Here is a 57,671-nt window from a genome sequence, read left to right on the forward strand (position 1 = left end):
ATGGAATTACCTTTTGCCGAACCATTTCGCATAAAAATGGTCGAAGAAATTTATCAATCTACTCGAGAAGAACGTGAAAAGTGGATCGAAGAAAAAGATTACAACCTATTTAACCTAGAAAGCCACAAAGTATTTATTGATTTATTAACTGATTCTGGAACTGGAGCAATGTCCGACAAACAGTGGTCTGCAATGATGACTGGAGACGAAAGTTATGCTGGTTCTCAATCTTTCTTAAAACTGAAAGAAACCATTAATACCATCACGGGATTTGAGTTTCTTTTGCCTACGCATCAAGGTCGTGCAGCGGAAAATGTATTGTTTTCAGCTCTTGTAAAAGAAGGTCATGTTGTTCCTGGAAATTCGCATTTTGATACGACAAAAGGTCACATCGAATTTAGAAAAGCACACGCAATTGATTGTACTATTGATGAGGCTTTTGACAGCGAATTGATTCATCCTTTCAAAGGAAATATCGATTTACAAAAGTTAGAAAATGTCTACAAAGAATACGGAAAAGAACAAATTCCATTTACATTAATCACTGTTACGTGTAATTCTTCTGGTGGCCAACCTGTATCAATCGAAAATATTCGTCAAGTTCGTGAATTGTCTAATCAATATGGAATTCCAGTCTTTTTTGATGGCGCTCGTTTTGCAGAAAACGCTTATTTCATCAAAGAAAGAGAAGAAGAATTCAAGACAAAAACGATTAAAGAAATTGTTTTAGAAATGTTTTCTTACGGTGATGGAATGACAATGTCTGCGAAAAAAGATGGTTTGGTAAATATTGGTGGATTTATTGCACTGAATAATGAAGAGCTATATAAGGTTTGTGGAAATTTCGGAATCATTTACGAAGGATATTTAAGTTATGGCGGATTAGCTGGACGTGATTTAGCAGCTTTAGCACAAGGTTTACAAGAATCGACAGAATATTCTTATTTACAATCGCGCATCAAACAAATTGAATATTTAGGGAATAAATTAATTGAGTTTGGAATTCCAATTCAGCAACCAATTGGTGGACACGCTATTTTTGTTGATGCTGTAAAGTTTTTACCAAATGTAACGCGCGAAGAATTTCCTGCACAAACATTGGGAATCGAATTGTACAAAGAAGCTGGAATTCGTGGTGTAGAAATCGGAACTATTTTGGCAGATCGTGATCCTGAAACACGAGAAAATCGTTATCCAAAATTAGAATTATTGCGTTTAGCAATTCCAAGAAGAACTTATTTCCAAAGTCATATGGATTATATCGCGGTTGCGTTGAAAAATATTTTTGATCGACGAAACGAAATTAATTCAGGTTATGAAATTTCGTGGGAATCTGAAATTTTAAGACATTTCACTGTAAAATTGAAAAAGAAATAAATAAAAAATCCTTCAGAAATTCTGAAGGATTTTTTTGATATTACCATCTCCAATCGCCCGAAATACGAAGTGGAGTTTCTAAATTTCCTTTGATAAGAGCATCCTTTATTTCTTGTTCGTTCCAACGTTTTGAGGGAATTTCTTTCAAATTACTCAAACGATACAATAAATAAGTTTCTAAAATCACATTGTTTTTCAAACCAACTTCTTCTACATAATCAAATGTATCACAATTTGCGTGGTAACAATTTAACGCTCCTTTTGTAAATTGACTATCCGAAAGCCCAATAATAGGCACGCCTTGTAACATAAACGGTTGATGATCTGAATGTAAATCTACACTTGCAAATGTTTTCAATTTAAAATCTGGAATTACTTTTTGCACATCATTTGCATAATCAGTTAAAATAGACAAATTACTTTCCATTGTCGAATAATACGACTTTGGATTGGTCGTCATATCCATGTTCGACATTGCTTTGATTTGATTGATAGAACCATCTTTCAGTGCTTGATTGACATAATGTTTAGAACCTATCAAACCAACCTCTTCGCCCATAAATAAAACAAATTCAATTGTTCGATCATTTTGAAGATTTAACTTTTTATACGTTCGTGCAATATCCATCACAGAAAAACTTCCAACGCCGTTATCAATGGCTCCAGTAGCCAAATCCCAACTATCTAAATGACCTCCAAGAACTATTTTCTCGTTTGGAAATTTAGAACCGATTTTCTTTGCAATAATGTTGCGACCTTTCATTTGTCCAACATCATTTTTCATTTCGATTTTAGCAATTTCTTTTCCTTTTGATAGATTTTCTTTGATTTTCAATCCATCTTCTAAACTGATATTAATCGCAGGAATTTTAATAATTTCTCCCGTCACAGAGGCCGTTCCTGTTAATAGAATTCCTCCAGCAGGACGATTAAACAAAATAATTCCTTTCGCTCCGTACTTTTCTGCTAAAGCTGTTTTTTCTGAACGATGTAGATTTTCGGTTTCTTTTGGCGTTCCATCCAACAAACCAAGCGCAGCAAAAACAATCTTTCCTTTTACTTTATCACCAATCTTTTTATAATCTTCTTCAAGTCCATTTCCCAAATCAATTAATTCTCCCGAAAAATTAACATTTGCTGGCGAATGCGCTAAAGCAACTGCTTTTATAGGTTGATTATTGATTTTTAAATCTAAACTTTTACGATTCCACCCGCTAAATGTAAATTCTTGAAAAGACACATCATAACCATACGAACGCAACAAATTTGCTGCATATTCTTCTGCTATTCGTCCACTTTCTGTTCCTGTTGCACGATGTCCGATTGTTTCGGTTGCTTTTTTTAGTTGTTGATAAGCTTCAGAATTTTGTTGTACTTCTTTATTAATCAAGTCTAAAACTTGTTGATTAGTTTGAGCAGATAAACTCATGGTTGTAGAGACTAAACCTAATGTTAATAAAAATTTCGATTTCATGTGTGAGTATTTCTATAAACTTAAAAATGTTTTTGGAAATAGTTGATAGAATGGAAGGAAAATTTACTTAAAAAAAATAGTCCTCAAAAAATGAGGACTATTTATATGAAATTATAAATTATTTCTTAGTGAGCTGGTACGAAACGCTCTCTTGCATCTTGCAACAATTGTTCTGCTTCTGCTTTATCACCGTACCCTTCAATTGTTGTTGTCTTATTTTCTAAGTCTTTATACACTCTGAAAAAGTGCTCAACTTCTTTCAATGTATGAGGATTCATATCAGTGATGTTTTCTAATTGGTTCCATGTTGGATCTGCAACTGGCACACAAATTAATTTTTCATCTTGTCCTTTGTCATCAGACATTTTAAGAACACCGATTGTTTTTACTTCGATTACACATCCAGGAACAGTAGGTTCTGTTAAGAAAACTAATACGTCAATTGGATCTCCGTCTAATCCTAATGTATTTTCTACGAAACCGTAATCAGCTGGGTAGAACATTGGAGAGTATAAAACACGATCAAAACGGATTCTTCCTGTTTCGTGATCCATTTCGTATTTGTTGCGAGATCCTCTTGGGATTTCGATGATTGCATCAAAAGTCATTGTAATATTCTTTTTTTATTATTTATTTTCTAAAAATTCCAATCTAAACCGATTGTGATGCCAAATTTACGAACATCTGGCAAATTATTATAATTTCCGCGCCAATTAAAATCAACACGTATTGGTCTAATGTTTCCAAAACCAATGTTTTCTATCCCAAACCCGTATTCGTAGTAGATTTGTTGATTTGGTGCAAAATATTGTATCGTGGAACGATTAATAGCTTTACTTTTCTCCGAAATATCCCCGTAAGCCGCTCTCAAGAAACCAACCTCTCTTAATTTTAATTTCTTAATTAACGGAACTTTGTTCAAAATCCAACCGTTAAAATGATGTTCCCAATTCATCGTTACATATTCGTCTGTTACAAATTCATAATAATCTAATTGCGAAAATGTACCATAAACTTGTCCGTAACTCTCATTACCAGGTAATGCACTCATTAATGATAAAGGAACACCTTGAAATGTTTTTCCAGCTTCTGCAGTTACCAATGATTTACCAAAAGATCCAATCAAAATTGGTTGTGTATATAAAAATTGTAATTTATCATATTCAAAATCTGAATTAATTACACCTTTCAATCCTTTTGTATAACGCAACATCAACGTTGGAGCAAGTGTTGTCATTTCGTAACGATCAATTCCATATTGAGAATATTTTGCACCTGGACGAGCAATTACCGAAACACTTACACTTGAGTTTGTTAAAGTTTCTTTTATCTGACCATTTTTTTCATAACCAATCGAGAAATGTTCTGTATCTGCTGGTTTGATTAATTGATAATTTCCATCAACACGAAATGTTACATTTTTCCAAGGTTCAATCGATGCATACACATTTGTCAAATTATTATTACTCAAAAATGTATTATCTCCTTGATTGATGATTGACGACGAAGCAAAACTACGCGTCATAATTCCGTCAGAAGCCGTTAACGTTGCAGCCAATTGTTCTACATCACGTTTTGTTCCGATACCGACTTGAAAACGATTATATTTATTGAACATATAACGAAAATCTGCTCCATATTTGAATTTTTCATCTCGAAAACCATATGCCAAGAAACCTTGAGCACGCCACATATCATTTTGCGAAAAATATGTACGAGCTCCAGCTCTCAAACGGAAACCTTCGATTTGGTTGTATCCAAAAGATGAATATAAATTCCCGATATCAATTGCATTTCCAACATTGTAATATCCAGAACCAAAAATCTCGATTGCTTTCACAATATTATTGAATTTTGGTACTTTATTTAATTGCTCTAATGTTTCGTAAATCCCTTCTTGATCTTTTGTTAAAGCTTCAGGACGATTTTCTGCCCAAAACTGATTATCTTTTTCGTTAAGCGCAGCTTTTGCTGGATCTAATTTCTCGTAATAAAAAGCTTCGGGATGTGTTGTATCGAAATCGTAATTGTAATAATTCACCGTTTTATGCGCAAAAATACCTTTCGCACTTTCCTTTTTACTCAACAACGACATATCCAACATCGCGTATTCTTTTTTCGGATAGAAAATAGAATCATTTGGAATATCATATTCTAAATTCATGAAAATATTACGCACAAAATTCACATTCATTTCTTTCGTTGTCTCCATTACAACTTCTTTCACAGCATAAGCATCTTTCGAAATAAATAATTCTCCTTTGAAAGTTAATTCACCTTCACGGCGAGGATAATATTTGATTCGATAAGATTCTACTCCATCGACATCAATCGTATCTTTTAGTTCGTAATCATAAACCGCAAAACCATCGGAAGCGATAGGACTTACAAATTTGATGTCTAAAATATTAACACGATTATCGTAAATGTCAATATCCCGGAATAAGTTTTTTACTGTCGCAGCAACGACTTCATTTTTCTCGAAACCTGAGGTTTTGTTTGCAATTAATTCACGGCGCTCTTTTGTAGAAGGTTTATTGATTCCTGCTATTTTATAGATCGATTCGTTTAAGAAAGCGGGTAAATACGTTTTCCCGTTGATTGAAGAAGTATCTACTTTCTCAAAAACAAACTCCATCCCTTTGAAAATCTTACGTTTCATGAAAGTGGAATCGATATTACTGATATCAAATTGCAATTTTTCATATTCGTCGTACTGATAATGAGGAGTCAGTTTCAATCCGTTTTTCTTTTTTCGTTTCCAAACTTCACGTAAAATTGCATAAGCAGGATTTTCTTTCTTTTTAAGACGTTTTTTCTTTGCCGAAACAACCGCAGTTTGTAAATCTACCGTTCCGTCATCTTCTTCTGAAGTATTGTCTTCTGCTAAAAATAATTGAGCAATAAAATTATAATCAATTTTATTTTCAATTACATAATCAGACGTTTCATATCCATTTTTTGATACAACAATTTTATTTGTATTCGAACTAGATTCGATATAAAAAGTGCCATCAGAGTTTGATGTTGCACTTACTTTAAGTTCTGGTAAACGAATATCTGCGTAAGGAATAGGCTTCTGAGTTTCAGAATCGATTACCTTTCCTTGAATTTTTACTTGCGCGTGCACAGACGCTAAAACAACTATAAAAAAAACTGTTATATAACTTTTCATCAATAAGATTTGGTTAAAAAAAAATAAAGTCTAGCAAAATGTATGCTAGACTTTACAAATATAGTTTATAAATCTTAATTATTTATACATCACAGCTTTTACAGCTTCAACTACATCTTTTGCATTAGGAATCCAAGTCTCATACAAGTTTGGAGCATACGGCGCTGATGTATCTTTTGTTGTGATACGTTTGATTGGTGCATCTAAATAATCGAATGCTTTTTGTTGAACCATATACGTAATTTCTGAAGCAACAGAAGCAAAAGGCCAAGCTTCTTCTAAAACAACCAAACGATTTGTTTTCTTCACAGATTTGAAAATTGTATCGTAATCTAATGGACGAACTGTACGTAAATCAATTACTTCTACAGAAATTCCTTCTTTAGCTAATTCATCAGCAGCAATGTAAGCTTGCTTAATGATTTTCCCGAAAGAAACTAACGTTACATCTGTACCTTCACGTTTGATTTCTGCTTTACCAATTTCGATTGTGTATTCTTCATCTGGCATTTCCATTTTATCTCCATACATCTGTTCAGATTCCATGAAAATTACTGGATCGTTATCACGAATTGCAGATTTTAATAAACCTTTTGCATCATAAGGGTTTGAAGGAACAATTACTTTAAGACCTGGTACATTTGCATACCAATTCTCAAAAGCTTGTGAGTGTGTTGCACCTAATTGTCCTGCAGAAGCAGTAGGTCCTCTAAATACAATTGGACAGTTGAATTGTCCTCCTGACATTTGATAAATTTTTGCAGCGTTATTGATAATTTGGTCAATAGACACTAATGAGAAGTTGAATGTCATATATTCTACGATTGGACGACATCCCGTCATTGTAGATCCAATTGCGATTCCAGAAAAACCAGCCTCTGCGATTGGCGCATCAATTACACGTTCTGCTCCAAATTCGTCTAACATTCCTTTCGAAGCTTTGTACGCTCCGTTGTATTCTGCTACTTCTTCTCCAATTAAAAATATAGATTCATCGCGACGCATTTCTTCACTCATTGCCTCTGCGATTACTTCTCTAAATGTTTTTATAGCCATTTTATGCGATTTCGTTCTTTATTATATTTTTTCCTAAAGCAAATGTAATAAAAAACTTGCGAATTATTTAAAACGAATTCATTCAATAAAAAAATCCCAAAATAATCTAAAGTTATTTTGGGATCGAAAAATATTTAAAAAAGAATGTAATCTCTATTTTAGAACCAGCCTTTGTGACCTTCTACATATGTTTTATCAAACTCTTCGTCAGATTTAGTCAAATAAATAATCCTTTCAATAAATCCAATAAGTCCAGCAAATCCAAATGTTACAAAAGTGGCAATAATTTGAATAACTCCTTCTTTTGTATATCCTAAATAGAATTTATGAATTCCTAAATATCCTACTAAAATTCCTAAAATTCCAGCAATGATTTTTTTCTCTGATTTGTACGGCTGATTGTTTTCCATCGTTTTTAAAGTTTAAATAATAATTGTTTTTGTTGGTTACAAATTTAATTTGTCCATCATTCTTAAAAATCACTAGATATAATGATTTTGAATACTGTACAAATAAAATAAATCTGATCTTAATTTAAGGTTAACGATTTAACAATCTACTTTTTATAAAATCAATTGCTTTTCTTTACATTTGCATAAAATGGTGCTCAACGAGTGAGTTAAAAGGGAATTTGGTTCAATTCCAAAACTGTCCCCGCAACTGTAAATTCTAACATACTTTTTGTAAAAGAATAAGTCAGGAAACCTGCCATTGCTAACAAATTAATAGAAAATGTTTTCGGAGGAAAAACAGATTTTAATATGAAAAAACTTTTTCTTTGTTTTAATCTTATCGCTGGAATTGCTTTTGCACAGACGGATACCATCAATTTGAAACCTTTGATTTTGAACGATGCTTTTCTTAAAAATCATTACAAATCTCAAAGTATTATCAAACTTAATGATAGTATTTTAGAGCAAAATCCTAATCAACTGACGCAAGTTTTACAAGCGCAAACGCCAATTTATTTTAAAGAAAATGGACGAGGAATGGTTTCTTCGCCTTCGTTTCGTGGAACTTTAGCTTCGCATACAGCGGTAATTTGGAACGGAATAAATGTCAATTCGCAAACAACAGGACAAACGGATTTTAATTTATTTGCAAGTAATTCGTTTGACGGAATTTTAGTGAAACCAGGAGGCGGAAGTATTGCGTATGGAACAGGTTCTATCGGCGGTACAATTCATTTGTTGAATAAATTTGAGTATGATAAAGGTTTACAACAAAAAATTAATTTAGGATACGGAAGTTACGATACGTGGTCGGGAAAATATCAGTTGAAATATAGTACAGAAAAATTTAGTTCTTCAATCGATTACGAACGAAATCAATCTGATAATGATTACAAAATTCCGAATCACATGAAGAAGAATTTGAATGGAAAATATTATTTCAATACAATTAATGGAAATTTTGGTTATAAAATCGATCCTAAAAATGAATTGAAACTTTATTCGATGTTCAATTTTGGAAAGCGCGAATTTCCTTTGGTTGACATTGGTTCAACGCCTTCTGGATACGAAAATCAGGATTACCGTTTGATGACAGAATGGAATTTCAATCCAAATGAAAAGTGGCAATCGCAGTTAAAATTAGCTTATATACGAGAAGAAAGCAGTTATTTCAACAATATTCACAAATCTTATTCGGACGATTTACAGGTTGATAACTATATTTTAAAATATTATCTGAATCATCAATTGACCAATAATTTCGAGCTTTCGCTTTTATCTGAAGCTAATTATAATCAAGGAAGTGGAAATAATTTGACTAAAAGCGATCAAAACTCAATCAATTTTGCCTTAATCGCGAAGCATAAATTATCAGATGTTTTGGAATACGAAGCGAGTATTCGTCAAGATTTTTCTGATACGTACCAAAATCCATTTATTTATTCATTGGGTTTTAATTATCGTCCGATTCATTCGTATCAATTAAGAGGAAATGTTTCGAAAAATTTCAGAAATCCAACGTACAATGATTTATTTTGGAAAACTGGTGGAAATCCGGACTTGAAATCAGAATCAGCTTATCAATTTGAACTTGGAAATGATTTTATCAACAAAAATTTAAACATTCAAACCAATATTTTTTATAATAAGTTGAGTGATATGATTCAATGGATTCCGAGTTCGCAAAACAGTTCTTATTGGGTTCCTGTGAACATCAACAAAGCTGAAACCTATGGTTTTGAAATGATTGGAAACTACAAATGGAATGCATTTAGTTTCAATACAACTTATGCATACACCAAAACAAAAGATAAATTTAAAAATAAGGAACTGATGTATTCCCCAAATCATAAATGGACGGCGAGCGCACAATACACTTACAAACGTTTATCTGCTTTTGTACAAAACATTTATACAAGTAAAGTTTTTACCGATTCGCAAGAAGAAAGAACACTTGATGGATTTTGGCTAATGAATTTTGGTTTAAATTATACGATTTCACCACTTTATAGCGTTTCTATGAGAGTGAATAATGTGTTTAACCAAGAATATCAAACGCAAGAAAACCGTTGGCAACCAGGCACAAATTATAACATACAAATACAAATAAAATTTTAAAAAACTATGACTAAATTTAAATCAATCGCACTTATAGCTTTGGCTGGAGTCTTTTTACAATCTTGTTCAAATGACGATGATGGACCAAACAATGATCCAGAAAATGGAAATTATTCGAAAGGAGTTTTTATTTTGAATGAAGGAGGTTTCAATTCAGCTAACGCAGAAATCACTTATTTTGATCCAACAAAAGATGTAAGTACAACAAATCCTATTCAAGAAATTTTCAAGACTGCGAACGCAGGTGCGCAATTGGGTTCTGTAGGACAAAGCATGTATTTCAAAGGAAACAAAGCTTATATTGTTCTTAATGTTTCTAATAAAGTAGAAGTTGTTGACAACACAACTTTCAAAAAAATTAGTACAATTCCATCATCAGATAATATGAGCAACCCTCGTTATATCGTTTCTGATGATCAATTTTTGTATATCTCAAACTGGGGAGATCCTAATGTTACGACAGACGATTTTATTGCAAAATACAAAATCAGCGATTTAACATTTGTAGAAAAATATAAAGTAGATGAAGGTCCAGAAAAAATGATTCTTGACAATAACAAACTTTATGTTGCACAAAAAGGTGGCTGGGGAACAGGTAAAACAGTTACAATTATTGACCTTAAAACAAATGATAAAAAAAGTATAAATGTTGGTGATGTTCCGACAGATTTAACAATTCAAAACGGAAATTTATTTGTGCTTTCTCAAGGTGTTAATTGGGGAACTACTACAAAAGGAAAATTGGTTCGTTATAATTTAACTTCAGAAGATAAATTAGAAATGAATTTTCCTGATGGACAACATCCTAATTTCTTAGTTGCGGAGAATAGTAAATTGTATTACATCGTTAATAATTCTGTTTATTCTATGGCTACAAATGCAACAGCTTTGCCTACAAAAGCAGATTACATAACAGGTGCTGATAGTGTATATGGTTTCTATGTAAAAGGTGATACTTTTTATGTTTTAGACGCAAAAGATTACAATTCTAATGGACGATTATTAATTCAGAATGCACAAGGAGGTCTTAAAAATCCAGCAATTACAACTGGAGTTTCACCAAATTCTGTTTACATCAAATAATATTTCCTGAAAAATCAACATAAAAAAATCTGAAGTTTAGACTTCAGATTTTTTTATGTGTTTTATTTTGAAAATTGTTTGCGAATTAAATACTACGATTGCGAGTAAAATCAAACTATAACCGATCATTTGCATTGGCGAAACGGCTTCTTTGTAATAGAAAATTGCCAAAACAAAATTCATAATTGGATTCAAATAAATTAAAATTCCAACGGTTGAAGAGTCAATTCCTTTTAAAGCAAAATTGTTTAAGAACATTGGAATAATGGTGAACAAAACTACAATCATCATAATACATTGATAGAAAATTGTTTCGGTCGGAATCGGTCCTGAAAAAATAAAAACCAATGGTAACATCAGAATAGCTACAATTAATAATTGCGTCATCAACAAATTAAAACTATCAAAAACATTCAAACTTCTCTGAATGATGATATACAGCGCAAATGTACACGCAACAATCAAACTATAAATCAAGTCAATCAAATGACCTATAGAAAGAACCAAACATGCTAAAAGACTAATACCAACTGCTATCCATTTTATTTTGGTTAAATGTTCTTTCAGAATAATGAAAGCCAAAACGGTTGTAATAATCGGACAAACCAAGTACGATAGCGACGCGGCTTGCACACTAATATGATTCATGACAATAATAAACATCAACCAATTTGTCATCAAAATCAACGATCCGCCAACAATTAAACTTCCTAATTTTTTCTGTTTCTTTTTATCAAATGATTTGAATAAATCAAAATCAGCTTTCATCTTATTGCGTCGAAATCCAAGATTAATTACCACTAAAAAGAAAACCGAAACGTACAATCTAAAAAATAGAATATCCAAAGGTGGATAACCTGCGATTGGTTTCAATCCGAAACTGAAAAATCCCCACATAAAGTAGGTTACAATGACTGCAATGATATATTTTGATTGATTCATAAAAGAGGCATCAATTTGTACAAATGTATCGAATATCCAATTTGGAAATGATTATTTTTGCCTTAAATTTTATAGAAATGGAAAATCTTTTTACAGACGAATATTTTATGCGAATAGCCTTTAACGAAGCGATTACAGCTTTCGAGCGAGACGAAATTCCAGTTGGAGCTGTGATTGTTTGCAACAACAAAATTATCGCGAAAGCACATAATCTAACGGAAACATTGACTGATGTGACCGCTCATGCTGAAATGCAAGCCATTACCTCTGCTGCGAATTATTTAAGCGGAAAATATTTACAAGATTGCACATTGTATGTAACCTTAGAACCTTGTGTGATGTGCGGCGGAGCGTTGTATTGGAGTCAAATCTCAAAAGTAGTTTATGGTGCTTCGGATGAAAAACGTGGTTTTAAAGCAAAAATTGGCGAATTACATCCAAAAACTGAAATTGTTTCGGGAATTATGGAAGAGGAGTGTGGTCAATTGATGAAAGAATTTTTCCAACGCAAGCGTTAAATTGATTTCAAAATCGATAAAACTTCGTCGTAATTTTCTATAAAAGCCATGTGTCCGCCATCAAATTTGTACAAATGAATGTTAGGTAAATTTGGAATTAAAGTTAAAAATAATTCAGGATTAACTGTTTCATCATTCATTCCAACAATAATATAAATTCCACCTTTGAAATCATACAAAATCGACGAACGATCTGGACGCTCTCGCATTCCTTTCAAAGCTGCACAAACCCCTTCAATTGGAGTTTTTAAAGCAATTTCTTTTACAAATTTCAACTCATCTTTGAATTGATCTCGATGATGCGCTGCAAATAAAGTAGGCATACTAAAACTCACCAACGCATTGAAATTTTTACGAGCAGTTTCACACGCTTTCAAACGTTGATTTTTCTTCGCTTCATCATCTGGCAAAGTCGAAGAATTAATCAAAACAATATTTTCTACTCGTTCAGGAAAAAGATCAGCCAACGCACACGTCACATATCCTCCCATCGAATGTCCTACAAAAGCTACTTTTTCAAGATTTAATTCATCCAGAACTTCAATCACTTTTTCTGCCATTTCTTCCATCGTATTCACCTCTTGAAAATTTTCAGAATTTCCATGTCCAGGTAAATCAATTGTAATAATTTGATTGTGATGAAATAAATCATTCTGTAAACGATTCCATATTTTATGATTTTCCAAAAAACCATGTAAGAAAACTATAGGTTTCCCAACTCCAATACTTTCGTAGAACAACATATTTTGGTTCAGAATTTGTAATTAACTAATGCACAAATTTACAATAATGAAAAAATATAGTCCCATAATAATACTATCAATAGCTATTGGAGCTATTATCATTTATTGTATGACAAAAAATGAGCCTCTTACGATGGGAGATTCTGTACAAAAAGTAATCAAAAAAGATTCTTCTTTTCAAGAAATTGCTTTTGCTTCTCCAAAGACTATGAATAATTCTGAATTGAAATTAATTCATGGAAAAGGCGAATTTGAGATTGAAAAAGAAGCGAAAGAACAACAAACTTTTAGTTTTAGGAATGATTCTTCTTCCTCTGTTTTTATTCAAATTATTCCTAAAAATAAACTCGGAAACATCAGAATTAATCAACTTATCTCTCCAAATAACGAGAAAGATGGTCCTTTTGGACGAGAAATCAATTATGATTTAACCGAAAAAGGCTTGTATCAAATCCGAATTGGAGAAAGTTTGATGCAAGGTGATTCATTTGAAGGAAAATATACCTTGAAATTGCAGTTAAAATAGTTACTTTTACAGCAGAATTTTTCTGTTATGAAATGGACTTTTATCGCTTTTATTACATTGATTACACTTTATAGTTGCGAAGATAAATCTACGCCAACCATTTATCCAAGCAAGATTGGAGTTGATTCTGCGTACAAAGATTTGGTAAAAAAATATAAGCCAACAACAGAAGATGTAATGAAAGAAGAAGTGGTAAAAACGGCTTCTCCTCAGAAGAAAGTTGTGACAAAACCTCAACAAAAAGTTGTATCTAACGCAGATAAAATTATTCCGTTAAGTGCCAATAACACAACCGAAAATCTTGAAGTAAGTTATGCAAAAGCTAAAGCAGAACCAACTAAAATAGCAGGACAAACAAATACGTTTACCTTTAATGCAGATTCTGCCAAGAAAGTTTGGATCAAAATTTCTGCTCAAGATTCTACAGCAAATATCCGAATCAATCACATCAAAGGACCTGTGGATTCTATAAAAGGTGGACCTTTTGGTAAAGAAACTATTTTCGAATTACCTGCGCGTGGCGTGTATCAATTCTCGATTTCGGAGAAACCAACAAACCCAAAACCATACGCTGGAAAATATAAAGTGGAACTGAAATTATTGTGGAAATAAATCTCTATTTGTAATAGATTTTATAGTTGAGTGTATGATTTTTCAAAATATCTTGTTTAATCATTTCACCATTAATTTCATAATATAAATCAACTGGTTGTTTCGTATTAATCAAGTCAAAATAGCCATTTCCTTCGGGGCAAAAAGGATTTTCGTAAGAAGTTTCTAAACCAATAAAATAATTTTTAGCTTCAGATGGTTTAAGTTTTAAATGAATTGGAAAAATACATTTTCCTTGATAATCCTTATCAACTTCAAACCATTTTTCTTCGATTAAACTTTGTTTATCATCAATTGATTTTAGAATTATTGGTTTGAAATAATAATATTCATTGCAATAATTTTTCTTCTTCACTTTTGATTCGAACAAAATTTCGATCGCAACAATTTCAATTTCTTTCTCGTTTGGAAGCAATAAATTAGAAAATATTTTGAGTCCAAAACTTGTGTTATCCGTTAATCTTTCAACATTTTTAAACTTTGGACGAAATTGTTTGTAGTTGGAATAATTCACTACCTCAACTTGATTGAGATTAATCGTATCCAACTTTTGAGCAAAACTTAACGTAGAAAGTAAAAAGAGAATTAGGAATTTCATCAACTTCTTTGTTTCAAAATTTCTTTCAATTCTTTTAGCTCAGAAAGAATTTCATTGTTCTGGGCTTCTAACTCCTTTATTTGTTCAGTATTTTTAAAAACATTATCAAAACGCTTAAAAAATAATCGAATAAAAAATAAAATAAATATTAAAACTACTATTAATGCTATATTTTCCATTCTTTAAAAGTATAAAAAAACGACTCAATACTGAGTCGTTCTTAAATTATTTTTATTTTGAGAAGAATTAAATCAAGTTCAAAACTTGTTCTAAATCTTCCAATAAATCATCTATATCTTCAATACCTACAGACAAACGAATTAAATCATCTGTAATACCAATTTCAGCACGTTTTTCTGCAGGAATAGATGCATGTGTCATCGTAGCTGGGTGATTTGCTAATGATTCAACACCACCTAAAGATTCAGCTAAAGTGAAAACTTTCAAGTTTTCTAAAATTTTGAAAGCATCTTCTTTTTTCCCAGAAGTTAATGTAAACGTAACCATTCCTCCGAAATCTTTCATTTGCTTTTTCGCAATTTCGTGTTGCGGATGATTTTCCAAACCTGGATAATACGTGTGCGCAACTTTTGGATGAGCCTCTAAAAACTGAGCGATTTTCATTCCGTTTGAACAGTGACGATCCATACGAACAGCCAAAGTTTTGATTCCACGTAAAACTAAGTAAGAATCTTGTGGTCCTAAAATTCCTCCTGTTGCAAATAAATTGAAGTGAACATCTGTTGCCAATTGTTCCGAATTAACCACAATTGCTCCCGCAACTAAATCTGAGTGACCTCCTAAATATTTCGTTGCCGAATGCATCACGATATCTGCTCCCAACTCAATTGGACGTTGTAAATATGGCGACGCAAATGTATTATCTACAGCAACTAAAATATCTGCTTTTTTTGCTTTTGCAGCATCATTTACAGCTTTGATATCAACCACTTTCATCAATGGATTTGTAGGCGTTTCAACCCAAACCATTTTTGTGTTTTCATTGATTAAAGCGATAACAGCCTCAACATTTGTCATATCTACGAAATGGAATTTCAATCCAAATTTTTCATAAACACGTGTAAATAAACGGTAAGAACCTCCGTATAAATCGTCCATCGCGATGATTTCATCACCTGGTTTGAATAATTTTAACACACCGTCAATTGCTGCTAAACCAGAACCAAATGCAAAACCTGCAACTCCACCTTCGATAGATGCTAATGCGTTTTCTAAAGCAGTTCTTGTTGGATTTGCGCCACGAGAATATTCGTATCCTTTGTAATCTCCTGGTGATCTTTGTGCGAATGTTGATGTTTGGTAAATTGGAGTCATTACGGCTCCTGTTGAAGGGTCGTGTTGTTGACCTCCGTGTATCGCTTTTGTATTGAATTTCATTGTAAATGCTTTTAACTATAGCAAATATATGGAGTTTTATTTATTCTTTGTTTTAAAGATTTGTTAGAATTTATTTCGGGAGATTAACTAAACAATTCGTATAAAACTTGTAATGATTTTGGCTTCTTAAAATTATTGGTGTGAATTTGATAGTACTTCACTAGAATTTCGAGTAAAAGAGAACGTTGCGATTGGTTGAATGTATTTTTTGAATCTTCGGAAAAGTGTAATTCTAACAATTTTTTGAACAAAACAGTTTCATCTGCTTTCAACATATTGATAGATGAATTCGAATTTGTGAAAAATCCATTTTCTAAATCGAATAGATTTCCATCAATTTCTAAGTTGGGATAAAAACCAAGAAAATGTGATAATTGAATTAAAAAAATCAAATGAAAATCTGCAAAATCATCTTTTTTTTGATCAAATTCTTTTAACGAATGTTCAATGTAAAAATATAATTCTGGATTATCTGATTCTTCTTTTAGAACTAAGTTTAGGATTTCAGCTAAGAAAAAAACAATAGCCGATTTGATGGGATGAAAATGCAACGATTCGTAATAATACGACGTTTGCACTGATTTTAAGAAAACCAATTGTTGCTCATTTGATTTCGGTTGAAAGCTCAAATCTATTTCTGCTAGCGGAAAATACAACGAAGTATTTCGCTTTTTTTTGGAGAAAACTCCTTTTGCTATAAATGATTTTAAGCCAAAATCTTGTGTATAACAACGAATAATTAAACTCGTGTCACCATATTTTAAGCTCGAAAGTACAATGGCTTTGGTTTCTAAAATTTTCATTAACGGACAACTGCAATTTTTAATGTTTTGGTTTCTGTACCATCAGCATTTGTCATCAAAACTAAGTAAATTCCAGAAGCTACTGGCTTTCCTTTTGCATTATTTGTGTTCCATTCTACAATTCCTCCTTCTGCTTTTTTCTCAAAAAGTAAATTTCCAACAATATCTGTAATCTTAACCAACGCACGATTTGGAAGATTTTTTATCGTGACATTCCCCTTATATTCTGGACGATAAGGATTAGGATAAGCAATTGCATTGTTAAAATTATTCGCTTCTGTCGATACATCTCCGTTATACGAAACCACACCTTTTTCCGTTGCAAAATATACTTTTCCTGTCGATTCATCAATCGAAACATCGTACACAACATCCGAAGGTAAAGGTGAATTTTTAGACGTAAAATGCAATTTCGTCGATTCTCCACTATCCGAAACATAATAAACTCCTGCTCCATTTGTTGCAATCCATTTATTATTTGCGTTATCTACTTTTATAGCATAAATTCCAACATCGGTTAACAACGCTTCCGGAATTCCATCTTGAATAATGACAACAGGCTCGGCAATTATATTATTAGAACTTACAGCATTATCAGCTCCGTACAAAACCACTAAACCTTGTTGAGTTCCTATCCACAAGTTGTTTGATCTATCATTTGCAACTGTCAAAACGTTATTAATAGGCAACTTGTTTGAAGTTGTTAAAGTTGTTACTATTTGATAATTTTTATCTAATACAGCAACCCCTCCTCCTTCTCTACCACTTGGATAATAGGTATAAATATCAGAAAAATCAGGAGTTAGAGCCACTATTGCAGAGGCTTTATCAACAGAAATATTATTCCACGTCCCATTAGCATTACGTTCTAAGTAATAAACCGAATTATAATCAGGAGATTTTCCATCTGGAAATGAAGCACCAATATGTAAGTTTCCTAATTTATCATAGGCTAATCCAGAAATTCTAGAACTAGGGAACTGATTACTAATAATTCGATCAGGTTTATAATTATTTACAAACTCGAATTTAGTTGGATCAAATTCTAATAAATCTGTTCGCCCATTTACATCGCGTCCATACTTATTGAATGATGAAACTATAAATGTATTATTATTTTTATCTGGATGAGGAGCGATTCTTAAAACATCTCGAATATCAAAAATATCTTTTGAACGAAAATTGTTCCATTGTTTTACATTATAATAATAGAAACCATCACTATTATCTAAAACATTTCCATAACCTAGAGTTCCTCCTGGAGCAATCCAGACTTTTCCATTTTTTGTTGTTACAGACCAAGCTTTATTATTGAAAGGTCCATCGGGATAAAATTCTTTATGATTAGATAAATTAATAATTCCATGATTTACTGAACCTCCAAAATAAATATTGTTAATAAAAATTCCTGAATTGAAATTTATTTCATTTCCATCTTCATCAATTAAAGGGTAATTATCTCCTTTGAAAACAGAAATTTGATTATTCTGAGTAATAATTAATTTACCATTCGACGATTTTAACTCTTTAATCAAATTAAAAGGAGTAGAAGTTCCTCTTAATAATTTTAATTCATTGTTTACCGAATAATAAATCTCATTTTCAAATAATTCTATATTTGTAACATTTTGACCAACAATTTCTTCTTTCCAAATTTTTCTATTTGTAAAATCTGGATTATTCAAATTCTTATCCGATAATTCGCTCGAATAGATTCCTTTATCTGTTGCAATATAAAGAGTTGTTCCGTTAATTGTTGCATCATTTACAACAGCTGTATTTGTACGTGTTGTTTCTTTAAATTCTTCCTCTTTTAAGTCGAAAGAAACAATTCCAAAAGCTCCAGAAATAAACGCAATTCCATCATTTATAAAAATATGATTGACTTTTTTATCTCCCGAAAAACCATTCCATTTGATATCCAAAACCATTGTCGATTCTCCAGATTTCAATAAATCTAAACCTCCATTTTCATAACCAACTAAAAACGAATCAGAATCTTTGTCATAAGCCATTGCAGAAACCCCAACATTGTTCAAGAAATTGGTTTTATTTAGCTTAATCCAATCACTTGTTGGATTTTGAGGATTGAACAAGAAAATTCCGTTTTCAGTTCCACAATAAATCACACCATTTACTTCTTCCAACAATTTCACATTATTGTAAGAAAAAAGATCAGTCCAACGCACTTTATCATTTTGAGCGTTTAAACTTGTGAAAATCATGGTGATGAAAATGAACAATTTTGTCTTCATAATGCACAAAAATACTGTAATTTATAACAAAATAACTTGCTAAAAATTGTATTGCTTGTTACAATAAATCATAAAATTTGCCTGGAAGTGTCGAAATTATTTGCTTTAATTCCAAATCTAATAAGGTTGGCATCAATTCGTAGGATTTCAAATTTAGGTCAAAAGACATTTTATCAATATGTTGTTTTCCATTCGTTTTGAGATAATTTACAATTAAATTTTCATCATCAGAAAACTCAATAAACAAATCTATTTGCTTTGGTTTCTTCTTCGAATTGAAGTTAAAATAATCAATAATATCTTTCGAATTTTCGACCAAATAAGCCTGATGAGATTTTATCAAATAATTGCACCCAATACTCAACGCATCGGTTGATTTTCCTGGCAAAGCAAACACTTCACGATTATATTCATTTGCAAATTTTGCAGTCACCAAACTTCCACCTTTAAAAGCAGATTCTACCACAATTGTAATATCTGATAAGCCTGCAATAATCCGATTTCGTTGCAAAAAAGCTTCGGGAACGACCGCTTTAAAACTAGGTTGTTCTGTAATCCAACCACCTTTTTGTAACATCTCAACAGCAACTTTTTTATGAGCAGCAGGATAAATTCGTTCAAAATTTGTTCCCATTACCGACCACGTTGCAACATTATTTTTGAGCGCATTTGTATGCGCTTCTATATCGCAACCATACGCTAATCCACTTACAATCGTCACATCAAAATCTGCTAAACCTTCGATTAATTCAGTAATAAAATTTCGTCCATAATTAGTCATTTTTCGAGTGCCAACAATCGAAATCTTTTTATTATTGAATTGATTAAATTCTAAATTTCCTTTGCAAAAAATCACCAAAGGTGCATCAATACATTCTTTTAACAATTGTGGATAAGCTTCATCATAAAAAGTTAAAATATTGATTTGATTATTTTTACAATATTCTATTTCGTTAAAAGCTAAATCTAACCATTTTTTATTTCCAAAATCTTTGCTTATTTGTTGTCCAATTCCCGAAATTTGCATCAAATCTTTTGGTTTACAATTCCAAGCAGCCTCTGCCGAACCAAAAAATTGAATAATTTTTCGAGCTGTGATATCGCCAATTCCTTTCTGAAAAGAAAGTGCTAAAATATATGGTAAATCGGTTTGCATTTTGTTAAATTATTAATATTAAACCAACTAAGAATAATTTTAAGTATTTATTTTTTTGCTAAATCTAAAAAAAATGTTAATTTCGTAGTATGAGGTTAGAAGAGCATATTAGTCAATTATTATTTCAGCACGATTGTGTAATCGTTCCAAACTTTGGTGCGTTTATCTCAAACACTGCTAATGTGGCGTTTGACGAGCAAACAAACACATTTATTCCGCCAAGAAAAGAGCTTTCTTTCAATACAACTTTAACAAAAAGTGATGGTGTTTTGGTGAATAAAATTGTAGAAGATGAGCCAATGTCTTTTGAAAATGCGCAAACATTTTTGAATGAACAAGTTTATTTTTGGCAAGAACATTTGAAAAATGGAAAAGTTTTAACCTTACAAAATATCGGATCATTACAATTTAATGACGCTGGAAAAATTGACTTCAAACCAGAAAATGCTCAAAATTATTTCATCGCCGCTTACGGTCTTTCAAATTTACAAGCCAATTACATTTTAGATTCGTCTAAAACTAAAACCTCTAACAAACACATGTCAAAATTTTTAGCCGCAGCCTCATTAATTCCCATTATTGTTGGTGGCTTCCTATATTTTAATACGCCGCAACCCGTGCAAGAATTCGTAACGGAGCAATGGAGCGGTTTGGTTTTACCAATGATTGGTAAAGATGACGCAACAAAAACTGAAAAGCCTACAGTGCAATACGATGTGTATAATATGCCACAAACGATTGCTGAACCTTCTTTGGTTGAATATCAAATTGCTGAAACCGTAACGAAAACAGATACAATTGAAACGCCTAAAAAAGTTGAAATTACAGTTGTAAAGGAAACAAAAGTGAATGAGACTGAAAAGGAGATTACGGCAATTGTAAAGGAAAAACCTTCGACAAAAGAAGTTGTAAAAACAGAAACAAAAAAATTAACGAAAGTTGAAGCTCCTAAAACAGCTGAAAAGAAAGTTGAGGACAAAAAAGAAATTACAACTAAAACAACTGCAAAATCTAGCAATAAAAAATATCAAGTAATTGCGGCTTCGCTAAAACGTCAAGAAGATGCTGATCGTTTGGTTGGAGAATTGAAAAAACAAGGTTACAAAGATGCTGGAATTTCTTATGTAAAAGGTCGCTATTATTATGTTACATATAACAGTTTTAATAACATAGAAGAAGCACAAAAATATATGAATGATGTGAATAAAAAGTCTCCTGGAACTTGGGTTAGAACTGAAAATTAATTTATCATTTCAATACAATATAAATCGAAATAAGCTGCCCAAAAGGCAGCTTATTTCTTTGTTAGAATGAATATGAAAACTACTTCCAGCCTCCGCCTAAACTTTTGTAAATAGCGACAACTGTACTTAATTGTTTTTCTTTTGTTTCGATTAATTCCATTTTTGCATCCAATAAATCACGTTGAGTTGTTAACACTTCCAAATAATCTGCACGATTATTTTTGAACAATTGATTCGCAATATCAATAGATTCTACAAGTGCTTTCGCTTGTTTGTCTTTGTAAGAATAACTTTGTTCTAAATTATTAATCTTCGACATTTGATTTGACACTTCTAAATAAGCATTTAAAATTGTTTTATCATATTCGTACAACGCTTGTATTTGATGAGCATTTGCTGTATTAAACTCCGCTTTTATCGCACTTTTATTAATTAAAGGCGCAGCTAATTCTCCTGCCAATGAGTATAGAATTGACTCTGGCATTTTTACCAAATAAGAAGGTTTGAACGCATTTAATCCTAAAGCCGCAGAAATATTAAGTGACGGATAAAACTCTGCACGAGCCACTTTTACATCCAATGCAGAAGCTTTCAATTCTAGTTCTGCTTGCTTGATATCAGGACGATTCGATAATAATTCAGACGGAATTCCTGCATGCATTGTTTGCGGAATCAAATCCATAAATGAAGAACCATCACGTTTTATCGTTTGCGGATATCTTCCCAATAAAGCATTAATTCTATTCTCAGTTTCTGTAATATCTTGTTTAATATTAAACTCTTCGCTTTCAGATTTTAATAATTCTGCTTCAAATTTTTTCACCGCTAATTCAGTTTCACGCGCTGCTTCTTTCTGAATTTTCACCACACGCAGTGATTCTTTTTGCAACTCAATATTTCGATGAATTAAATCTAATTGGCCGTCCAAAGACAATAATTCATAATAAGACGAAGCGATTTCAGAAATCAAATTTGTCAAAACAAAATTCTTTCCTTCCACCGTTGATAAATATCGCGCAATCGAAGCGTCTTTCGAATTACGTAATTTTTTCCAAATATCAACTTCCCAATCAGCACTCAACCCAATCGCATAATCCATCAAAGGATCAGGCATTTCTTTCCCAGGTTTTATCTCAGTCGAGGCATCACCAGCACCTTGACTTGTGTAACGACCAACTTTCTCCACACCAACTCCAGCAGTTGCAGCTACCGTAGGAGATAATTTTCCGTTTTTGTACAACACTTCATTTTTAGAAATCTCAATTTCTTGAAGTGTAATCATCAATTCTTGGTTATTTTTTAACGCTTCTTCAATCAAAACGACCAAATTTGGATCAGTAAAAAATTGTTTCCAAGGCGTTAACCCAGAACTTGGTGTATTATCATTTTGAACATTCTGATAAGCTTCTGGAATTTTTGGTGCTTGATGATTTTCAATCTCTTTGCTTACCGCAGGAGCTTTACAGCTCCAAATCATTGTTCCAAAAAGACTTATTGCAATTATATTTTTTAAATTATTTTTATTCATCTTCCGTGATTTCTTCTGTTAAAGGATTTTCATCTTCGTATTTCACCAATTGCATTTTATCCGCCAAAGCGCCAAACGCAACATACAAACCAGGCACAATAAACAACCCGAAAATAGTTCCGAACAACATTCCGCCTGCAGCAGCAGTACCAATTGTTCTATTTCCTACTGCTCCCGGACCAGAAGCAATAACCAACGGAATAAGACCTGCAATAAACGCAAATGATGTCATCAAAATTGGACGGAAACGAACACCCGCACCTTCAATCGCTGATTTTACAATTGATAAACCTTCGTTATGTTTTTGTACTGCAAACTCAATAATCAACACCGCATTTTTACCGAGAAGTCCAATCAACATCACCATTGCAACTTGTGCATAAATGTTATTCTCTAATCCTAATAATTTCAAGAAGAAAAATGCTCCGAAAATCCCTGTTGGTAATGAAATAATAACTGGTAAAGGCAAAATAAAACTTTCGTATTGTGCTGCTAAAATCATGTAAACGAAAATTAAACAGATGACAAAAATTATGACCGCTTCATTTCCACGAGAAACCTCATCTTTCGATATTCCTGCCCAATCAATTCCAAAACCACGAGGCAAAGTATTCTTAGCTACTTCATTAATCGCTGCAATCGCTTGTCCACTACTATAACCAGAAGCTGGCGTACCACTAATTTCTGCTGCATTATACATATTGTGACGCGTAATTTCTGATAAACCATATACTTTTTCAATTTTCATGAAAGCTGAATATGGAACCATTTCACCTTGATCATTTTTCACATACAATTTCAATAAATCTTCCGGTAGCGCACGATATTCTGGCGAAGCTTGTACCATCACTTTATAAGGTCGGTCAAATTTGATGAAACTTGTTTCGTAATTAGAACCAACTAATGTTGATAAATTATCCATCGCATTTTCGATCGAAACTCCTTTTTGTTCGGCAATATCATTATCAATTTTCAAGACATATTGAGGAAAGGAAGCACTATAAAATGTGAATACAGAGCTCAATTCTGGACGACGAGTTAATTCTTTTACAAAATCACGGCTCACTTCTTCCATTTTATGATAATCTCCACTACCCGCTTTATCCAATAATCTCAACTCGAAACCTCCTGCAGCTCCATATCCAGGAACAGATGGTGGTTGAAAATATTCGATATTCGCACCATTAATATTTCCAGCTTTTTCTTCTAATTCTTTGATGATTTCTTCCGCAGACTTAGAACGTTCGTCCCAACTTTTCAAGTTAATTAAACAAGTTCCAGAGTTTGCTCCTGTACCTTCTGTCAAAATCTCATAACCAGCCAAAGATGAAACTGATGAAACGCCATCAATTCCTTCCGCTATTTTTTGTAATTTTTGAGAAACTTCATTCGTTCTTTCTAACGTAGAACCTGGAGGTGTTTGAATAATTGCATAAAACATTCCTTGGTCTTCGTTTGGAATAAATCCAGAAGGCAAACTATTATTCAAAAAGAAAACTCCAGCGCAAAATGCAAGTAAAATTCCGAATGTAACAGTTCGTTTGTTAACTGTTTTGGTTAAAACTTTTTCGTATTTAAAAGAACCTTTGTTGAACAAATTATTAAACTTCAACAAAAATTTATTTAGCATCGTTTTCTTTCTTGGTTGATTATGATTATTTTTCAAAATCATTGCACACAAAGCTGGTGTAAGCGTTAAGGCAACAATTCCTGATAAAATAATTGATGTTGCCATCGTAATCGAAAATTGACGATAAAAAATTCCAACTGGACCAGACATAAACGCAACTGGAATAAAAACAGCTGCCATTACAAATGTGATTGCTATAATTGCTCCACTAATTTCGCGCATCTCTTCTTCCGTCGCTCGTAAAGGCGAGAGATTTTTCTCTTCCATCTTGGCGTGGACAGCCTCTATCACCACAATCGCATCATCGACGACAACTCCAATCGCCATAACTAAGGCAAATAATGAAATCAAGTTTAATGTAATTCCAAAGAAACTCATTAACGCAAAAGTTCCGACCAAAGAAACAGGAACCGCCAACGCAGGAATCAATGTAGAACGCCAGTCACCTAAGAATAAAAACACAACAATCCCAACTAAAACGAAAGCTTCAAAAAGTGTATGTACCACTTTTTCCATTGAAGCATCTAAGAATTTCGAAACGTCATATGAAATCTCGTAATCCATTCCTTTTGGTAAATTATTCTCTTTAAGATCAGCCATTAATGCTTTGATATTTTTAATCACTTCACTCGCATTACTTCCGTACGATTGTTTTATCACAATTGCGGCAGAAGGTTTTCCGTTCAATGTTGAGTAAATATCATACATCGAACTTCCGAATTCTATATCAGCAACATCTTTTAAACGTAAGATTTCTCCATCAGGATTTGCTCTTAAAATGATGTTTCCATATTGTTCTTTTGTGTTATATCGACCTGAATATTTTAATACATATTCAAAAGCTTCTGAACGTTTTCCAGAACTTTCCCCTGTTTTCCCTGGCGAAGCTTCAATACTTTGTTCATCCAACGCTTTCATCACATCATCCGCAGAAATATTATAGGCTTGCATTCTATCTGGTTTTAACCAAACACGCATTGCATATTCTCGGTTTCCTAAAATATCTGCATCTCCAACTCCATTAATACGTTTCAACTCAGATAAAATATTGATATCTGCATAATTATATAAAAATTGTTGGTCAGCTTTTGGATCGTTACTGTACAAGTTAATGTACATCAACATGTTTGATTCTTCGCGTGTAATTTTCACTCCTTCGCGAACTACTAAAGGCGGAAGTTTATTGACAACCGAAGAAACACGGTTTTGCACATTTACAGCTGCAATATTGGGATCAGTTCCTAAATCAAATATCACTTGAATAGACGCTTCACCGTCATTTCCGGCATCAGATGTAATATATTTCATTCCTGGAACACCATTTAGCGCACGTTCTAATGGAATTACCACCGATTTGATTAATAATTCATTATTTGCACCCGGATATTCCGCTGTAATATTCACCTTTGGTGGCGAAATTGAAGGGAACTGCGTTACGGGTAATTTGACTAATGATAGAATTCCTAAGAAAACTATAATCAACGAAATGACAATCGATAGAACGGGTCTTCGAATAAATTTATCAAACATAACTTTGAATTTTTTAGATTAGTTTGATTTTAATTTCAACGATGAAAGAACTTTTCTTGGTGCAATAAATTTCGTTTTGATTTTATCATCATCTTTCACTTTCTGAACACCCTCTAACAAAATATTATCTTTCTCCGAAAGTCCGCTTTCTACCACATAAACATCAGGCATTTCTAGACCAATCGTGATATTTCTCGATTTGACAACACCATTTTTATCTACTACAAAAACATAGGTTTTATCTTGAATTTCGTAGGTTGCTTTTTGTGGAATTAATAAAGCATCATGTAACGGAACTGTCATTTTTACTTTCCCTGTTTCACCATTTCTTAACAGATGATTTGGATTTGCAAAACGTGCACGAAACGCAATATTTCCTGTTTCGTTGTTAAATTCTCCTTCTATCGTTTCTACCAAACCTTTTTCTGGTAAAGGTTTATTATTCGCCATAATCAACGAAACTTGTTTATTCGCTCTATCTTGAATATTTGTTTGATAATCTAAATATTCAGGTTCAGAAACGTTGAAATAAGCAAACATTGATGAGTTATCAGATAAATTTGTTAATAACATTCCTTCGTCAATCAAGCTTCCCAATTTCATAGGAATTCTATCAATAACACCAGAAAATGGTGCACGAATATCTGTAAATGATAAATGTAATTGAGCCAATTGCATTTCTGCTTTCGATTTTTCTAATCGTGCTTGCGCAATGGCTTTTTCGTTCTTAGAAACGACATTATTATCAGCCAAAGTTGCTGAATTTTGTAATTCAATTTGTGCCTCTTTTACCTCAGCTTTCGATTTTAAATATTCGGCTTGATACATCGAAGGCATAATGCGAAACAACAATTGACCAGCTTGTACATGTTGACCTTCATCCACAAAAACTTTTTGCAAATAACCTTTTTCTTGCGCACGAATTTCGATGTTTCGTACCGATTGAATTTGGGCTACATAATCCTTATCTACAATCGTATCCATTTTAATTGGCGTTGTGATTGGATAATCTTTCACTTCTTCTTTTTCCTGTTTTTTTGATGAACAACTTGTTGTCAACAATACAGTACTTAGAGCTACAAATAATGCGACTCTTTTCATAATTCTTCTAACTATTAAATGTAAAATTTGATGAAATGGATTTCTTGGCAGAAGTAGTTTTACCAAAAAATATTACATACAAAAATTGGTTAACATTCAGCTATTCATGAACTGAACACTAATTTTTGGTGTATTTTAAAAATTTAAGAAATCAATCAAATTCTGATTGTACGTAACAAAATGTACTTACAACTCGAAAATTTGATGGTTTTATTGTAGAAGATGTGTTTCTTTCTTAAACCTTGAATTATAAAGTTTAAAACCAGAACAACACTTAATAGTTTGATACAAGTTTCTAAATCGATTTTGTTTGATGTCTGAAAATCATCATCAATCGTTTCGATACTTGGATTAAATTCTTGAAATTGATTTGAATTTGAAGTTTTAGAAAATTTCGTCTCAACAATTTTACTTGCGTGATAAATATGTGTATTATCATTAACAACCGTCTGTGAAGTTAAATTTCCTTGAAAATGTTGAGTACCCGCAAACACTTTAGTTTCCGCAAAAAATAGCAGAAACAAAGCAGATAGCAAGTATGTGATAAACATTTTCATAATTCTGTTCAAATGTAAGACTTGAAATAATACAATAATCTATATTAACATTTTTTAACTATAAAATTTTATTGATTTAATAAAAAACTCAATTACAAACACTTAACACAACGATAATAACTGTTTCAAAACTCGAATATTTTGTTGAAATTTGCATCCAACAAACAAAAGTTTATGGCGAAAGCAAAAACAGCAAAAGAGTCGTTAGCAGTAATGACAAACTTGGTTTTACCGAATGAAACCAACAATTTAGGAAACATGTTCGGAGGCGAATTATTGGCTTCTATGGACAGAATTTCTTCTATTTCTGCGAAAATGCATGGTGGAAGTTTTTTGGTTGTAACAGCAAGTGTCAATCACGTTGCGTTTAACATTCCGATTCCGATGGGAAGTACGGTGAAGTTAGAATCTAAGGTAACTCGCGCATTTAATTCTTCGATGGAAGTTTATGTTGATGTTTACGTTTACGATTATGAAAATTGTGTTTATAACCAAACAAATAGCGGTATTTACACATTTGTAGCCGTTGATAATGACAATAAACCTGTTCAAGTTCCTGAATTAATTCCAGAATCTGAACAAGAAATCGAGCGTTATGAAGCTGCTTTGCGTCGTAAACAATTAAGTTTGATTTTGGCTGGCAGAATGAATCCTGCTGATGCACACGAATTAAAATCGTTGTTTATTACAGAATAAAATAAAAAAGTCGAAACAATGTTTCGACTTTTTTATTGATATAATTTTTTAACCTTTTCCAGCTAAACGATCCACCACATATTCTATTTGTGTTTTCCCGTGTGGTTTTGGTTTTCCTTCTGCATCTAAATTTACCATCGTAATTCGATCGACTGTAATAATGGTTTCATGCGTCATTTTGTTACGTACTTCGCATTGTAAAACCAATGAAGTTGTTCCAAATTTCACCACTTCAATTCCAATTTCTACAATATCACCTTCACGAGCCGAAGCCATAAAGTTGATTTCCGACATATATTTGGTCACAACATGCGAATTTTCTAATTGCACAATGCTATACAACGCCGCTTCTTCATCAATCCAAGCCAAAAGCTTTCCTCCAAAAAGTGTTTTGTTTGGGTTAAGATCTTCTGGTTTTACCCATTTACGAGTGTGAAATTTCATAGTTTTCTATTTTAAGTTCTTGCTTATTTTCTGTTGCCAAATGATTCGCATCCGAAATAAACTTGACTAAATTTACAGCATATTTTCCATCTAACAAAGATTCATTATGACGGATTAACGCGTCAGAAATTTCGGCAATGGCGTTAGGATGAAAATTCTTTTGTTCAGTAGAAATTTTGTTTGAACAACACACATTTTTTAAATCAGAATAAATCATTTGATTAAGATATTGATCTCCAATCTTTATTGTTCCTTTTTCAGCAATAAGCGTGATATTACTTTCGAAATTTTTATTGAAAACTGACGTTGTATAAATCATATGTCCGATTGCTCCATCGGCAGTAAAATCAACACAACCCGAATCATCAAATTCTGTCACTTCTTGATGCGTAAAATTGAAACTTTTTGAATTTGTACAAATTACCTCATCAAACCAAAAATTCATGATATCAACAAAATGTGAAAATTGAGTAAACAAAACACCTCCGTCCATTTCTTGGTTTCCGTGCCATTCGCGCAACTTGTAATAATTCTTGTTACGATTCCAATAGCAATTAATATTCACCATGAAAATTTTCCCTAATGAATTATTATCTATCAAATTCTTTACATATTGCACAACTGGAGAAAAACGAAGCTGCATCGACGTAAAAACTCTAAGTTTCTTTTCGTCAGCAACTTTCAGTATTTCAGTAATATCTTCTACAGTTAATGCAATTGGTTTTTCAATCAAAACATTTTTTCCCGCTTTTAAACAACGAATCGCATGTTCGCGGTGCAAACCATTTGGCGTAGCAATCACAACAACATCAGTTTCTTGATCTTCGTTCAGAAAACTTTCAAGTGTTGAATAACCTTTGAAAGGTAAATCTTCTGGTAAATTGAAATCAATCACCGAAATTAATTGCGCATTTTCCGTTTCTTCTATCGCTTGTTGATGTACACGTCCAATATGACCGTAGCCTAAAATGGAAAAATTCTTCATTGAATTTATTTAATAATTTTTTCTAATATCTTTTGTGTGATTAGATATGTTGGTTTTACACCTGTTAATCCTAAACCTCCAGAAGCCAATGTACTTCCTGTTTCTAACGGATTATCAGAAGCGTAATAAGCATACATTACTTTAACATCTTTATCGATGTGATGTCTAATTTTTGACGCAACCTGAATCGCTTTTTGGTAATGCGCACCTTCCATTTCTAATCCAATCGCTTGGAAAGACGAATTCTTGAAATACTCTAAAACGTCTTTATTTTGTAATGATGTTCCTAAAACCGAAATCATTGGTCCTTCGTAAACACCTAAACCTTGTCCTTCGAAATCTGCAGCGGTTAATTCGTTATCAAAAACATAATTATCTGTTGTTCCTTCGAAAACATGCGCTGTAGCAATCATTATATCACCTTTTATTCCTTCAAGAATACCAGCTTTACCCATAATCGCAACAGATTTTACATTCATTTTGAATTTTACATCTCCTACTTTGTATGGTTTCAACAACTCATCCATCGCCTCAAATGCTTGCTCACCAAAAGCATAATCCATCACAATAATAACCTCATTGTTCTTATCTTTTGCGTAAGAAAACGCAGAATTGGCAATGTTTACTTTAGATAAATCAATAATTTGAACATCGATATTTGTTCCTGATTGATCTTTGATATAAACTAAACCATTTTGTTGAGTGTATTCATTTAACGAATCGCGCAACATTTTGTTGTTTGCTGCACTCAAATCTTCGTAAATTTCTACTCCATCATTTTTGTATTTTCTTTTCAATCCATCATATGCATACAACATGTTCGAAACACTGTGCATATTAGCAGAAATGATATGAATGTTTTTGTCTTGAAGATTATTTTCGAATAATACACGTTTGATTTCATTTGCCCATTTTTCTCCAATCATGTGGTGACCAATCGATTCACGTAAAGTTGATGTAAATGTAATTTCACGTTTCTTAGTTCCGATACGATCTTGTTGACTTGTGTAACCCATCCAATAAACTACACGGAAAAAATAATCTTTATCGTCTGCTTTACTGAAATAATGATGAATTTCTTGTGTTTCTTCAAACGTTCTTCCTAAAATAGTCGATAAATGCATCAAAGCAACTTCACGTTCTTTTCGAGAAATTTCAACTTCATTGAATACAACATTTTCAATAAATTCCCAGGCTCTACTTTTAGAAAGTGTTTCGTTACTGAATGCTCTATTTCTTATTTTATCCGCCTCATTGTATAAAAACGTTAAGTGCGTTAACACATCATAGATATCAGAACGACCGCGAGAAATTTCGATATTCATTTGATCATCATCAATTCTATAGCAAAAACGACGACGTTTTGCAGGAATAATTGGCGTGAAAATAGAACGATCATAGCCTTCGTCAGATGTAAAAGACACATAAGGTGTTTCTACGATTCCTTCTGGTAAACGATCTAAAACGTACATTAATCCGCTTAATTCTACTTTGTTTGGATCTGTCATTGATCCGTAGATTTCTGGATTAATTTCGAATAATAAATTTCTTAATATTTTTCCAGGTGCACCAGATGGACGGTACACTCCTCTATGAAATAAATGACGCATAGAGATATATAATCTTTCAATAGCGTCAGTAGATCTTCTTGCTCTTGTTATTGTCATAATAATTTTTTTTACTTTTTTTGGTTGTTTAATTCTTGTTGAATGGCCATTAATTCATCGTACCATTCTTGTCCAAATTTTCGGACTAACGAATCTTTTGCAAATGTTGCAACATTCACTTTCAATTCTTTTCCTAAGGTACAAGCATCCGAGCAGATATCCCATACATCATAGTTAACAGAAGTGAAATTTGAATATTCCTTAACACGAACTGGATACAAATGACAAGAAATTGGTTTTTTATAGTCGACCTTTCCGTCTTCGTATGCTTTTTCAATACCGCATTTTGAAAAACCATTTTCTTCGAAAACTAAATAGGCACATTCACGATTATTGACTAATGGAGTTACCCAATCGCCGTCAGTATCCATTGTGTACTTACCTTCTTGCTCAATCACCGCAATTCCTTCTGGACGCAAATAAGGTTTTACATCTTCATAAATATCGTCTAATACAATTAGTTCGTCATCATTCAAAGGCGCTCCTGCGTCACCTTCTACACAACAAATCCCTTTACATTTGTTCAGATTACAAACAAAATCTTCATTTAGTAGTTCTTCAGATACAAGGGTTTTTCCTATTTGGAACATGTTACATTAAATTTTGTAACATGCAAAGGTACGGAATTTTCCTCAGAAAAATGTAATTTTGTAAAAGAATAATGGATAATCTACTTTCAAAAATCAATCATCCTAAGGAACTTAGGACTTTTGAAGCGTCTCAATTAACTGCTTTAGCTCACGAGATGCGCGAATTTATTTTGGATACTTTGAGTGTAAAACCAGGACATTTAGGTGCTAGTTTGGGTGTGATTGAATTAACGATTGCTTTACATTATCACTACAATACACCTAAAGATTTGTTGATTTGGGATGTAGGTCATCAATGTTATCCACATAAAATTTTGACTGGTCGTCAACAAATTTTCGATTCTCTTCGTCAAAAAGATGGTATTTCTGGTTTTCCAACGCGTATAGAAAGTGAGTTTGATACATTTGGAACGGGACATTCTTCTACATCTATTTCAGCAATTGTTGGGATGGCAACAGCAGATAAAATCAATCAAATCAATAGAAAACACATTGCAATTATTGGTGATGCATCGATTACTTCTGGAATGAGTTTAGAAGCATTAAATCATCTTGGATCAACAGATTTGGATGTTTTAGTGATTTTGAATGATAATGATATCGGAATTGATCCTTCGGTTGGTGGATTGAAAAAACATTTTAAATCATTAGAAAATCAATCCGAAAATATCTTTACCAATTTTGGTTTAAATTTCATCGGAACAATTGATGGGCACAACTTTGATGAATTACTGAATGCTTTCAATAAAGCTGATTCAATCAGAGGTCCAAAAGTTTTACACATCAAAACAATAAAAGGAAAAGGTTACGAAAAAGCCGAAATCGATCAAGTAAAATGGCATGCTCCAGGTTTGTTTGATAAAGAAACGGGCGAAATAAAATCAAAGAAAAAAGAAAAATCGTATCAAGATGTTTTTGGTGAAACCATGCATCAATTACTTGAAAATAACTCACAAATCGTTGCGATAACGCCTGCTATGTTAACAGGAAGTAATTTGGTGAAATGTCATCAAGATTTCCCAAAACGAGTTTTTGATGTCGGAATTGCAGAACAACATGCGGTAACGTTTGCAGCTGGTCTGGCGACGCAAAACACCATTCCGTATTGTATGATTTATTCGACATTTTTACAACGTGCATACGATCAAGTCATTCACGATGTAGCGTTACAGAATCTACCTGTTGTATTTTGTATTGATCGTGCAGGATTCGTTGGTACAGATGGCGCGACACATCATGGTTATTTTGATATTGCGTATTTGCGCGAAATTCCGAATATGATTGTGTCTTCGCCTCGAAACGAAAAAGATTTCAAAAATCTATTGTACACAGCGCAGTTTACAACTCAACCATTTGCTATTCGTTATCCAAAAAATAATATCCAAACAAGCAATTCTAAAGTCAAAAAAATAGAAATCGGTCAATCTGAAATTATTTTTGAAGGAAGTCAATTAGCAATTCTTTCAACTGGATTGATTAGTTCTCGAATCGAAGAAATTATCATCCAAAATCATCTTCAAGATAAAGTCGCTTTGATTGATTTTCCATTTATCAAGCCTTTGGATGAATCTCGCTTAAAAGCTATTTCATTAAAATATTCTACCATTCTAACTTTTGAAGATGGAATAAAAAAAGGTGGTTTCGGAAGTGGAATTTTAGAGTTTCTGAATTCAATACATTACAAAGGAAATATTACAATCAACGGTTATCCAGACGAATTTATCGAACACGCTTCGATTACCGAATTAGAACAAATGATTGGTTTAGATGATTCATCGATTTTAGAAATGATTTTTTCCTACCTAAAAATTCAACAATCCTAAAAATTAATAATTTTCGGTACGAGAGTTGTAATAGCTTTTTCTAATTTATAAGCACAACAACAATGAAAAAAATAATCGGTTTATCTTTTATAGCAGTATTGTTAACATTGCAATCTTGCGGTACAACAAGCAACATGCAAGAATTCTACAAAAAATATGATAATCAATCTACTGTAATTCCTTTACCTTCTTTTGCGTTGAAATTAGCTGGAAAAGCTGGTGGAACAGATTTATTTAATTATTTAAAATCGGCTAAAGTTTTTGTTGTTTCAGATGCTGGACAAGGAAAGCAAAAAAGAATCATGAATGATTTGCAGTCATCTATGCGTGGTGAAAAATATGAGAACTTAGTAAAATTCAAAGCGAAAGACAGCCGTTTGAACATTTCATTACAAGAAGATGGCGGACGAGTTAAGAAAATGATTTTTGGAATTAACGGTTTACGAAATGTATTGGTTATCGATTCGAAATTAGATATTCCTAGAACAGATTTAGACAAAATTTTGGACAAAGTTTCGGCTGAAGATATTGCAGATTTAGCAGATATTTTGAAATAATATAGGAAGCCAGCTAATTTGCTGGCTTTTTCTTTTGAAATTACTTTGTAACTTTGTCGCATGAGTGGAAAATTATATTTGGTTCCGACGCCAATCGGAAATTTGGGAGATATGACATTTAGAGCGGTTGATGTGCTAAAAGAATCGGATGTGATTTTGGCAGAAGACACGCGAAATAGTGGTATTTTACTGAAACATTTCGAAATTTCTACTCCAATGCGTAGCTACCATATGCACAATGAGCATCAAGCAACTGAAGATATTATTCGTCAGCTAAAAGATGGTCAAATCATTTCGATTATTACTGATGCCGGAACTCCAGGTATTTCTGATCCAGGTTATTTATTAGCAAAAGAATGTGTAGCAAATAATATCGTAATCGAATGTTTACCAGGTGCAACCGCTTTTGTTCCTGCATTAGTTGTTTCTGGATTACCAAATAATGAATTTACTTTTGTTGGATTTTTACCTGTGAAAAAAGGTCGAAAATCGAAATTAGATTCATTAGTAGAAGAAAAGAAAACGATGATTTTCTACGAATCTCCACATAAAATTGGACGCACATTAAAAGATTTAGCCGAAGCTTTTGGAGCTGAACGCAAAGCAAGTTTATCACGCGAAATCTCGAAAAAATTTGAAGAAACTTTACGCGGAACATTAACTGAATTAGCCGAAATAGCTGAAAAAAGAAATTTAAAAGGTGAAATGGTTTTGGTTATAGAAGGACATCATTAATCGTTGAAGCGAATATCTTTGATATTCAATTGCCAAGTTCCTTTTCCTTGCCAATAATTCATTCCGATTGTGTAAACCATATCAAACGATTGTCCTTTCTCTAATTTTGGTCCAAATTTCCCTAATTTGAAACCAATTGCAGGAAACGTAATACGTGTATCTCGCTGATGTACGTACAAACGCGCGTGTTCTTTACCAACTAATCGGAAATCCGTTGCTAATAAATCCTTCGAAATAAAAACAGGATTCATATTATCTGGTCCAAAAGGCGCCATTCGCATCACCGATTCCAAGAAAGAACGTGTCATATCCTTAAAAGAAATCTCTTTATCGATCAAAATTGATGGCGTAAAATGTTTTCCATTCGACATTTCTTTCACTGTTTGATCAAATCTAATCTTGAATTCTTCAAAGTTTTCTTCTTTCATTGCCAAACCAGCAGCAGCCATATGTCCACCAAACTGTGTTAACAAATCTTTGTTTTTTTCGATTGCCGAATGTATGTCAAACTCTTGAATAGAGCGAGCCGAACATACAATTTCGCCTTCATTATTCTTCGTGCAAACAATGGTTGGTTTATAATACAAATCGACCAAACGAGAAGCAACAATTCCGATTACTCCTTTATTCCAAGAAGCATCGTAAACAATGGTCGAATATTTTTCTTTGGTATTAATTTGATCCAGTTGAAAAAGTGCATCATGTGTCATATCAAGATCCAAGGTTTTGCGTTCATTATTTAATGAATTTATATCATTCAAATATTTACGGCAATCCTCTTCATCTGTACTCAACATAAAACGAACCGCTTCCGAACCGTGTTTTATACGACCTGCAGCATTAATTTTTGGCGCAATAGAAAAAACAACATTCGAAATATTGACATTATTTTTAATATTAGTCGGAATTAATTGCTGAAAAGCTAAACGAGGTTCTGAATTTAATCGTTTCAAGCCGGCATAAGCCAGCACACGATTTTCTCCTGTAATCGGAACAATATCAGCCGCAATACTTACAGCAACTAAGTCTAAAAGTGGTAAAAGATTTTCTTTCGGAAGATTGAATTTCTCTGTATAAGCTTGCACCAATTTAAACCCAACACCACAACCGCTCAAATCTTTGTAAGGATAACGACAACCTTTTTGTTTCGGATCTAAAACCGCGTACGCTTTTGGCACAGAACGATCTGGTAAATGGTGATCACAAATAATATAATCGATGCCTTTTGATTGGGCATATTTTATTTCTTCGTGCGCTTTTATTCCACAATCTAAAGCAATTACAAGTGAAATATTGTTTTGTACAGCGAATTCTATACTTTGTTGAGAGATTCCATAACCTTCGTTATTTCGGTCTGGAATATAAAAAAAGACTTTCGAGTAGATAGAAGTCAGAAACTCGTAAAACAAAGTTACGGCTGTCGTTCCATCTACATCGTAGTCTCCAAATATTAAGATATTTTCTTCGTCATCAATTGCATTTTTGATACGTGAAACCGCATCAGACATTCCTTTCATCAAAAAAGGATCATGCAATTCGTCTAAGGATGGATTAAAATACGATTTGGCTTGCGCAAAATTCGTAATTCCACGTTGGGCTAATAAAATAGCAAGCACCTCAGAAATGTTAAGCGATTCTCTTAAATCCTTAACAACTTCAGTATTGGGCTGTTCTTTTATTTCCCATCTTTTTTCCATCTCTTTAATTTACATATTTTTTAATTAGAGAGAAGGGTAAAGCGAATATTATTTTGATTTATTTGCTTCTTTCACGTATTTATCTAACGCCATTGTCATTGAAGGCGTTTGTGGTGTTGGCACCTCAATGTCTACACGTAATCCCATCTCTTTTGCTTGATCTACTGTCGATTTTCCGAAAACGGCAATTCTTGTATTTTCTTGCACGAAATCTGGGAAATTTTCGAATAATGATTTGATTCCTGAAGGTGTAAAAAATACTAAAATATCGTATTTTACATCAGACAAATCAGATAAATCACTCGAAACAGTTCTAAACAAAGTTGCTTTTTGCCAAGTTAATCCTAAACTATCTAGTAAAGTAGGAACATTTGGTTTTAAAACATCAGATGCTGGTAATAAAAAGTTTTCGTCTTTGTGCTTTTTAAATAAAGGCACCATATCCGCAAAAACTTTTTCTCCAATATAAATTTTACGTTTTCTGTAAACAATGTATTTCTGTAAATAGAATGCAATTGCTTCTGATTCGCAAAAATATTTCATAGAGTCAGGAACAGTAAAGCGCATTTCTTCTGCTAAACGGAAAAAATGATCAATAGCGTTTCTACTTGTAAAAATTACAGCAGTCACTTTGCTAAAGTCAATTTTTTGTTGTCTTACTTCTTTAGCGTCTATTCCGACAACTTGGATAAATGGTCTAAAATCAATTTTGATTTTATTTCTTTTTTCAATCTCGTAGTATGGCGAGTTTTCTGCCTGAGGCTTAGGTTGAGATACTAATATTGATTTAACTTTCATAGTAATTTTAGATTACTTTACCTACAATTAATAGTTTTGCTAATACCATTATAGGTAAAATTTCTAGGGTGCAAAGGTACAAAATATTATAATACCAAACTGATTTATTGTCACTTATTTGTTTTGCGTATATATGATAAATTTCGAATATTCTATTCAAAAACAACAAAATAAAGCCAATCACCATCAAGTAATCTTTGTTAATTTGTGTGTAAAAAAACAAAAAACAAATAATAAGTAAGAGTAAAACATTTTTTGCATTGACAAAACTCGAACTTTTCATAAAATATGAAACAGAACTAGATTCATAGAAAACACGATAGAAAACCACCTCAATCATCAACCTAAAAAGCATAATCAAACTGATTACACCAAAGGTAATTCCGACACGTGAAAGATAATAAAACTTAAAATTTGGAATATGATTATACGTAATATCAAAATACGAAACCAACAACAAACTTATCAGTAAAACCGTCACACCATTGACAATAAAACTAAATAAGGTCGTATTATCATCTGTAAAACTCATGTATTCGGTTTTATTATCTAGCGTTTTGAAATTTTTAGCAAACAAGTATTTTGCTGCACAAACCAATAACAAACACACCGTCAAAGCAATAAGAACAGTATCATTGCCAAGTGTATTTTTTCCTATCGAGATTAAATCGTTTGTTTTCATAATTTTTTCAAAAATACAAAAGACTAACAATCTTATAACTATCTTTATGCCCACAAAATAATATTTATGTCGGACAAATTAGTTATTATCCCGACCTATAACGAAAAAGAAAACATAGAAGCCATTATTCGTGCAGCTTTGGCTGTTGACGGAGCATTTGATGTGCTTATTGTTGACGACAGTTCCCCAGACGGAACGAATGATATTGTAAAACGTTTGATTCCTGAGTTTAATGGACGTTTGCATTTAGAAATTCGTACCACAAAAGATGGTTTAGGACGCGCTTATGTACATGGATTTAAGTGGGCTTTAGCAAATAAATACGAATATATTTTCGAAATGGATGCCGATTTTTCGCATAATCCAAATGATTTACCTCGCTTATACCAAGCTTTAGCAGATGGTGCCGATTTAGCTATTGGCTCACGCTATTCTAATGGTGTAAATGTTGTGAATTGGCCAATGAACAGAGTTTTATTGTCTTATTTTGCGTCGAAATATGTGAGCATCATCACGCGATTACCTGTTCATGATGCTACAGCAGGGTTTGTTGGTTATAGAGCAAACGTGTTGAAGTCTCTGGATTTGGATAAAATACAATTCAAAGGGTATGGATTTCAGATTGAAATGAAGTACAAAACTTGGATTAAAAAATTTACACTAAAAGAAGTTCCAATTATATTTACAGACAGAACTTTAGGCGAATCAAAAATTAGTTCTGATATTATTGGAGAAGCCGTTTTTGGTGTAATTTCGTTACGATTAAGAAAAATATTTGGCAAATTATGAAAAACTTGATCTTTTTATCACTGATTTTTTTGAGTATTTTTAGTTGCGCACCAAAAAATTACGACAAACCAAAAGATCTCATCGGTAAATCTGAAATGATTGATATTCTTACTGATTTATATATTAGTCAACAAGGATTGCAGATGTTTCCTACTCAACAACAAGATCAAAGTATCGATTTAGCAAAAGATGCGGTAGATATTATGAAAAGTTATGATATCAAGTTTCATCAATTTTCTGAGAGTTACAAATATTATATGATGCAGCCTGAAAAATTCAAAGAAATGCTAAATGATGTGAAAAAAAATCTTGAAGATAAATTATCTGACGAAGAAAAAGAGCGTCAAAAAAATCAAAAGAATAGCTTAAATAACGTTATAGAAGCAGAAAAATAACAAAAAACCTCAAGTTATAACTTGAGGTTTTTTGTTTGTTATAATTTACCTTATAATTACATTGTAATTTTTACAATTATTTAATTATAAACTTCTTAATCAATTAAATTTATAATCTATATTTGTATCAACTAAAAAATCCTTCTGATGCAATCTAAAAAGATAAGTAAATCAAAAAAAGTTGGATTTGGTTCGAAAACAATCAATTATAAAGATGTCGTTATTGTTTCTATTTTAATTATAGTAGTCGCTTTAACCATCTTAAAATTTTTGAATTCTTGACGAACAAATCCCTGTATTTATCTTAAAGGAAATCGTCTTATTTCACAATATTGCAAAAGGTAATAACTACCCAAGTAGTTAATAGTTGATAGATTTAAAAAGCCTTTCGATACTTATTGTAAGGCTTTTTTTGGGGAGACAATAACTGATTTATTTTCGCTTTTTTACAAAAGGATTATAAGAAATACCTACATTAAAATAAAACGAAGGATCTTGTGTCGAAGAGAAAATCTTGTCATCAAACGTGTCTTTTTTATTAAATAAACCATTTGTAATTAGCGTTTTTACTCCTGTTTTGGCAGTGATAATAAAGTTGTGTTTTAATAAATATTCGTACTTCAATCCATTATTTAAATCGACTTGTCTGTATTCGTATTTTTCAGATAAATTATTGGGATTCAAATGATATAAATAAAACGTGTTTGCTTCCAATTCAGTTCCTATTGATAATCGAGAATTTTTGAAAGGATGCATTCTGAAAAGAATTTGTTTTGGTAAAATAATATCTGCAAAAAAGTCATTATTAAATCTATGTTGTAAGGTAAACATTGGAATTACAGGTGTTTTAGTACCTTCATCAATGTTCAATCCTAATCCTACTAATATTTTAGTTCGATCTGTAGATTTTAATAAAATATTTCCTGTTACAAGTCCTTTTACTCGACCAAAATATTTGTCGCTACCATCAAAAATAAGACTAGAACTTAGAAAAGTAGGCTTGTTAAACAGTTTTGTACTATAAGCCAAATTCAAGGATTCATAGAGATAATGTGCATTAATATCTACATTTTTTGTTTCTTGAAACGTTGGTTCAGCAAATTCTATATCCATATTGGTATTCTTATAACCAAGAGTCGTACTAAGAATCCAATTCTTTTTTTTCAAAATATTGATATTTGTACTGATATTCAACTGTGAATAATGATTGATTCGATTTCCATCAATTTTATTTCCATCAATTTTCGAAGTAAATTTAGTTGGCGTGGCGTAAGTGTATTCTACATTCAATGGTCTTGGAACAGAAAATTGTTGCGTCAAATACATATAAGCTTTTTTGGAAATACTATCTTGTTCTTTTATTTCCTTATTGTCTTGCCCATATACATTGGTAACATTTGTTAGAAGACAAAATAATATTGTTGACGTTTTAATTAATTTCATGGCTATTATCTGGCTTGTAAAATTGTTTGTTTATAAAAATTGAAATTAAAAATCTTGTCAAAAAGATTGAGTTTACGATCATTGCTAATACTTTCAATATTAATTGATTGTTGATAATCTTTAACAAAAACAATCCATAATTCATTCAGAAATTCTTTTTCCTTTATCATCAAAAGTTTTTGTGTGGCGATAAGCGATTCAATTTCTTCGAGTTGCTCACAAAACACAATTCCGATTGATTTGTTTTCATGGGAAATAATGCTACAATTGTATTTCAAAAAATCTTTGATCAAAATAGAATCATTGTAAATTTCTATAAATCGAATAAGATCAACTATTTGAATAATTTTACATTCAAGTTGTTCTTCAGATAACGAAGTTTCGTCTATAAGATTATATAATTTTAACACTTTTGCATGCGACATATTACTAATTTTTCGACGTAAATAAAAAGCAAAAAATTAGTCCCAAATTCAAATTTATACGAACCAATGCATATTTTATACAAAACCGAAGGATTGCGGGTTTTTGTATAAAAACAGAATCATTTTGTATAAAAAAATATAATGTCTTTTATAAAGAAGTAATTTAGTAATCTAAATATTTTGAGTAATTACTATCTCTAAATAAATCGAAATGGAGGAGAAAATTATAGCTTTTTTATTGAACAAGAAATTGAAATTGGTTAGGCAAATCATATTTCTACTATTTTTCTTCATTTTCTTGTATTGCTCAGGATTTTACATCAGATTTCCCAAAGAAGACCGTATTTATTGGTTTGTTAGCGTGTACACTTTTTTTGTCATCATGTTTTACATCAACACCTATTATTTGGTTCCTAAATTTTTGGACAGAAAATACCTGACCTATTTCTCACTTTTAATCTGTTTAGTTATTGTAACCCTAAGTATTGTACTTTTAACCAATCGATATATCCTACATTTAAATACTCCAAAAGGTGAATTCTTTATGCTACAGCCAATCTATGGAATTTTTACTTCGATTAGTTTTATCATGATTACAACAACAACAAGATTAGCGCAGAATTGGATTATTGATAAAGAGAAGATTATCGAACTAGAAAAACTAACGCGTAAAATGGAATTAGCGGAATTAAAAAACCAAATTAATCCTCATTTTTTATTTAATAATTTGAATAGTGTAAAAGCTCTAATCAGAAAAAATCCCGAAGAAGCTGTGAATACAGTTGTGAAGTTGTCAGAATTTCTGCGTTTTCAATTGTATGAAAATCGAAACAATAAAAACAATTTGTGTCAAGAGATTTTATTTCTTACCAATTATTTGGAATTAGAGCAAAAAAGACGGGACGATTTCACAGTAAAAATCAACAATACAATTAATTCGGAATCACTTAACCGACGTTTAATTCCTTCAAACTTATTTACCGTTTTTATCGAAAATGCAGTTAAACATAGTGTCGATGTTAATGATAATGCGTCTTATATCAATATTAATTTTAGCATAACAAATCTTATGTTGCATTTTGAATGTAGCAATTCTATCTGTCCAGATTTTAAAATTTCTGATACAAAAAATAAAGGAATCGGGCTTACGAATATCAAAAGAAGATTAGAACTTTTATATGGTGATAACTACGAATTGAAGCTAAATAAGAAAGAAAAAGAATTTGTTGTCACTTTAAATCTGCCTTTATGAAATGTATTATAATTGATGATGAACCTCTTGCTCGCGAGGAATTATCGGAGGAACTAAATGGTTTTGAATCTATTGAGATCATTGGGAGTTTTGGTAACGCAACCAAAGCACTTGATTTCACTAAAAACAATCACGTCGATTTAGTTTTTTTGGATATTGAAATGCCAAGCATAAATGGTCTCGAACTCGCAAAACAATTGCCTGCGAATACATTATTTATTTTTACGACAGCTTATCCTCAGTTTGCGATTGATGGCTACGAGCTGGATGCGATAGATTATTTATTGAAACCTATTTCGCAAGAACGGCTAAAAAAAGCGATTTCAAAAGCAGAATTATTGCATCAATTATTATCAGATAACACCATAAAATCAACAATTGAATCTAATTCAGAGCAGTTTATGTTTATCAAAGCAGACCGAAGATTTCATAAACTAAATTTTGAGGATATTACGCATATCGAAGCGTTGAAAGATTATGTTATTATTTATACAGACAAGCAAAAGTTGATAACGGCTATGAATCTAAAAACGATACATACAAAACTTCCAAATACAAGCTTTTACAGAGTAAGCAAATCATATATTGTAAACAAGAATCATATCACTTCTTTTGATTATAACACGTTGTACATCGATGATGTTGCGATTGCAATAGGTTCTACTTATCGTAAATTATTTTTTGATAATTATGGCGAAGGTTATATAAAAATGGAGGATTAAAAAATGTCTTTCTTTATTCAATATGAGTTTTGAATATTCTGTATTTTAATTATTAAATCATTGTTGTTAGATATACTCCCCTATATCAAAATCATCAAGACTTTTCTTTAAAATAAAAGAATTGCATTCTGATTTATCAGAAGCCATGCTGCAAGGCTAACTTCAAGTACATTTAGGTTATTCCAAAAAATGAGAAAAGTGATAATCCAAATGCACGTAATGGTACAACTTCAAAACGTTTAAAAGCTAATATGGAGAATCTACGATAGATGTTCCACGAGATCATAAAAAGAGCTATGAGCCAATTATTGTTCCTAAACATCAATCCAAATATGATTCATATTAGTATTCATCAAATATAATAAATTATGAAAATAAAACTGAAGCATAAAAAAAAAGACGTTATGCAAAAAATATGCATAAACGTCTTTTAACTTGTTGATCATCAATTAATCTTGAGGTTCCTAGCGGATTCGAACCGCTGTGGACGGTTTTGCAGACCGCTACCTAGCCTCTCGGTCAAGGAACCATTCCCGTTGTTTTGGATTGCAAATATAGCAATAATTTCAGAAAAAAAAAGTTTAATACGATTTTTCTAAAATAACACTCACTTTTTCTACATGCCCACCAATAGGAGGATTCAGCTTAGATAATTTTACTTTTGCATATGTGACATTCGTAAGTTCTTGACCTATACGATCTAAGACTCTTTTACAAACATGTTCCAAAAGTTTTGAACGAATACCTACTTCTTCCTTCACAATTTTATTTAACGAAACATAATCCAAAGCATCTACCAATTCATCCGATTCTGTTGCTTTCGTAAAGTCTGCATGCGCTTCCAAATCAACCAAATAATCAGAACCAATACGTGCTTCTTCATCTAAACATCCGTGATTCGAATATATTTTTATATTTTCTAAAATAATTACTCCCATAGTTCAAAGATAAAAAAAGACTTGCGTATTTCTACACAAGTCTTGTATTGTTTAATTTTTTAAACCTTATTATTTTGCAGATGCAAATCTTTCCGCAACTTTATCCCAGTTAATTACAGAGAAGAAAGCCTCAATATAATCAGGACGACGGTTTTGATAGTTTAAGTAATAAGCATGTTCCCAAACATCTAATCCTAAAACTGGAAATCCTTGTACATCAGCAACAGGCATCAAAGTAGAATCTTGATTTGGAGTTGATGTTACAACTAATTTTCCATCTTTTACGATTAACCAAGCCCATCCAGATCCAAAGCGTGTTGCAGCAGCTTTAGAAAACTCATCTTTGAAAGCTTCAAAAGATCCAAAAGCAGCGTTAATTGCATCAGCAACTTCTGCAGTTGGTTGATTAGCACCACCTGGAGTTAAAATTTCCCAGAATAAATTGTGATTATAAAAACCTCCACCATTGTTACGAACAGCTGGTTTGTCAGTTCCTTTTGCTAAAATTTCTTCGATTGTAGCGTTTGCTAAATCAGTTCCTTCAATAGCAGCATTCAAATTATTTGTGTACGCAGCATGGTGTTTATCATGGTGAATTTCCATTGTTTTTGCGTCAATATGAGGTTCTAATGCATCAAATGCATAAGGTAATTTTGCTAATTCAAAAGCCATAATATTTATTTTTTAGATTTAATTTTCTTGTATAAAGATACACAATAACTCAACAAATATGATTCCGAAATGATAGAATTTTAACATTATTTAATAGTAAAAGCTTATTTTAGTAAAAGATTCTAAATTTTTGAAATGAAAATACTTTGGAAAATAATAAAATGGTTCATCATAATCATTTGTGTATTAATCCTAATTCTTTATGCAACAGGGAATGACTACATTTTTCGTGGCGTAAAATTAACCTATATGAAAGGTGAAAGCACTGCAAATATCAACGATTACAAAGATTTTGATAACAATGTAATTTTGGCAGGTGCACCGCGAGTTTGGCATCAACATTTAGATTATAATCAATTTCCGTTGTCAGCTAATTTCGAAAAAGAGATGAACGATTTCGGAACTGCTGGGTTAGTTATTATAAAAGATAATCAAATTTTGAGCGAATACTATTTTAATGGATATGCACTAAATGATATTACCAATTCTTTTTCGATGGCGAAAACATTCACGACAATGATGTTGGGAAAAGCGATTGAGCAAGGTTATATCAAAGATTTAGATCAAAAAATAACAGATTTTATTCCTGAATTTAAAGATGATAAATTTGGAGCTGAATGTACAGTTGGTGATTTATCTGCTATGACATCTGGTTATGATTGGGACGAAGATTATTATTTTCCGCTCAATCCTACTGCAAAAGCGTATTATGGCGATGATATCGTTAAACAAATGTTGAATAGAAAATTTGTTTCTCAACCCGGCGGACATTTCAAATATCAATCGAGTGACACGCAATTGTTAGGCATTGTGATTGAACGGGCGTTGAAAAATAAATCGTTATCACAATATTTTCAAGAAGAATTTTGGCAACCAATGGGGATGGAATTAGATGCGCAATGGTCGAAAGATAATCCGAAAGGAATGGAGAAAACCTATTGTTGTTTCAATGCAACAGCGCGAGATTTTGCCAAACTTGGACAATTATTACTGAATGATGGAAATTGGTACGGAAAACAAATTTTAGATTCAGCATTTGTTCAGAAAATGGTTTTACCAAACAAAAAAGCGTTCGGACCAAATGAACCACAAATTTATGGTTATTCAGTTTGGATGGATTACAATTACAAAACACCTTTTTATGCGATGTTAGGACATTTGGGACAACGTATCATTGTAATTCCTTCAGAAAAATTAGTTGTTGTTCGAACTGGAAAAACGCATAATGATCAACCAAATAATCGTCCAATTGCAGATGGTGATGTTTATCGATTGGTAGACGAAGCGATGCGAATTAATCAAAAAGTGAAAGAAAATGATCCAACGAATTCCTTACAGTAAAATATTATTTTTAGATATCGAAACGGTTCCTCAAACAGATGATTGGAATCTTTTGTCTGAAAGAACACAAGCGCTTTGGGAAAAGAAAACGGCTTATCAACGCAATAATAATGAAGTTTCTCCTGAAGAATTTTACCACGAACGCGCCGGAATTATGGCTGAATTCGGGAAAATAGTTTGTATTTCGGTCGGAATTGTTGTTAAAGATTCTTTTATTCATATCAAAAGTTTTTATGGTCACGACGAAAAAAAATTGTTAGAAGATTTTAATTCAATGTTGATTGAAAACTTTTTTAAACCTGATCATATTTTATGTGCGCACAACGGAAAAGAATTCGATTTTCCGTACATCGCTCGCCGAATGATGATTAATCAAATAGAAATTCCAGCTATTTTGCAATTATTTGGTAAAAAACCGTGGGAAGTTCAGCATTTAGACACAATGGAGTTATGGAAATTTGGCGATTATAAGAACTTTACATCGTTAGATTTATTGGCAAATGTTTTCGAAATTCCAACACCAAAAGATGATATCGATGGTTCACAAGTTGCACGAGTTTATTACGATGAAAACAATGTAGAACGCATCAAAGATTATTGTGAAAAAGATGTTGTAACCTTGATTAATGTTTTCCGAAAAATGCGTTACGATCAACCTTTACAACGAAAAGAAGATATATAAAAACGAAAAAAATCCGCTAATGAGCGGATTTTTTATTCTATATTTTCTAATGATTAATTTTCATCATCTTCGGCTGAATCTGGTTCATCGCGAAAGTTTTCAATCAATTCATCTTTCACTTTCAATTGAACTTGCTCAACAGAATTTCGGTACATTTTGATAATTGTTCCTGTATATTCTTCCAAATCAATCAAATCTCCTTCCGTTAATTCTTTATCAGGATAACATTCAGAAATCAATCCAGCCAACGTATCATAATGTTCACTTTCTTCGAATCTAAACGGTACTAAACGATTAATATCGCTTATCGCGTTGTGTGCATTTATATTATAAACACCTTCAGAAACACGAGAAACTATCGGATCTTCGTTATCATATTCGTCTTGAATTTCTCCAACCAACTCCTCCAAAATATCTTCCATCGAAACAATTCCTGCAACTTCACCAACTTCATTTGTTACAATTGCAATTTGCATATGTTTTTTCTGAAATTGTTTCATTACATTCTTAATCAATGCATTTTCTGAGATAAAAATTGGCTCTCGCAACAATCCTTCAATTTCAGTTTGATTTGGATTTTCCAATAATTGCTTGATTAAATCCTTAGCGTAAATGATACCTTTTATATTATCAAATTCTTCTTCGTAAACAGGATAACGCGAATAACCTTCATTAATCGCATAATCTAACGCATCTTTTACAGAAGTATTAATATTAATTGCAGAAACATTTTTACGTAATGTTTGAATATTCATCACTCGACGATCATCAAACTCAAACACATTTTGAATTAAATTACGCTCAGATTCTTCAATTGCTCCACCTTCAGAACTTTCTGTAATAATCATTTTCAACTCTTCTTCTGTGTGAATTTCACCTCCATGAATAGGATGAATTCCAATCGCACGAAGAATTACATTTGCCAAACCATTCATTAAAACAATAAGAGGTTTGAAAACAAAATAAAATGCACGAAGAGGCCAAGCTACTGTAAAAGTAGTTTTTGTTGGATACTGAATCGCAATAGATTTCGGCGCTAACTCACCAAAAACAATGTGCAAAATAGTAATGATAACGAAAGCTGCTGGGAATGCAACATTATGCGCAATCGCTGTCCAAGAAGGAGAAGTTAAACCAACTACTTCAAAAAGTTTTACGATTACAGGTGTTAAAGAGCTTTCTCCAACCCAACCAAGACCAAGCGAAGCTAATGTAATACCTAATTGTGTTGCGGCAAGATAAGAATCTAAATGATTAACGATTCGTTTTGCAGCATTTGAAGTTCTTTCGTTAATATCTTGATTAACTTCAATTTGTGACGAACGTACTTTTACAATTGCAAACTCGGCTGCAACGAAAAAACCATTTAATAAAACAAGGAAAATTGTAAGCAAAAGTTTTGCTACAGAAATTTCATCGGCGACATTGTGATTAGCGACTAAAAACAATGTCGAAATCTGGGAGTATGTATCCATTCTTCGAATTTAAAAAACTGACTTGTTATAAGTTTTTATAAGTCAGTAAATCAATACATCTAAATTAATAAAAAAAATTAAAAATCACAACGTTTTGATTCGTAGCAAAATTACAAAATTTATAAATACAAAATCTTAGAAATTATTGATTCGAGAAAATGATTAAAAAAATCACTAAATTTCCACTTCATTTACCAAGCAACAATTTGCCATGCAAAAGCAAGATTTACATTATATTATCGAGGTCAAAAATTTATCGATTTCTTTTGGAGATAAACAAGTTTTGAATAACATCAATTTCAAAGTAGAACAAGGTGATACATTAGGAATTGTTGGAGAATCTGGCTCAGGAAAGTCGTTAACTTCATTGGCAATTATGGGTTTATTGTCTCCTAATGCAATTATTCATCCCAAAAGTGAAATTCTTTTTCGTCAAGATGATAAAATGATAGATTTGCTTAAACTTTCGCCTAAAGAACTGGAAAAAATAAGAGGAAATGAAATCGGAATGATTTTTCAAGAACCAATGACTTCTCTAAATCCAAGTTTACGTTGCGGAGAACAAGTGGAGGAAGCGATTCGTTTGCATCAAAATTTATCGAAAGAAGAAGCTAAAAAGAAAGTTCTTCATCTTTTTGAACAAGTTAAATTACCAAATCCCGAACGTATTTATAAAGCCTATCCGCACGAATTATCTGGTGGACAAAAGCAACGTGTAATGATTGCAATGGCGATTTCTTGCGAGCCGAAATTATTGATTGCCGATGAACCTACAACTGCTTTGGACGTTACGGTACAAAAAGCGACGTTAGATTTATTGAAAGAATTACAAGAAAAAAATAACATGAGCATGTTGTTTATTTCTCACGATTTGGGCGTGATTGCTAATGTTTGTGAAGAAGTTTTGGTGATGTTTCGTGGTGATGTTGTGGAACAAGGAAATGTAGAAACAATTTTTAATCATCCGAAAGAAAATTATACAAAAGGATTAATTGCTTGTCGACCTCGATTGGATGAACGTGCAAAACGTTTACCTACGGTGAAAAATTTCTTAGAAAATCCAAATTTCGAAACTGAGATCTATACAGAAGAAGAGCGCGAAACTTTTCACGAAAAAATTTATGCAAATCCTCCAATTTTAGAAGTTAAGAATTTGAAGAAATACTTCTATCCTTCGACTCTATTTGGAAACGCTACAATCCCGAATGTAAAAGCTGTCGATGATATCTCGTTCAAAGTTTATCCAGGTGAAACAATGGGCTTGGTTGGCGAATCGGGTTCTGGAAAAACAACCTTGAGTAGAACGGTTTTGTTATTAGAAAAACCAACTGCCGGCGAAATTTATTATAATGGTATAGATATTACGAAACTGAAAAAAGAGGAAATTCGTAAATTAAGAAGAGAAATTCAGATTATTTTCCAAGACCCATATTCAAGTTTAAATCCTCGCCAAACCGTTGCGCAAATTATTACAGAACCAATGCAAGTGCATAAAATTGGTCAGAATAAAGCTGAGCGATTAAAAACGGCTTCATCTCTTTTACAAAAAGTGGGTTTATCAGATCAAGATTTGAACAAATATCCGCACGAATTCTCTGGTGGGCAACGTCAACGTATCGGGATTGCTCGTGCTTTGGCTTTAAATCCTAAATTTATCATTTGTGATGAATCTGTTTCTGCGTTGGATGTTTCTGTTCAGGCGCAAGTCTTGAATTTATTAAATGATTTGAAAACAGAGTTTAGTTTTACCTATATATTTATTTCGCACGATTTGGCGGTTGTAAAATATATGAGCGATCAATTATTGGTCATGCAACACGGAGAAATGAAAGAATTGAACGATGCAGACAAGGTTTATGCGCATCCGATAACAAACTATACCAAAGAATTGATAGAAGCAATTCCAAAGCTATAAAAGGATCCTTTATAAAAGCAAAAAGCGTTTGAAGTTTATTTCCTCAAACGCTTTTTTATTGATCGCAATAAATCAATATAAACTAAACTATTTCAAAATAAAAAAAGCATCCAAATCTGAATGCTTTTTAGTAGTCCCTAGGGGAATCGAACCCCTCTTTCTAGAATGAAAATCTAGTGTCCTAACCGATAGACGAAGGGACCTCCTTTCGTATTATTGTGGTGCAAAAATAAACGTTTATTTTTTATTACCAAACAATTTTCGAAAATTTTATACTATTTTTTTTAATCAAGTCAAATTGTAGTCCCTAGGGGAATCGAACCCCTCTTTCTAGAATGAAAATCTAGTGTCCTAACCGATAGACGAAGGGACCACTTAATATGAATTAATTAATTCGAATATTCTTTATTTTGAATGAACGTCATTTTGTGTTGGGAGTTGTAGAAAAGTCGATGTATAATTCTAATAATTTGAACCAAGTTGAATTATACAGCGACATTTTCATTCCCGATTAATCATCTAAACATTATGATTAACCTTTACAAACAAAACACAAAAAACAATTTCCTTTACACAGTATTCTACTGGTTGTTTAAAAAATCAACAACTATGAACAAGGAAAAAAAAGATTGCAATAATGCAATCCATCTATTAATTTGTAGTCCCTAGGGGAATCGAACCCCTCTTTCTAGAATGAAAATCTAGTGTCCTAACCGATAGACGAAGGGACCACTTTTATTTTATTAAGCTAATCCCGCAATATGTTTCGCTAACTTTGATTTTAAGTTTGAAGCTTTATTCTTGTGAATAATGTTTCTTTTTGCTAACTTATCAATCATTGAAGAAACTTTTGGAAAAACTGTTTCTGCTTCATTTTTATCAGACTCAGATCTTAAAGCTTTAATAGCTGTACGAGCTGATTTGTGATAATATTTATTACGATCGCGTCTTACCGCTGATTGTCTAATTCTTTTTAATGCTGACTTATGATTTGCCATAACTTAAATCTCTTTCTATTTTAGTTCGGCAAAGATATAAACAAATATTTTATCTCGCCAAATTAATTTAATAATTTTCTAAAACACTTTTATGTAGCCCATAGGAGAATCGAACTCCTGTTTCCAGGATGAAAACCTGATGTCCTAACCACTAGACGAATGGGCCGCATGACGGCTTAACCACTTGTTGTGAAAAGCGAGTGCAAATGTAGAACAATTTTTTGGACTTCCAAATATATTTAAAAGTTTTTTTGAATATGTTTTTGTTAAAAAATGTTAAGGAAGTTAATATTTTGTCAAAACAACTCTTATATATAATGAGTTATAATTTTAACAATTACTTTAGCGGTGCTATTAAAATTTATACAAACGAATACTCAATATATGAAAGCATCGATATTAGGTGTAGCTGCAGTGGTTTGCACGATGTTTATTACATCATGTTCATCTTTAACCCCAGTTAGTGAAGCTACAGAATATTCTTCGAGAAGTTTCGTACCGAAACCAAGAGCTATTGAAGCTCAAGCTAAAATAATCAATAAACATGCCAATTTAGATGTTACACCAATAGAAATTAACGATGAAGCGAAATCTATGGTTGTGTTAAACAGCGTTTTAGAAGAAACGAATGAATTGTTTGCAGGGTTTTTATTAAAAGAAGCAGAAACGTATATTGGTACACCTTACCGATACGGAGGCACAACAAGAAGTGGTATTGATTGTTCTGCCTTTGTTAGAAACGTTTTCGAGACTTTCAATAAAAATTTACCTCGTGTATCTGCTGATCAGGCAAGAGAAGGCTTTACAGTTAGTACAGACGAAGCAAAAGAAGGAGATTTAGTTTTCTTTGCAACAAGAGGTCGTGGTAGAGTTTCGCATGTAGGAATTGTTCATGGAAGAAATAAAGATGGAGTTTTAGAATTTATTCATTCATCTACTTCTCAAGGTGTTATGGTATCTTCTTTGAATGATAGATATTGGGGACCAAAATTCTTATACGTAAAAAGAATATTATAATAATAGTATAATTTCATTATCATAAAAAAAAGCATCAAGATTACTTGATGCTTTTTTTGTCTTATTTTTTATTTTCGATGTTCTCTCAAAATCATCACAAACAATACAATTAATGGAACAATCATTCCTAAAATATAATATGTATTGATTTGTAAAATAGTTGGGTAAAATAATATTGCAGATAATAATCCCACAATTGCTCCACCTAAATGCGCTGAATGTCCGATGTTCCCTAAATTAGTTTTCATTCCATAAACTGAATATCCTAAATATAAGATCCCGAAAATCCAGGCTGGAATTGGTAAAGCAAAAAATAATCTTAATTCCATTTCAGGAAAAGCTGCAATTGCAGCGAATAAAACCCCTGTCACTCCACCAGAAGCTCCTACTGCCGAATAAAAAGTTTCTTTCTTGTGAATCAACAACGACAAAATATTTCCGCCAATAACCGCTGCTAAAAAAACTAAAAGAAACATTCCGTAACCTACATTTAGTTTTGCATTCGAGAAGTCGCCTAACAAAAATCCTTCTGGACTCGCAAAAAATCCGATAACAGGATTTGCAAAGAAATAAAGCGTTAACATATTGAATAACAAATGAGTAAAATCAACATGTAAAAACCCTGAACTTAAAATTCTATAGTATTCCTTATTATATAATATCGATCCAACTTGAAATTTATATTTTTCAAAGAAAGCTAAATCGTTAAAACCTTTCCAACTTACCAAAACATTCAATCCAATAACGACTAATGCCACAATAGAGATGTCTCCCATTATTCTTCTATATTTTCTTCTTCATTATTATCCTCCTCAATCGCATCAAATAGCGTCGGCTGCGGCTCTTCTTCTGACTCCTCCTCTTCTTCTGGTTCTTCGAATGGAAGCGGTTCCAACACATTAATTTGTTTTAATTTATATGTCGTCAATTGATTTCCTTGCGCTTTAATTCCTTTAACTGTAATAAATTCTTCTAAATTTATCACTTCTGGTTCTTTTTCTAAACCTTTTACTTTCGGGAAAATCAACTCAATAACTGGTAAATAATCTGTCGAAACAACTTTTATTGATGATTTACCATCTTCTAACGTATAAAAAGTTTGTGGAGAAAATGTATCTTCTAAAAGGAAACGTTTCACAAAATAACGATCTTTTTCTGCATCATAATACACGCAAGAAATCGGTTTTGAAGGTTTCCATTTCTCGATAATTTCTAAATCTTCGTCAAAACGATTACTCAAATCAAACGAAACCAATTTTGCTTCACCTTTTTTATTAATCGTTAAAATTTTATCATCACCTTTAAAAGAACCTAACAAAAGTCCCAATCCATCTGCATTTAGACGTTTTGTATCTGTATCAAACCAAATTTGACGAGGTGCTAAAGTCGAAACTCCTTCCTCTTTCAATTCTACTTTTTTGATTGGATATTTAGTGACTAAATTACCTTTTGATGCACGACCTTTTATCGCTAAATCTGCAAAATTGATGTCAAATTTCAACTTTTTGATACGTTGATGAGTTTTTAAAATAATTGATACAACTTCGGCTTCTCCATTTGGATTTGCTGAAAAATACAACACTTCCGAACCTTTATTACCAGCCGTTAAATCATATTCTTTATCGCGAGTAATTCCCGTTACAGCAAAACGTTTTTGATAAGCCGGACCATTTTTACCATCGCGATAAATCAAGTTATAAATGGTACGTTTATCATTTTTATGCCAAATTCCAACATGAATAATTCCTTTTCCAACAAAAGTTTTTGCATCAACTTTTGTCACAATCATCGAACCATCATGTTTGAAAACCACAATATCATCAATATCAGAACACTCGAATAAATACTCGTCTTTTTTCAATGAAGTTCCGATAAAACCTTCGTTTCTATCCACATAAAAACGTGTATTTGCAACGGCAACTTTTGTCGCATCAATCGTATCAAATGTTCTAATTTCTGTTTTACGTTCTTTTCCTTTTCCGTATTTTGTCTTTAGGTTTTTGAAATAATCGATCGCATAATCAATCAAATTTGCTAAATGATGTTTTACATTCTCGATTTTATCTTCTAATGATTCAATAAATTGTTGTGCTTTATCTAAATCAAATTTTGAAATACGTTTGATTCGAATTTCTGTTAAACGCGTAATATCTTCTTCCGTAACTGGACGAATTAAATGCGCAATATGTGGCTTCAGCCCTTTATCAATCGCAGAAATTACACCTTCCCATGTTTCTTCTTCTTCGATATCGTGATAAATTCTATTCTCGATAAAAATTCGTTCCAACGAAGAAAAATGCCATTGTTCTTGCAGTTCATCTAACTCAATTTCTAACTCTTTTTTCAACAATTCAACTGTATTGTTTGTATTGTGAATTAAAATTTCAGAAACTGTTAAAAATTCTGGTGTTTGTTCATTAATCACACACGCATTTGGCGAAATAGAAATCTCGCAATCCGTGAATGCATACAATGCATCAATTGTTTTGTCTGGACTACTTCCTGGAACAAGATGAATTAAAATCTCAACTTCAGCCGCTGTATTATCTTCAATCTTTTTGATCTTGATTTTACCTTTATCATTGGCTTTCAAAACTGAATCAATCAAAGATCCTGTCGTTGTTCCGTAAGGAATTTCAGTGATTTTTAGCGTCGTTTTATCTTCTTGCAAAATCTTTGCACGAATACGCACTTTACCTCCACGCAATCCATCATTATAATCGGAAACATCAACCAAACCAGAAGTTAAAAAATCTGGGAAAATTTGAAATTTCTTTCCTTTCAGATGTAAAATTGACGCATCAATTAACTCATTGAAATTATGCGGTAAAATCTTTGTTGACAAACCAACTGCAATTCCTTCAACTCCTTGTGCCAAAAGCAAAGGAAATTTGATTGGAAGATCGATTGGTTCTTTATTTCGACCATCATAAGAAGGTTGCCATTTTGTAGTTTTTGGATTATAGACAACTTCTAACGCAAATTTAGTCAATCGAGCTTCGATATAACGCGACGCAGCCGCTCGGTCACCAGTATAGATATTTCCCCAGTTTCCTTGCATATCGATCAACAATTCTTTTTGACCAATTTGAACCATTGCATCAGAAATCGCCATATCACCATGCGGGTGATATTTCATCGTATTTCCTACAATGTTCGCAACTTTGTTATATCGTCCGTCTTCCAACTCGCGCATTGAATGTAAAATTCTACGCTGAACTGGTTTCAACCCATCATAAATAGATGGAATTGCTCGTTCTAAAATTACATAAGAGGCATAGTCAAGAAACCATTCTTGGTACATACCAGAAACCTTCTTGATGCTCTCTTGATTGTCTTGCATCATGTTAAATAGCTACTTCTACATTGTCTTTGACTACATAATTAGACTCCACAATTTTGTCTAATTCAGTCAAAATAATATTAATATTTCGATTAGAAATAAATGCTAAACGAAATTTGACTTTTGTTAAATTGGTAGGATTCTTTTTACTGTTAATATAAAAGACAACGTTTTTTGAAAGAATTCCTTTCTGAAAATCGTATTTGATCAATTTATACTTCGGTAAATCGATTTTGTTCGTTTTTGAATCTAAGAAGGATAAAAATCCAACATTCTTCGTTTCAAAAGTTATGGTTTCACCTTTTGTGTCTATCGCAAAAAATTGATTTCCACTTTTATAGCTTACATAAATAAACAACGCTATAAAAATTGCAACAACATAAGGTGGTATTATGTGATACTTGTAAGGTAAAATACCAGCATACATAATAAGGTTTAGAATGATTAAAATAACGATGGTGAAATTTAGCATTTTAAAGAGCTGTATCACATTTTTATTATTCTTCTTCATATTTATAAAATAGGTGTTTAGGTTAGATAGAAAGTAAGTTTTTTATATAATATTCTAATTTTTAATAGCTTCTACAGCCAAATTGTTAATAATAAATTCTTGTCTTGTTGGTGTATTTTTTCCCATGTAAAATTCTAAAAGACTTTCGATGGTTTGATCTTTTCCAATCATTACTGGTTCTAAACGAATATCTTTTCCGATAAAATGCTTGAACTCATCTGGCGAAATTTCACCTAATCCTTTGAATCGTGTAATCTCTGGATTTTTAACTTCTTCCAACGCTTTTATACGTTCTGGTTCAGAATAACAATAACGTGTTTCCTTCTTGTTTCTCACACGAAAAAGTGGTGTTTGCAAAATATACAAATGTCCCTCTTTGATCAATTCTGGGAAAAATTGTAAGAAAAATGTAATAATCAACAAACGAATGTGCATTCCATCGACATCAGCATCAGTTGCAATTACAACATTGTTGTAACGTAAATCTTCTAATCCTTCTTCGATGTTTAGCGCCGCTTGCAAAAGATTGAATTCTTCGTTTTCGTAAACGATTTTCTTTGTCAAACCGTACGAATTCAACGGCTTTCCTCTCAAACTAAACACCGCTTGCGTCTCTACACTTCTACTTTTGGTAATCGATCCACTTGCCGAATCTCCCTCGGTAATAAAAATAGTCGTATCTAAACGTAATTCAGCTTTCGGATCATTATAATGTTGACGACAATCGCGCAATTTCTTGTTATGTAAACTAACTTTTTTGGCGCGATCACGCGCTAATTTTCGAATTCCAGAAAGCTCTTTTCGTTCCGTTTCTGATTGTTTAATCTTGCGTTCTAATGCTTGCGCAACTTCTGTATTTTTATGTAAAAAGTTGTCAAGATTCGTTTTGATAAAATCATTTACAAACGTGCGAACCGTTGTCATTCCTGGTCCAATTTCATTCGAACCAAGTTTAGTTTTTGTTTGCGATTCAAAAACTGGCTCAATTACTTTGATCGAAATTGCTCCAATAATTGATTTTCTAATATCCGCAGGATCATAATTTTTATTATAAAATTCGCGAACAGTTTTCACAACAGCCTCTTTAAAAGCTGTTAAATGTGTTCCTCCTTGCGTTGTATTTTGACCATTCACAAAAGAATAATACGTTTCCGAATATGATTTCGAGCTGTGCGTCATCGCAATTTCGATATCTTCTCCTTT

The 57,671-nt window shown here is 32.3% G+C and carries 53 protein-coding genes, 5 tRNA genes, 1 pseudogene and 1 riboswitch (1 of these 60 only partly in view); of the genes and pseudogenes, 20 read left to right on the forward strand and 39 right to left on the reverse strand.

Annotated features, from left to right (window positions below):
* A complete protein-coding gene (locus tag N5D03_RS00290; RefSeq protein WP_280050637.1) occupies positions 1-1,377 on the forward strand; it encodes a tryptophanase in 1,377 nt (458 codons plus the stop codon).
* Between the two features lie 40 nt (positions 1,378-1,417).
* Here the strand turns inward: N5D03_RS00290 and N5D03_RS00295 are convergent, their stop codons facing one another.
* The 5 genes from N5D03_RS00295 to N5D03_RS00315 all read right to left on the reverse strand — a co-directional run bounded on the left by N5D03_RS00295 (position 1,418) and on the right by N5D03_RS00315 (position 7,492).
* Entirely contained in the window at positions 1,418-2,851 is a 1,434-nt protein-coding gene (locus N5D03_RS00295; RefSeq protein ID WP_280050638.1) for a M28 family peptidase, read from the reverse strand.
* Positions 2,852-2,976: 125 nt separating this feature from the next.
* A complete protein-coding gene (locus N5D03_RS00300; RefSeq protein ID WP_038336778.1) occupies positions 2,977-3,459 on the reverse strand; it encodes an inorganic diphosphatase in 483 nt (160 codons plus the stop codon).
* A 29-nt stretch (positions 3,460-3,488) separates the two neighbouring features.
* On the reverse strand, positions 3,489-6,026 hold the full coding sequence (locus N5D03_RS00305) for a DUF5686 family protein (RefSeq protein ID WP_280050639.1): 2,538 nt from the start codon (positions 6,024-6,026) through the stop codon (positions 3,489-3,491).
* 78 nt (positions 6,027-6,104) lie between these two features.
* Positions 6,105-7,082 carry a pyruvate dehydrogenase complex E1 component subunit beta gene (locus tag N5D03_RS00310; RefSeq protein ID WP_114998120.1) on the reverse strand — a complete coding sequence of 326 codons (978 nt, stop codon included), beginning with the start codon at positions 7,080-7,082 and terminating at the stop codon, positions 6,105-6,107.
* A 158-nt stretch (positions 7,083-7,240) separates the two neighbouring features.
* Positions 7,241-7,492: a TM2 domain-containing protein gene (locus N5D03_RS00315; RefSeq protein ID WP_038336776.1), complete on the reverse strand. Its 252-nt coding sequence runs from the start codon at positions 7,490-7,492 to the stop codon at positions 7,241-7,243.
* 174 nt (positions 7,493-7,666) lie between these two features.
* Positions 7,667-7,810: riboswitch (cobalamin riboswitch) on the forward strand.
* Between the two features lie 33 nt (positions 7,811-7,843).
* On the opposite strand from N5D03_RS00315, the gene N5D03_RS00320 reads away from it, so the two are divergent.
* The gene (locus N5D03_RS00320) at positions 7,844-9,652 is read left to right on the forward strand and encodes a TonB-dependent receptor (RefSeq protein WP_280050640.1); all 1,809 of its coding nucleotides are present in this window, start codon (positions 7,844-7,846) and stop codon (positions 9,650-9,652) included.
* A gap of 6 nt (positions 9,653-9,658) precedes the next feature.
* Entirely contained in the window at positions 9,659-10,735 is a 1,077-nt protein-coding gene (locus N5D03_RS00325) for a DUF5074 domain-containing protein (RefSeq protein ID WP_180905735.1), read from the forward strand.
* Positions 10,736-10,771: 36 nt separating this feature from the next.
* Here the strand turns inward: N5D03_RS00325 and N5D03_RS00330 are convergent, their stop codons facing one another.
* A complete protein-coding gene (locus tag N5D03_RS00330) occupies positions 10,772-11,677 on the reverse strand; it encodes an EamA family transporter (protein WP_280050641.1) in 906 nt (301 codons plus the stop codon).
* A gap of 77 nt (positions 11,678-11,754) precedes the next feature.
* On the opposite strand from N5D03_RS00330, the gene N5D03_RS00335 reads away from it, so the two are divergent.
* Positions 11,755-12,195, forward strand: coding sequence for a nucleoside deaminase (locus N5D03_RS00335; RefSeq protein ID WP_280049931.1), 441 nt, complete (start codon positions 11,755-11,757; stop codon positions 12,193-12,195).
* Here the strand turns inward: N5D03_RS00335 and N5D03_RS00340 are convergent.
* Positions 12,192-12,938, reverse strand: a complete 747-nt coding sequence (locus tag N5D03_RS00340; RefSeq protein WP_219034055.1) for an alpha/beta hydrolase — start codon at positions 12,936-12,938, stop codon at positions 12,192-12,194. The genes N5D03_RS00335 and N5D03_RS00340 overlap by 4 nt on opposite strands.
* Positions 12,939-12,984: 46 nt before the next feature.
* Here N5D03_RS00340 and N5D03_RS00345 point away from each other — a divergent pair, with 46 nt between their 5' ends.
* Complete coding sequence (locus tag N5D03_RS00345) at positions 12,985-13,464, forward strand: hypothetical protein (RefSeq protein ID WP_280050642.1); 480 nt, start codon at positions 12,985-12,987, stop codon at positions 13,462-13,464.
* A gap of 27 nt (positions 13,465-13,491) precedes the next feature.
* Entirely contained in the window at positions 13,492-14,076 is a 585-nt protein-coding gene (locus tag N5D03_RS00350) for a hypothetical protein (protein WP_280050643.1), read from the forward strand.
* A 4-nt stretch (positions 14,077-14,080) separates the two neighbouring features.
* Here N5D03_RS00350 and N5D03_RS00355 read toward each other — a convergent pair whose 3' ends face one another.
* The 6 genes from N5D03_RS00355 to dprA all read right to left on the reverse strand — a co-directional run bounded on the left by N5D03_RS00355 (position 14,081) and on the right by dprA (position 20,286).
* Positions 14,081-14,674, reverse strand: a complete 594-nt coding sequence (locus N5D03_RS00355; protein WP_280050644.1) for a hypothetical protein — start codon at positions 14,672-14,674, stop codon at positions 14,081-14,083.
* Complete coding sequence (locus N5D03_RS00360; RefSeq protein ID WP_280050645.1) at positions 14,674-14,853, reverse strand: hypothetical protein; 180 nt, start codon at positions 14,851-14,853, stop codon at positions 14,674-14,676. Before N5D03_RS00360 ends, N5D03_RS00355 begins: the two co-directional genes overlap by 1 nt.
* Before the next feature lie 67 nt (positions 14,854-14,920).
* A complete protein-coding gene (locus N5D03_RS00365; protein ID WP_280050646.1) occupies positions 14,921-16,072 on the reverse strand; it encodes a cystathionine gamma-synthase in 1,152 nt (383 codons plus the stop codon).
* Between the two features lie 83 nt (positions 16,073-16,155).
* Positions 16,156-16,875 carry a DNA repair protein RecO gene (recO, locus tag N5D03_RS00370; protein WP_280050647.1) on the reverse strand — a complete coding sequence of 240 codons (720 nt, stop codon included), beginning with the start codon at positions 16,873-16,875 and terminating at the stop codon, positions 16,156-16,158.
* On the reverse strand, positions 16,875-19,130 hold the full coding sequence (locus N5D03_RS00375; RefSeq protein ID WP_280050648.1) for a two-component regulator propeller domain-containing protein: 2,256 nt from the start codon (positions 19,128-19,130) through the stop codon (positions 16,875-16,877). Before N5D03_RS00375 ends, recO begins: the two co-directional genes overlap by 1 nt.
* A 58-nt stretch (positions 19,131-19,188) precedes the next feature.
* A complete protein-coding gene (gene dprA, locus N5D03_RS00380) occupies positions 19,189-20,286 on the reverse strand; it encodes a DNA-processing protein DprA (protein WP_280050649.1) in 1,098 nt (365 codons plus the stop codon).
* Between the two features lie 89 nt (positions 20,287-20,375).
* On the opposite strand from dprA, the gene N5D03_RS00385 reads away from it, so the two are divergent.
* Positions 20,376-21,530, forward strand: a complete 1,155-nt coding sequence (locus tag N5D03_RS00385; RefSeq protein WP_280050650.1) for an SPOR domain-containing protein — start codon at positions 20,376-20,378, stop codon at positions 21,528-21,530.
* Between the two features lie 79 nt (positions 21,531-21,609).
* Here N5D03_RS00385 and N5D03_RS00390 read toward each other — a convergent pair whose 3' ends face one another.
* The 4 genes from N5D03_RS00390 to N5D03_RS00405 all read right to left on the reverse strand — a co-directional run bounded on the left by N5D03_RS00390 (position 21,610) and on the right by N5D03_RS00405 (position 27,870).
* Positions 21,610-23,058: an efflux transporter outer membrane subunit gene (locus N5D03_RS00390; RefSeq protein WP_280050651.1), complete on the reverse strand. Its 1,449-nt coding sequence runs from the start codon at positions 23,056-23,058 to the stop codon at positions 21,610-21,612.
* Positions 23,051-26,218, reverse strand: coding sequence for an efflux RND transporter permease subunit (locus tag N5D03_RS00395; protein ID WP_280050652.1), 3,168 nt, complete (start codon positions 26,216-26,218; stop codon positions 23,051-23,053). The genes N5D03_RS00390 and N5D03_RS00395 overlap by 8 nt, the downstream gene beginning before the upstream one ends.
* Before the next feature lie 18 nt (positions 26,219-26,236).
* Entirely contained in the window at positions 26,237-27,319 is a 1,083-nt protein-coding gene (locus N5D03_RS00400) for an efflux RND transporter periplasmic adaptor subunit (protein ID WP_219034048.1), read from the reverse strand.
* Positions 27,320-27,474: 155 nt separating this feature from the next.
* Positions 27,475-27,870 (reverse strand): hypothetical protein, encoded by a 396-nt coding sequence (locus N5D03_RS00405; protein ID WP_180905720.1) that lies wholly within the window; start codon positions 27,868-27,870, stop codon positions 27,475-27,477.
* Between the two features lie 180 nt (positions 27,871-28,050).
* On the opposite strand from N5D03_RS00405, the gene N5D03_RS00410 reads away from it, so the two are divergent.
* On the forward strand, positions 28,051-28,572 hold the full coding sequence (locus tag N5D03_RS00410; protein WP_114998173.1) for an acyl-CoA thioesterase: 522 nt from the start codon (positions 28,051-28,053) through the stop codon (positions 28,570-28,572).
* Between the two features lie 48 nt (positions 28,573-28,620).
* On the opposite strand, the gene N5D03_RS00415 is transcribed toward N5D03_RS00410, so the two are convergent.
* Genes N5D03_RS00415 through N5D03_RS00430 form a run of 4 tightly spaced genes read right to left on the reverse strand, consistent with a single transcriptional unit; the run spans position 28,621 to position 32,258 of the window.
* Positions 28,621-29,016, reverse strand: coding sequence for a hotdog domain-containing protein (locus N5D03_RS00415; RefSeq protein ID WP_038336752.1), 396 nt, complete (start codon positions 29,014-29,016; stop codon positions 28,621-28,623).
* Positions 28,997-30,001: a Gfo/Idh/MocA family oxidoreductase gene (locus tag N5D03_RS00420; protein WP_219034045.1), complete on the reverse strand. Its 1,005-nt coding sequence runs from the start codon at positions 29,999-30,001 to the stop codon at positions 28,997-28,999. The genes N5D03_RS00415 and N5D03_RS00420 overlap by 20 nt, the downstream gene beginning before the upstream one ends.
* Before the next feature lie 5 nt (positions 30,002-30,006).
* Positions 30,007-31,668, reverse strand: coding sequence for a hypothetical protein (locus N5D03_RS00425; RefSeq protein WP_280050653.1), 1,662 nt, complete (start codon positions 31,666-31,668; stop codon positions 30,007-30,009).
* Between the two features lie 11 nt (positions 31,669-31,679).
* A complete protein-coding gene (locus tag N5D03_RS00430) occupies positions 31,680-32,258 on the reverse strand; it encodes a DUF3109 family protein (protein WP_280037310.1) in 579 nt (192 codons plus the stop codon).
* 71 nt (positions 32,259-32,329) lie between these two features.
* On the opposite strand from N5D03_RS00430, the gene N5D03_RS00435 reads away from it, so the two are divergent.
* The 3 genes from N5D03_RS00435 (at position 32,330) to rsmI (ending at position 35,373) form a co-directional block, all read left to right on the forward strand.
* Positions 32,330-34,081, forward strand: coding sequence for a 1-deoxy-D-xylulose-5-phosphate synthase (locus N5D03_RS00435; protein WP_280050654.1), 1,752 nt, complete (start codon positions 32,330-32,332; stop codon positions 34,079-34,081).
* Positions 34,082-34,143: 62 nt separating this feature from the next.
* The gene (locus N5D03_RS00440; RefSeq protein WP_038336746.1) at positions 34,144-34,638 is read left to right on the forward strand and encodes a DUF4252 domain-containing protein; all 495 of its coding nucleotides are present in this window, start codon (positions 34,144-34,146) and stop codon (positions 34,636-34,638) included.
* Between the two features lie 60 nt (positions 34,639-34,698).
* Positions 34,699-35,373: a 16S rRNA (cytidine(1402)-2'-O)-methyltransferase gene (gene rsmI / locus N5D03_RS00445; protein ID WP_221854392.1), complete on the forward strand. Its 675-nt coding sequence runs from the start codon at positions 34,699-34,701 to the stop codon at positions 35,371-35,373.
* Here rsmI and recJ read toward each other — a convergent pair.
* Genes recJ through N5D03_RS00460 form a run of 3 tightly spaced genes read right to left on the reverse strand, consistent with a single transcriptional unit; the run spans position 35,370 to position 38,550 of the window.
* On the reverse strand, positions 35,370-37,070 hold the full coding sequence (gene recJ, locus N5D03_RS00450) for a single-stranded-DNA-specific exonuclease RecJ (protein ID WP_280050655.1): 1,701 nt from the start codon (positions 37,068-37,070) through the stop codon (positions 35,370-35,372). The genes rsmI and recJ overlap by 4 nt on opposite strands.
* 48 nt (positions 37,071-37,118) lie before the next feature.
* Entirely contained in the window at positions 37,119-37,868 is a 750-nt protein-coding gene (locus N5D03_RS00455) for a uroporphyrinogen-III synthase (RefSeq protein WP_019974792.1), read from the reverse strand.
* A 7-nt stretch (positions 37,869-37,875) separates the two neighbouring features.
* Complete coding sequence (locus N5D03_RS00460) at positions 37,876-38,550, reverse strand: DUF4271 domain-containing protein (RefSeq protein ID WP_038336743.1); 675 nt, start codon at positions 38,548-38,550, stop codon at positions 37,876-37,878.
* Between the two features lie 66 nt (positions 38,551-38,616).
* Between N5D03_RS00460 and N5D03_RS00465 the strand changes: the two genes are divergently transcribed.
* Entirely contained in the window at positions 38,617-39,339 is a 723-nt protein-coding gene (locus N5D03_RS00465; RefSeq protein ID WP_280037302.1) for a polyprenol monophosphomannose synthase, read from the forward strand.
* The gene (locus tag N5D03_RS00470) at positions 39,336-39,734 is read left to right on the forward strand and encodes a DUF4296 domain-containing protein (protein WP_280050656.1); all 399 of its coding nucleotides are present in this window, start codon (positions 39,336-39,338) and stop codon (positions 39,732-39,734) included. The genes N5D03_RS00465 and N5D03_RS00470 overlap by 4 nt, the downstream gene beginning before the upstream one ends.
* Positions 39,735-40,166: 432 nt before the next feature.
* Here N5D03_RS00470 and N5D03_RS00475 read toward each other — a convergent pair whose 3' ends face one another.
* Both N5D03_RS00475 and N5D03_RS00480 read right to left on the reverse strand, forming a co-directional pair.
* Complete coding sequence (locus tag N5D03_RS00475; protein WP_280050657.1) at positions 40,167-41,177, reverse strand: hypothetical protein; 1,011 nt, start codon at positions 41,175-41,177, stop codon at positions 40,167-40,169.
* A 5-nt stretch (positions 41,178-41,182) separates the two neighbouring features.
* Positions 41,183-41,602 (reverse strand): hypothetical protein, encoded by a 420-nt coding sequence (locus tag N5D03_RS00480; RefSeq protein WP_280049948.1) that lies wholly within the window; start codon positions 41,600-41,602, stop codon positions 41,183-41,185.
* 544 nt (positions 41,603-42,146) lie between these two features.
* Between N5D03_RS00480 and N5D03_RS00485 the strand changes: the two genes are divergently transcribed.
* The 3 genes and pseudogenes from N5D03_RS00485 to N5D03_RS00495 all read left to right on the forward strand — a co-directional run.
* On the forward strand, positions 42,147-42,854 hold the full coding sequence (locus N5D03_RS00485; protein ID WP_052217770.1) for a histidine kinase: 708 nt from the start codon (positions 42,147-42,149) through the stop codon (positions 42,852-42,854).
* Entirely contained in the window at positions 42,851-43,576 is a 726-nt protein-coding gene (locus N5D03_RS00490) for a LytTR family DNA-binding domain-containing protein (RefSeq protein WP_280050658.1), read from the forward strand. Before N5D03_RS00485 ends, N5D03_RS00490 begins: the two co-directional genes overlap by 4 nt.
* Before the next feature lie 172 nt (positions 43,577-43,748).
* Positions 43,749-43,913: pseudogene (locus N5D03_RS00495) on the forward strand (transposase); the annotation flags it as partial.
* A 121-nt stretch (positions 43,914-44,034) separates the two neighbouring features.
* On the opposite strand, the gene N5D03_RS00500 reads toward N5D03_RS00495, so the two are convergent.
* From N5D03_RS00500 to N5D03_RS00510, 3 genes are all read right to left on the reverse strand, one after another.
* Positions 44,035-44,105: transfer RNA gene (locus N5D03_RS00500), tRNA-Cys, on the reverse strand.
* Positions 44,106-44,157: 52 nt separating this feature from the next.
* Positions 44,158-44,514 (reverse strand): dihydroneopterin aldolase, encoded by a 357-nt coding sequence (gene folB / locus N5D03_RS00505; RefSeq protein WP_038334989.1) that lies wholly within the window; start codon positions 44,512-44,514, stop codon positions 44,158-44,160.
* 69 nt (positions 44,515-44,583) lie between these two features.
* Positions 44,584-45,186, reverse strand: a complete 603-nt coding sequence (locus N5D03_RS00510; RefSeq protein ID WP_038334988.1) for a superoxide dismutase — start codon at positions 45,184-45,186, stop codon at positions 44,584-44,586.
* Positions 45,187-45,321: 135 nt separating this feature from the next.
* Here N5D03_RS00510 and N5D03_RS00515 point away from each other — a divergent pair, with 135 nt between their 5' ends.
* A complete protein-coding gene (locus N5D03_RS00515; protein ID WP_280050659.1) occupies positions 45,322-46,527 on the forward strand; it encodes a serine hydrolase in 1,206 nt (401 codons plus the stop codon).
* Positions 46,502-47,209 carry a 3'-5' exonuclease gene (locus tag N5D03_RS00520; RefSeq protein ID WP_280050660.1) on the forward strand — a complete coding sequence of 236 codons (708 nt, stop codon included), beginning with the start codon at positions 46,502-46,504 and terminating at the stop codon, positions 47,207-47,209. The genes N5D03_RS00515 and N5D03_RS00520 overlap by 26 nt, the downstream gene beginning before the upstream one ends.
* A gap of 53 nt (positions 47,210-47,262) precedes the next feature.
* On the opposite strand, the gene N5D03_RS00525 is transcribed toward N5D03_RS00520, so the two are convergent.
* A complete protein-coding gene (locus N5D03_RS00525; RefSeq protein WP_114998216.1) occupies positions 47,263-48,684 on the reverse strand; it encodes a hemolysin family protein in 1,422 nt (473 codons plus the stop codon).
* Positions 48,685-48,862: 178 nt separating this feature from the next.
* On the opposite strand from N5D03_RS00525, the gene N5D03_RS00530 reads away from it, so the two are divergent.
* Entirely contained in the window at positions 48,863-50,599 is a 1,737-nt protein-coding gene (locus tag N5D03_RS00530; RefSeq protein WP_280050714.1) for an ABC transporter ATP-binding protein, read from the forward strand.
* A 131-nt stretch (positions 50,600-50,730) separates the two neighbouring features.
* On the opposite strand, the gene N5D03_RS00535 is transcribed toward N5D03_RS00530, so the two are convergent.
* The 5 genes from N5D03_RS00535 to N5D03_RS00555 form a co-directional block, all read right to left on the reverse strand.
* Positions 50,731-50,802, reverse strand: a tRNA-Glu gene (locus N5D03_RS00535).
* Between the two features lie 98 nt (positions 50,803-50,900).
* A tRNA-Glu gene (locus N5D03_RS00540) sits at positions 50,901-50,972 on the reverse strand.
* Positions 50,973-51,258: 286 nt separating this feature from the next.
* Positions 51,259-51,330: transfer RNA gene (locus N5D03_RS00545), tRNA-Glu, on the reverse strand.
* Between the two features lie 12 nt (positions 51,331-51,342).
* Positions 51,343-51,597: a 30S ribosomal protein S20 gene (gene rpsT, locus N5D03_RS00550; protein WP_038334974.1), complete on the reverse strand. Its 255-nt coding sequence runs from the start codon at positions 51,595-51,597 to the stop codon at positions 51,343-51,345.
* Positions 51,598-51,691: 94 nt separating this feature from the next.
* A tRNA-Glu gene (locus tag N5D03_RS00555) sits at positions 51,692-51,763 on the reverse strand.
* 218 nt (positions 51,764-51,981) lie between these two features.
* Between N5D03_RS00555 and N5D03_RS00560 the strand changes: the two genes are divergently transcribed.
* Positions 51,982-52,614 (forward strand): C40 family peptidase, encoded by a 633-nt coding sequence (locus N5D03_RS00560; protein WP_038334971.1) that lies wholly within the window; start codon positions 51,982-51,984, stop codon positions 52,612-52,614.
* A 68-nt stretch (positions 52,615-52,682) separates the two neighbouring features.
* Here the strand turns inward: N5D03_RS00560 and N5D03_RS00565 are convergent, their stop codons facing one another.
* The 4 genes in view from N5D03_RS00565 to N5D03_RS00580 are tightly spaced (at most 54 nt apart) and all read right to left on the reverse strand, a layout consistent with a single transcriptional unit that may run on beyond the window.
* Positions 52,683-53,390 carry a rhomboid family intramembrane serine protease gene (locus N5D03_RS00565; RefSeq protein ID WP_280050661.1) on the reverse strand — a complete coding sequence of 236 codons (708 nt, stop codon included), beginning with the start codon at positions 53,388-53,390 and terminating at the stop codon, positions 52,683-52,685.
* Positions 53,390-55,957, reverse strand: a complete 2,568-nt coding sequence (locus N5D03_RS00570) for a DNA gyrase/topoisomerase IV subunit A (protein ID WP_280050715.1) — start codon at positions 55,955-55,957, stop codon at positions 53,390-53,392. The genes N5D03_RS00565 and N5D03_RS00570 overlap by 1 nt, the downstream gene beginning before the upstream one ends.
* Positions 55,958-55,961: 4 nt before the next feature.
* Complete coding sequence (locus N5D03_RS00575; protein ID WP_280050662.1) at positions 55,962-56,468, reverse strand: hypothetical protein; 507 nt, start codon at positions 56,466-56,468, stop codon at positions 55,962-55,964.
* Between the two features lie 54 nt (positions 56,469-56,522).
* Positions 56,523-57,671: the 3' portion of a DNA topoisomerase IV subunit B gene (locus tag N5D03_RS00580; RefSeq protein ID WP_125348938.1), read on the reverse strand. It continues 702 nt past the right edge of the window; only the last 1,149 of its 1,851 coding nucleotides appear in the window; the start codon falls outside the window, past its right edge; it ends in the stop codon at positions 56,523-56,525.

Source organism: Empedobacter sp. GD03861 (genome assembly GCF_029840885.1).
Lineage (GTDB): Bacteria > Bacteroidota > Bacteroidia > Flavobacteriales > Weeksellaceae > Empedobacter > Empedobacter falsenii_B.

Bases quoted from the DNA above. Each gene is read 5' to 3' on its own strand.
- N5D03_RS00360 (WP_280050645.1), bottom strand. From the start codon at position 14,853: ATGGAAAATATAGCATTAATAGTAGTTTTAATATTTATTTTATTTTTT.
- recJ (WP_280050655.1), bottom strand. From the start codon at position 37,070: ATGGAAAAAAGATGGGAAATAAAAGAACAGCCCAATACTGAAGTTGTT.
- N5D03_RS00565 (WP_280050661.1), bottom strand. From the start codon at position 53,390: ATGGGAGACATCTCTATTGTGGCATTAGTCGTTATTGGATTGAATGTT.
- N5D03_RS00390 (WP_280050651.1), bottom strand. From the start codon at position 23,058: ATGAATAAAAATAATTTAAAAAATATAATTGCAATAAGTCTTTTTGGA.
- N5D03_RS00570 (WP_280050715.1), bottom strand. From the start codon at position 55,957: ATGCAAGACAATCAAGAGAGCATCAAGAAGGTTTCTGGTATGTACCAA.
- N5D03_RS00365 (WP_280050646.1), bottom strand. From the start codon at position 16,072: ATGAAATTCAATACAAAAGCGATACACGGAGGTCAACAACACGACCCT.
- N5D03_RS00435 (WP_280050654.1), top strand. From the start codon at position 32,330: ATGGATAATCTACTTTCAAAAATCAATCATCCTAAGGAACTTAGGACT.
- N5D03_RS00335 (WP_280049931.1), top strand. From the start codon at position 11,755: ATGGAAAATCTTTTTACAGACGAATATTTTATGCGAATAGCCTTTAAC.
- N5D03_RS00340 (WP_219034055.1), bottom strand. From the start codon at position 12,938: ATGTTGTTCTACGAAAGTATTGGAGTTGGGAAACCTATAGTTTTCTTA.
- N5D03_RS00455 (WP_019974792.1), bottom strand. From the start codon at position 37,868: ATGAAAGTTAAATCAATATTAGTATCTCAACCTAAGCCTCAGGCAGAA.
- N5D03_RS00420 (WP_219034045.1), bottom strand. From the start codon at position 30,001: ATGAAGAATTTTTCCATTTTAGGCTACGGTCATATTGGACGTGTACAT.
- N5D03_RS00375 (WP_280050648.1), bottom strand. From the start codon at position 19,130: ATGAAGACAAAATTGTTCATTTTCATCACCATGATTTTCACAAGTTTA.
- N5D03_RS00520 (WP_280050660.1), top strand. From the start codon at position 46,502: ATGATCCAACGAATTCCTTACAGTAAAATATTATTTTTAGATATCGAA.
- rpsT (WP_038334974.1), bottom strand. From the start codon at position 51,597: ATGGCAAATCATAAGTCAGCATTAAAAAGAATTAGACAATCAGCGGTA.
- N5D03_RS00400 (WP_219034048.1), bottom strand. From the start codon at position 27,319: ATGAAAAGAGTCGCATTATTTGTAGCTCTAAGTACTGTATTGTTGACA.
- N5D03_RS00415 (WP_038336752.1), bottom strand. From the start codon at position 29,016: ATGAAATTTCACACTCGTAAATGGGTAAAACCAGAAGATCTTAACCCA.
- N5D03_RS00440 (WP_038336746.1), top strand. From the start codon at position 34,144: ATGAAAAAAATAATCGGTTTATCTTTTATAGCAGTATTGTTAACATTG.
- N5D03_RS00320 (WP_280050640.1), top strand. From the start codon at position 7,844: ATGAAAAAACTTTTTCTTTGTTTTAATCTTATCGCTGGAATTGCTTTT.
- N5D03_RS00350 (WP_280050643.1), top strand. From the start codon at position 13,492: ATGAAATGGACTTTTATCGCTTTTATTACATTGATTACACTTTATAGT.
- N5D03_RS00510 (WP_038334988.1), bottom strand. From the start codon at position 45,186: ATGGCTTTTGAATTAGCAAAATTACCTTATGCATTTGATGCATTAGAA.
- N5D03_RS00460 (WP_038336743.1), bottom strand. From the start codon at position 38,550: ATGAAAACAAACGATTTAATCTCGATAGGAAAAAATACACTTGGCAAT.
- N5D03_RS00315 (WP_038336776.1), bottom strand. From the start codon at position 7,492: ATGGAAAACAATCAGCCGTACAAATCAGAGAAAAAAATCATTGCTGGA.
- N5D03_RS00575 (WP_280050662.1), bottom strand. From the start codon at position 56,468: ATGAAGAAGAATAATAAAAATGTGATACAGCTCTTTAAAATGCTAAAT.
- N5D03_RS00475 (WP_280050657.1), bottom strand. From the start codon at position 41,177: ATGAAATTAATTAAAACGTCAACAATATTATTTTGTCTTCTAACAAAT.
- N5D03_RS00305 (WP_280050639.1), bottom strand. From the start codon at position 6,026: ATGAAAAGTTATATAACAGTTTTTTTTATAGTTGTTTTAGCGTCTGTG.
- N5D03_RS00385 (WP_280050650.1), top strand. From the start codon at position 20,376: ATGAGGTTAGAAGAGCATATTAGTCAATTATTATTTCAGCACGATTGT.
- N5D03_RS00345 (WP_280050642.1), top strand. From the start codon at position 12,985: ATGAAAAAATATAGTCCCATAATAATACTATCAATAGCTATTGGAGCT.
- dprA (WP_280050649.1), bottom strand. From the start codon at position 20,286: ATGCAAACCGATTTACCATATATTTTAGCACTTTCTTTTCAGAAAGGA.
- N5D03_RS00355 (WP_280050644.1), bottom strand. From the start codon at position 14,674: ATGAAATTCCTAATTCTCTTTTTACTTTCTACGTTAAGTTTTGCTCAA.
- N5D03_RS00325 (WP_180905735.1), top strand. From the start codon at position 9,659: ATGACTAAATTTAAATCAATCGCACTTATAGCTTTGGCTGGAGTCTTT.
- N5D03_RS00485 (WP_052217770.1), top strand. From the start codon at position 42,147: ATGCTACAGCCAATCTATGGAATTTTTACTTCGATTAGTTTTATCATG.
- folB (WP_038334989.1), bottom strand. From the start codon at position 44,514: ATGGGAGTAATTATTTTAGAAAATATAAAAATATATTCGAATCACGGA.
- recO (WP_280050647.1), bottom strand. From the start codon at position 16,875: ATGAAAATTTTAGAAACCAAAGCCATTGTACTTTCGAGCTTAAAATAT.
- N5D03_RS00470 (WP_280050656.1), top strand. From the start codon at position 39,336: ATGAAAAACTTGATCTTTTTATCACTGATTTTTTTGAGTATTTTTAGT.
- N5D03_RS00525 (WP_114998216.1), bottom strand. From the start codon at position 48,684: ATGGATACATACTCCCAGATTTCGACATTGTTTTTAGTCGCTAATCAC.
- N5D03_RS00405 (WP_180905720.1), bottom strand. From the start codon at position 27,870: ATGTTTATCACATACTTGCTATCTGCTTTGTTTCTGCTATTTTTTGCG.
- N5D03_RS00295 (WP_280050638.1), bottom strand. From the start codon at position 2,851: ATGAAATCGAAATTTTTATTAACATTAGGTTTAGTCTCTACAACCATG.
- rsmI (WP_221854392.1), top strand. From the start codon at position 34,699: ATGAGTGGAAAATTATATTTGGTTCCGACGCCAATCGGAAATTTGGGA.
- N5D03_RS00480 (WP_280049948.1), bottom strand. From the start codon at position 41,602: ATGTCGCATGCAAAAGTGTTAAAATTATATAATCTTATAGACGAAACT.
- N5D03_RS00490 (WP_280050658.1), top strand. From the start codon at position 42,851: ATGAAATGTATTATAATTGATGATGAACCTCTTGCTCGCGAGGAATTA.
- N5D03_RS00290 (WP_280050637.1), top strand. From the start codon at position 1: ATGGAATTACCTTTTGCCGAACCATTTCGCATAAAAATGGTCGAAGAA.
- N5D03_RS00330 (WP_280050641.1), bottom strand. From the start codon at position 11,677: ATGAATCAATCAAAATATATCATTGCAGTCATTGTAACCTACTTTATG.
- N5D03_RS00465 (WP_280037302.1), top strand. From the start codon at position 38,617: ATGTCGGACAAATTAGTTATTATCCCGACCTATAACGAAAAAGAAAAC.
- N5D03_RS00395 (WP_280050652.1), bottom strand. From the start codon at position 26,218: ATGTTTGATAAATTTATTCGAAGACCCGTTCTATCGATTGTCATTTCG.
- N5D03_RS00430 (WP_280037310.1), bottom strand. From the start codon at position 32,258: ATGTTCCAAATAGGAAAAACCCTTGTATCTGAAGAACTACTAAATGAA.
- N5D03_RS00310 (WP_114998120.1), bottom strand. From the start codon at position 7,082: ATGGCTATAAAAACATTTAGAGAAGTAATCGCAGAGGCAATGAGTGAA.
- N5D03_RS00410 (WP_114998173.1), top strand. From the start codon at position 28,051: ATGGCGAAAGCAAAAACAGCAAAAGAGTCGTTAGCAGTAATGACAAAC.
- N5D03_RS00560 (WP_038334971.1), top strand. From the start codon at position 51,982: ATGAAAGCATCGATATTAGGTGTAGCTGCAGTGGTTTGCACGATGTTT.
- N5D03_RS00300 (WP_038336778.1), bottom strand. From the start codon at position 3,459: ATGACTTTTGATGCAATCATCGAAATCCCAAGAGGATCTCGCAACAAA.
- N5D03_RS00515 (WP_280050659.1), top strand. From the start codon at position 45,322: ATGAAAATACTTTGGAAAATAATAAAATGGTTCATCATAATCATTTGT.
- N5D03_RS00425 (WP_280050653.1), bottom strand. From the start codon at position 31,668: ATGACAATAACAAGAGCAAGAAGATCTACTGACGCTATTGAAAGATTA.